The 54,106-nt window shown below is 71.9% G+C and carries 43 protein-coding genes and 1 pseudogene; 20 read left to right on the top strand and 24 right to left on the bottom strand.

The window, feature by feature from the left end:
* Both ACZ7HQ_RS10675 and ACZ7HQ_RS10670 read right to left on the bottom strand, forming a co-directional pair.
* A partial coding sequence (locus ACZ7HQ_RS10675) for an SDR family NAD(P)-dependent oxidoreductase (protein WP_470987099.1) occupies positions 1-768 on the bottom strand: 768 nt, incomplete at its 3' end.
* A 198-nt stretch (positions 769-966) separates the two neighbouring features.
* Complete coding sequence (locus ACZ7HQ_RS10670; protein ID WP_470987097.1) at positions 967-1,611, bottom strand: TetR/AcrR family transcriptional regulator; 645 nt, start codon at positions 1,609-1,611, stop codon at positions 967-969.
* A 261-nt stretch (positions 1,612-1,872) separates the two neighbouring features.
* Between ACZ7HQ_RS10670 and ACZ7HQ_RS10665 the strand changes: the two genes are divergently transcribed.
* The gene (locus ACZ7HQ_RS10665) at positions 1,873-2,673 is read left to right on the top strand and encodes a phosphatase PAP2 family protein (RefSeq protein WP_470987095.1); all 801 of its coding nucleotides are present in this window, start codon (positions 1,873-1,875) and stop codon (positions 2,671-2,673) included.
* The gene (locus ACZ7HQ_RS10660) at positions 2,670-3,635 is read left to right on the top strand and encodes a DMT family protein (RefSeq protein WP_470987094.1); all 966 of its coding nucleotides are present in this window, start codon (positions 2,670-2,672) and stop codon (positions 3,633-3,635) included. Before ACZ7HQ_RS10665 ends, ACZ7HQ_RS10660 begins: the two co-directional genes overlap by 4 nt.
* Positions 3,636-3,743: 108 nt before the next feature.
* On the opposite strand, the gene ACZ7HQ_RS10655 is transcribed toward ACZ7HQ_RS10660, so the two are convergent.
* The 4 genes from ACZ7HQ_RS10655 to ACZ7HQ_RS10640 all read right to left on the bottom strand — a co-directional run bounded on the left by ACZ7HQ_RS10655 (position 3,744) and on the right by ACZ7HQ_RS10640 (position 8,892).
* Positions 3,744-4,610, bottom strand: a complete 867-nt coding sequence (locus tag ACZ7HQ_RS10655; protein WP_470987092.1) for an LURP-one-related family protein — start codon at positions 4,608-4,610, stop codon at positions 3,744-3,746.
* A gap of 66 nt (positions 4,611-4,676) precedes the next feature.
* On the bottom strand, positions 4,677-6,725 hold the full coding sequence (locus tag ACZ7HQ_RS10650) for a phosphocholine-specific phospholipase C (RefSeq protein ID WP_470987090.1): 2,049 nt from the start codon (positions 6,723-6,725) through the stop codon (positions 4,677-4,679).
* Positions 6,726-6,914: 189 nt separating this feature from the next.
* Complete coding sequence (locus tag ACZ7HQ_RS10645; protein ID WP_470987088.1) at positions 6,915-8,708, bottom strand: HEXXH motif domain-containing protein; 1,794 nt, start codon at positions 8,706-8,708, stop codon at positions 6,915-6,917.
* Positions 8,709-8,721: 13 nt separating this feature from the next.
* Positions 8,722-8,892 carry a hypothetical protein gene (locus tag ACZ7HQ_RS10640; RefSeq protein WP_470987087.1) on the bottom strand — a complete coding sequence of 57 codons (171 nt, stop codon included), beginning with the start codon at positions 8,890-8,892 and terminating at the stop codon, positions 8,722-8,724.
* Between the two features lie 237 nt (positions 8,893-9,129).
* On the opposite strand from ACZ7HQ_RS10640, the gene ACZ7HQ_RS10635 reads away from it, so the two are divergent.
* The 3 genes from ACZ7HQ_RS10635 (at position 9,130) to ACZ7HQ_RS10625 (ending at position 12,392) form a co-directional block, all read left to right on the top strand.
* Entirely contained in the window at positions 9,130-10,269 is a 1,140-nt protein-coding gene (locus ACZ7HQ_RS10635; RefSeq protein WP_470987085.1) for an effector-associated domain 2-containing protein, read from the top strand.
* 123 nt (positions 10,270-10,392) lie between these two features.
* The gene (locus ACZ7HQ_RS10630) at positions 10,393-10,563 is read left to right on the top strand and encodes a hypothetical protein (RefSeq protein ID WP_470987084.1); all 171 of its coding nucleotides are present in this window, start codon (positions 10,393-10,395) and stop codon (positions 10,561-10,563) included.
* A 17-nt stretch (positions 10,564-10,580) separates the two neighbouring features.
* Entirely contained in the window at positions 10,581-12,392 is a 1,812-nt protein-coding gene (locus ACZ7HQ_RS10625; RefSeq protein ID WP_470987082.1) for an HEXXH motif domain-containing protein, read from the top strand.
* A 221-nt stretch (positions 12,393-12,613) separates the two neighbouring features.
* Here the strand turns inward: ACZ7HQ_RS10625 and fxsT are convergent, their stop codons facing one another.
* From fxsT to ACZ7HQ_RS10585, 8 genes are all read right to left on the bottom strand, one after another.
* Positions 12,614-16,672, bottom strand: a complete 4,059-nt coding sequence (gene fxsT / locus ACZ7HQ_RS10620; protein WP_470987081.1) for an FxSxx-COOH system tetratricopeptide repeat protein — start codon at positions 16,670-16,672, stop codon at positions 12,614-12,616.
* A 474-nt stretch (positions 16,673-17,146) separates the two neighbouring features.
* Positions 17,147-18,616 carry a VMAP-C domain-containing protein gene (locus ACZ7HQ_RS10615; protein WP_470987080.1) on the bottom strand — a complete coding sequence of 490 codons (1,470 nt, stop codon included), beginning with the start codon at positions 18,614-18,616 and terminating at the stop codon, positions 17,147-17,149.
* Between the two features lie 250 nt (positions 18,617-18,866).
* Positions 18,867-21,002 carry a discoidin domain-containing protein gene (locus ACZ7HQ_RS10610; RefSeq protein ID WP_470987078.1) on the bottom strand — a complete coding sequence of 712 codons (2,136 nt, stop codon included), beginning with the start codon at positions 21,000-21,002 and terminating at the stop codon, positions 18,867-18,869.
* A 106-nt stretch (positions 21,003-21,108) separates the two neighbouring features.
* Positions 21,109-22,716: a glycoside hydrolase family 13 protein gene (locus ACZ7HQ_RS10605; RefSeq protein WP_470987077.1), complete on the bottom strand. Its 1,608-nt coding sequence runs from the start codon at positions 22,714-22,716 to the stop codon at positions 21,109-21,111.
* Positions 22,717-22,772: 56 nt separating this feature from the next.
* Complete coding sequence (locus ACZ7HQ_RS10600) at positions 22,773-23,648, bottom strand: carbohydrate ABC transporter permease (protein WP_470987076.1); 876 nt, start codon at positions 23,646-23,648, stop codon at positions 22,773-22,775.
* Positions 23,645-24,601: a carbohydrate ABC transporter permease gene (locus tag ACZ7HQ_RS10595; protein WP_470987074.1), complete on the bottom strand. Its 957-nt coding sequence runs from the start codon at positions 24,599-24,601 to the stop codon at positions 23,645-23,647. The genes ACZ7HQ_RS10600 and ACZ7HQ_RS10595 overlap by 4 nt, the downstream gene beginning before the upstream one ends.
* A 5-nt stretch (positions 24,602-24,606) precedes the next feature.
* Positions 24,607-25,959 carry an ABC transporter substrate-binding protein gene (locus tag ACZ7HQ_RS10590; protein ID WP_470987072.1) on the bottom strand — a complete coding sequence of 451 codons (1,353 nt, stop codon included), beginning with the start codon at positions 25,957-25,959 and terminating at the stop codon, positions 24,607-24,609.
* A 142-nt stretch (positions 25,960-26,101) separates the two neighbouring features.
* Entirely contained in the window at positions 26,102-27,100 is a 999-nt protein-coding gene (locus ACZ7HQ_RS10585; RefSeq protein ID WP_470987071.1) for a LacI family DNA-binding transcriptional regulator, read from the bottom strand.
* A gap of 90 nt (positions 27,101-27,190) precedes the next feature.
* Here ACZ7HQ_RS10585 and ACZ7HQ_RS10580 point away from each other — a divergent pair, with 90 nt between their 5' ends.
* Entirely contained in the window at positions 27,191-27,826 is a 636-nt protein-coding gene (locus ACZ7HQ_RS10580) for a VOC family protein (RefSeq protein ID WP_470987069.1), read from the top strand.
* 45 nt (positions 27,827-27,871) lie between these two features.
* Here the strand turns inward: ACZ7HQ_RS10580 and ACZ7HQ_RS10575 are convergent, their stop codons facing one another.
* From ACZ7HQ_RS10575 to ACZ7HQ_RS10565, 3 genes are all read right to left on the bottom strand, one after another.
* Positions 27,872-28,453 (bottom strand): Type-2Aa cytolytic delta-endotoxin, encoded by a 582-nt coding sequence (locus tag ACZ7HQ_RS10575; protein ID WP_470987068.1) that lies wholly within the window; start codon positions 28,451-28,453, stop codon positions 27,872-27,874.
* 75 nt (positions 28,454-28,528) lie between these two features.
* On the bottom strand, positions 28,529-29,026 hold the full coding sequence (locus ACZ7HQ_RS10570) for a DUF4396 domain-containing protein (protein ID WP_470987067.1): 498 nt from the start codon (positions 29,024-29,026) through the stop codon (positions 28,529-28,531).
* Positions 29,027-29,131: 105 nt separating this feature from the next.
* Positions 29,132-29,803, bottom strand: a complete 672-nt coding sequence (locus ACZ7HQ_RS10565; RefSeq protein ID WP_470987065.1) for an MmyB family transcriptional regulator — start codon at positions 29,801-29,803, stop codon at positions 29,132-29,134.
* A gap of 240 nt (positions 29,804-30,043) precedes the next feature.
* Here ACZ7HQ_RS10565 and ACZ7HQ_RS10560 point away from each other — a divergent pair, with 240 nt between their 5' ends.
* From ACZ7HQ_RS10560 to ACZ7HQ_RS10550, 3 genes are all read left to right on the top strand, one after another.
* Positions 30,044-30,700 carry a helix-turn-helix domain-containing protein gene (locus tag ACZ7HQ_RS10560; RefSeq protein ID WP_470987064.1) on the top strand — a complete coding sequence of 219 codons (657 nt, stop codon included), beginning with the start codon at positions 30,044-30,046 and terminating at the stop codon, positions 30,698-30,700.
* A gap of 32 nt (positions 30,701-30,732) precedes the next feature.
* A complete protein-coding gene (locus ACZ7HQ_RS10555; RefSeq protein WP_470987152.1) occupies positions 30,733-31,272 on the top strand; it encodes a toxin-antitoxin system, toxin component in 540 nt (179 codons plus the stop codon).
* 217 nt (positions 31,273-31,489) lie between these two features.
* Positions 31,490-31,717, top strand: coding sequence for a hypothetical protein (locus tag ACZ7HQ_RS10550; RefSeq protein WP_470987063.1), 228 nt, complete (start codon positions 31,490-31,492; stop codon positions 31,715-31,717).
* 63 nt (positions 31,718-31,780) lie between these two features.
* Here the strand turns inward: ACZ7HQ_RS10550 and ACZ7HQ_RS10545 are convergent, their stop codons facing one another.
* On the bottom strand, positions 31,781-32,461 hold the full coding sequence (locus ACZ7HQ_RS10545) for a 4'-phosphopantetheinyl transferase family protein (RefSeq protein ID WP_470987061.1): 681 nt from the start codon (positions 32,459-32,461) through the stop codon (positions 31,781-31,783).
* Entirely contained in the window at positions 32,409-33,314 is a 906-nt protein-coding gene (locus ACZ7HQ_RS10540) for a metallophosphoesterase family protein (protein ID WP_470987059.1), read from the bottom strand. Before ACZ7HQ_RS10540 ends, ACZ7HQ_RS10545 begins: the two co-directional genes overlap by 53 nt.
* Positions 33,315-33,571: 257 nt before the next feature.
* Here ACZ7HQ_RS10540 and ACZ7HQ_RS10535 point away from each other — a divergent pair, with 257 nt between their 5' ends.
* The gene (locus ACZ7HQ_RS10535) at positions 33,572-34,681 is read left to right on the top strand and encodes an ATP-grasp domain-containing protein (RefSeq protein WP_470987057.1); all 1,110 of its coding nucleotides are present in this window, start codon (positions 33,572-33,574) and stop codon (positions 34,679-34,681) included.
* A 122-nt stretch (positions 34,682-34,803) separates the two neighbouring features.
* Positions 34,804-36,489, top strand: a complete 1,686-nt coding sequence (locus tag ACZ7HQ_RS10530; protein ID WP_470987056.1) for a carbohydrate binding domain-containing protein — start codon at positions 34,804-34,806, stop codon at positions 36,487-36,489.
* A 444-nt stretch (positions 36,490-36,933) separates the two neighbouring features.
* Here the strand turns inward: ACZ7HQ_RS10530 and ACZ7HQ_RS10525 are convergent, their stop codons facing one another.
* Positions 36,934-38,271: a 6-phospho-beta-glucosidase gene (locus tag ACZ7HQ_RS10525; RefSeq protein ID WP_470987055.1), complete on the bottom strand. Its 1,338-nt coding sequence runs from the start codon at positions 38,269-38,271 to the stop codon at positions 36,934-36,936.
* An 83-nt stretch (positions 38,272-38,354) separates the two neighbouring features.
* Positions 38,355-38,645 (bottom strand): annotated as a pseudogene (locus tag ACZ7HQ_RS10520) (DeoR family transcriptional regulator); the annotation flags it as partial.
* 177 nt (positions 38,646-38,822) lie between these two features.
* Here ACZ7HQ_RS10520 and ACZ7HQ_RS10515 point away from each other — a divergent pair.
* The gene (locus ACZ7HQ_RS10515; RefSeq protein WP_470987053.1) at positions 38,823-39,596 is read left to right on the top strand and encodes a DUF4981 domain-containing protein; all 774 of its coding nucleotides are present in this window, start codon (positions 38,823-38,825) and stop codon (positions 39,594-39,596) included.
* A 323-nt stretch (positions 39,597-39,919) separates the two neighbouring features.
* On the opposite strand, the gene ACZ7HQ_RS10510 is transcribed toward ACZ7HQ_RS10515, so the two are convergent.
* On the bottom strand, positions 39,920-41,116 hold the full coding sequence (locus tag ACZ7HQ_RS10510) for a S8 family peptidase (RefSeq protein ID WP_470987051.1): 1,197 nt from the start codon (positions 41,114-41,116) through the stop codon (positions 39,920-39,922).
* Between the two features lie 8 nt (positions 41,117-41,124).
* Complete coding sequence (locus tag ACZ7HQ_RS10505; RefSeq protein ID WP_470987050.1) at positions 41,125-41,832, bottom strand: hypothetical protein; 708 nt, start codon at positions 41,830-41,832, stop codon at positions 41,125-41,127.
* A gap of 743 nt (positions 41,833-42,575) precedes the next feature.
* Between ACZ7HQ_RS10505 and ACZ7HQ_RS10500 the strand changes: the two genes are divergently transcribed.
* The gene (locus ACZ7HQ_RS10500) at positions 42,576-43,988 is read left to right on the top strand and encodes a glycoside hydrolase family 16 protein (RefSeq protein WP_470987048.1); all 1,413 of its coding nucleotides are present in this window, start codon (positions 42,576-42,578) and stop codon (positions 43,986-43,988) included.
* A 26-nt stretch (positions 43,989-44,014) separates the two neighbouring features.
* On the opposite strand, the gene ACZ7HQ_RS10495 is transcribed toward ACZ7HQ_RS10500, so the two are convergent.
* The gene (locus ACZ7HQ_RS10495; RefSeq protein WP_470987046.1) at positions 44,015-44,905 is read right to left on the bottom strand and encodes a helix-turn-helix domain-containing protein; all 891 of its coding nucleotides are present in this window, start codon (positions 44,903-44,905) and stop codon (positions 44,015-44,017) included.
* Positions 44,906-45,051: 146 nt separating this feature from the next.
* Here ACZ7HQ_RS10495 and tkt point away from each other — a divergent pair, with 146 nt between their 5' ends.
* The 7 genes from tkt to ACZ7HQ_RS10460 are packed head-to-tail and all read left to right on the top strand — an operon-like array spanning position 45,052 to position 53,969.
* Complete coding sequence (gene tkt / locus ACZ7HQ_RS10490) at positions 45,052-47,127, top strand: transketolase (RefSeq protein ID WP_470987044.1); 2,076 nt, start codon at positions 45,052-45,054, stop codon at positions 47,125-47,127.
* Between the two features lie 32 nt (positions 47,128-47,159).
* Positions 47,160-48,305, top strand: a complete 1,146-nt coding sequence (tal, locus tag ACZ7HQ_RS10485) for a transaldolase (protein WP_470987042.1) — start codon at positions 47,160-47,162, stop codon at positions 48,303-48,305.
* Positions 48,302-49,909: a glucose-6-phosphate dehydrogenase gene (gene zwf, locus ACZ7HQ_RS10480; protein WP_470987041.1), complete on the top strand. Its 1,608-nt coding sequence runs from the start codon at positions 48,302-48,304 to the stop codon at positions 49,907-49,909. The genes tal and zwf overlap by 4 nt, the downstream gene beginning before the upstream one ends.
* Positions 49,906-50,832, top strand: coding sequence for a glucose-6-phosphate dehydrogenase assembly protein OpcA (gene opcA / locus ACZ7HQ_RS10475; RefSeq protein WP_470987039.1), 927 nt, complete (start codon positions 49,906-49,908; stop codon positions 50,830-50,832). Before zwf ends, opcA begins: the two co-directional genes overlap by 4 nt.
* Before the next feature lies 1 nt (position 50,833).
* Positions 50,834-52,495 (top strand): glucose-6-phosphate isomerase, encoded by a 1,662-nt coding sequence (gene pgi / locus ACZ7HQ_RS10470; protein ID WP_470987038.1) that lies wholly within the window; start codon positions 50,834-50,836, stop codon positions 52,493-52,495.
* Between the two features lies 1 nt (position 52,496).
* Entirely contained in the window at positions 52,497-53,375 is an 879-nt protein-coding gene (gnd, locus tag ACZ7HQ_RS10465) for a phosphogluconate dehydrogenase (NAD(+)-dependent, decarboxylating) (protein WP_470987036.1), read from the top strand.
* Positions 53,376-53,381: 6 nt separating this feature from the next.
* Positions 53,382-53,969 carry a histidine phosphatase family protein gene (locus ACZ7HQ_RS10460; protein WP_470987034.1) on the top strand — a complete coding sequence of 196 codons (588 nt, stop codon included), beginning with the start codon at positions 53,382-53,384 and terminating at the stop codon, positions 53,967-53,969.
* Positions 53,970-54,106 lie beyond the last annotated feature (137 nt).

Here is a 54,106-nt window from a genome sequence, read left to right as displayed (position 1 = left end):
GACGGTGACGTCCTGGAAGTCGGCCGTACGGGCGTGGAACGCCATGGCGAGCTCCCGGTCGTCGACCGGCACCTCGGACAGCGCCGCCGACAGCGACCGGTACCAGAAGCTGAGCCCCTGCCCGTCGTGGGCCAGATTGCCGCGCTTGTGGTGGCGGATGTGGGCGGTGGGCGCGGAGCGCAGGTGGCGCCAGCCGAAGCGCCGGGTGATGTCGGCCATGATGAGGACCCCCTTGATTTCGTCATGAAGACGATAAAGGGTGAGCCTGATTAGAGTCAAGGTGACTATTAAAGGGATGTGGGGCGGTGGGTGGCCGTGTACCTGGCCGGGATCTCGCCGCCTCCGTGTACGGCGAGGTCGGCGCCGTTGACGTACGAGGAGAGGTCGCATGCCGGCCAGAGGCAGGCCCGCGCCACATGGGCCCGCCTTGGCGGCGGAGTAGGCGGCGGTGCCCGGCTGCGGGGTGTGGGCGGAGACGCTGCCGATATTGATCACGCTCCCGCCGTCCGGCTGCTCCCGCATCGCCAGGTTCGCCGCCTGGGCCGTGTGGAAGGGGGCGAGGAGGTTGAGCGCGACCACCTTTACCGGATCCCGCAGGTCTGCCACCCGGAAACCGGCCTCGCGCCCGCCCGTCGACGGCAGGGCGGCCGGAGTCGAGCGTCCGCGGACCATGACGTCCGCGCCGCTCGCCAGGAAGGCTCTCGCGATCGTGGCCCCCGGGCCCCTGGTGCCGCCGGTGACGAGCACGGCCCGTCCGGTGAAGTCCATCGCGTGGGGCTGCTCGTCCGTGGTCGGGCCTCCTGCGTCGAAATCTACCAAGCACTTGTTTGGTTTGGCGGAGCGGACGGGGGCCGGGTCGTGACAGGGGGCGGATACACGACCGGCCGGTGACCTTTGCAGAGGTCACCGGCCGGCCGGGCGGTGCGCCGCCCCCGTCCCCACGGTGCGGCGCGAGCAGGTCACCGTTCAGTCATCCCGTGAACGGCGGCCTGGGTCTTCGGTCAGCCCGAGCGCGGGCAGCACGGTGGCCTCCACGAACCGGAGCAGGTAGTCGGCGTCGGCGTACTGGCCGCTGAGCACGGGCCGGACGCGCAGCACGCCGAACATCATCGCGGGGATGTACTCCAGGGCCGGATGGCCCGCTCGCACCTCGCCCCGGGCCACACCCCGCGCGAGCATCTCCTGCAACGCGGCGATCTCCGGATGCACCAGCGCCTCGCGCAGCGCCTGAGCCAGTTCGTGGTCCGCCGTCACGGCGTGCCCGAGCGCCTGCAGCAGCTTGGTGTCCTTGCCGGACCAGTCGCCCGCGGCCCGCGCGGCCTGGCGCAGGTCCTCGGCGAGGGATCCGGTGTCGATGCCCGCGAACCGCACCCGGCGGCTGGCCCGCAGCGCGGCCGCGACGAACTGGGGCTTGGTCTTCCACTGCCGGTAGAGCGTGGACTTGCTGCAGCGGGTGCTGGCGGCGACGCCCTCCATGGTGACCGACTCGTAGCCGCACTCGCGGATCTGCTCCAGCACGGCGTCGAAGAACTCCCGCTCACGCTCCGGCGTGATCTTGGAGCGGCGCGAGGCGACGACCGTCTCCGGTCCCTCCGCGGCCTGCGACGTCATGTGCTGCTTCCCCTCACTCGTGGTCCGGCGTCCGGCGGGTCGTCCGGTGCGGCCCACTGGAGCAGCGCTCGAGCGGGGCCGCCGACCCTGTCTCCAGTGTGTCGCACATCAATCGATACGCCAGTGTACCGGTACTCAGCCGTATCGGTACACTGGCGTATCGGTACGAGGACGTATCGATGAGCTTGGGGCCACGGCCGGGGCTCAGACGCACCACCAGACGCACCACCACACTCAGCACGTCAGCGAAGGGGCCGGGGGATGACTGCCCGAACCGAGCCTGCAGAGGCAGAAGCGGAGCCGGACGCCACCGCGCGTCCGGCACTGATACGTGAGCTTCTGCTGGTCGCGGGGCTCTTCCTCGTCTACAAGCTCGGCCGGCAACTGGCCACCGGGCACACCGCGAACGCGTTCCACAACGCCCACCGCGTGTGGGACCTGGAACGCGCGCTGCACCTCCCCCACGAGAACGCCGTGCAGTCCGCACTGCTGCACGGCGACACCCTCGTCCACCTCGCGAACACCTACTACGCCACCGTGCACTTCCCGGCGACGCTCGCCTTCCTGGTCTGGCTGTACCTCCGGCGGCCCGCGCACTACGTGTGGGCCCGCAGGGTCCTCGCGGTCGTCACCACGGCCGCGCTGGTGCTGCCGTTCACCTTCCCGCTGGCTCCGCCGCGGATGCTGACCGGCGACGGCCTGGTGGACACCGCCCGCCTCTACGGCCCGTCCGTGTACGGCCCGCCGTCCAGCGACCACCTGTCCAACCAGTTCGCGGCGATGCCGTCGCTGCACTTCGGCTGGGCCCTGATGGTGGCGATCGGCCTGATCGTGGCCACCCGGTCCCGGTGGCGCCCGCTGTGGCTGCTGCACCCGCTGATCACCCTGCTGGTGATCGTGGGCACGGCGAACCACTACTGGCTGGACGCGATCGTCGCGACGGCCATGCTCGGCATCGCCCTCGCCGTGATCCATCCGCCGCGCCGGACGGCCACCACGGCGGACCGCGGCACCGGCCGGCTCGCGCCGCGCGAGAGCGTCCTGGCGGGAGCGGGCCGATGAACGCCGCCGCCCTGACCGCCGTCGTCCTCTCCCTCGTCTCGGCCGTCGCCTACGCGCTGGCCGCCGTCGCCCAGGAACGCCTCGCCGCCCGCACCACGGACACCGGGCTGCCGCGGTTGCTCACCACCGGCGCGTGGTGGTCGGCGGTCGGCCTGAACGCCGGCGCCGCCCTGCTGCACGTCGTCGCCCTCAGGTACGGCCCGCTCACCCTCGTCCAGCCGCTGGGCGCGCTCACCCTGGTCGCGGCCGTACCGCTCGGGGCGCGGGCGGCCGGGCGCCGGGTCAGCACGGCGGAGTGGCGGGGGACGGCGCTGACGCTGCTCGGCCTCGCCGCACTGCTCGTCACCGCCTCCGGTCCGGCGCCCGCGCGGGTGCTGACCCTGCCCGGGGCACTGGCGGTCGCCGGTACGACCGCTGCCGCCATCGGCGTGCTCTCCCGGCCCGGCGCCCGGCCGGGCCTCAGGCACGCGGCGGCGTCCGGCTTCGCCTCGGGCGTCGCCTCCGCGCTCACGCAGACGGTGACCGTGGCGGCAACCGACCGCACGGGCCGGGTACCGGGCACCGAGGTGATCGTCGTCGCCGTGCTTGTCGCCGCGTTCGCCGTCGGCGGGCTGCTGCTGTCCCAGACCGCCTACCGCGGCGGCCTCGGCGCGCCGCTGGCCGTGGTCACCCTCGCCAACCCGGTGGCCGCCGCCGGCATCGGCCTGACCCTGCTCGGCCAGGGCCTCAGGGGCGGCCCGGCCGGCGTGCTGCTGGCCCTCGCCGGAGCGGGTGCGGCGTCCTGGGGGGTGGTCCTGCTCACCCGGGTCACCGTGCACCCGGTGCCACCGGTGCAGCCGGTACTCGAGGACGACGACCACCCCGTGGCCGCGGTGCTGGCGCTGGAACCGGGCACGGCGACCGCCGAGCCGGCGCTGGTGCCACGGCAGCCGGAGCAGCCCGGACACCTCACCTCGCTCTGACCACCCCGGCTCCATGGACACACGACGGCGGCCGGTGCGCGCGGGTTTCGCGTGCACCGGCCGCCGTCGCCGTACTCCCCGTGTCCTGTTCTCCCCGTCGGGGACCGCTCAGTTCCAGCCCCGCGAGTCCTGCTTGAGCGCGGTGTCGACGGTCAGGGCCGTCGCCACCACGAGGCTCAGCAGCGGCTCGGGCAGCTGGTAGTGGATCTGCAGGACGTAGTTGTCCGCGCTCGTGAAGAGCGTCTTGGCAAGGCCTTCCCAGGTCTTGGTGATCCGGGCGACCTCGTTGTCGGCGTGGTCGACGATCGCGAAGTTCCACGCCCGCCAGTTCTCCGCCTTGATCGCGCCGACCTGCTGGCCGTTCGCGTTCATCGCGAAGTTGATCTTCCCGATCATGTTCTGCTGGACGATCTCACCGACCTGCGAGCCGTCCGGGCGCGTCACGATCACCCGGGACTTGAAGATCTTCGCGGGCCGGGTCAGCAGCAGCTGCGGCTGGCCGTAGGCGTCGCGGATCTCCAGCTTGTGGGTCAGGAACTGGTCCCAGCTGGAGACGAAACGGAAGATCTTCCGCAGCACGCCCTGGCCGACCTCGGTGACCGAGCCGAGCTCGCGGCCGTTCTGATCCATGACCTTGTACTCGTTGGTCACCTCGATCAGCTTGGCCTTCTGGTTCACCACCAGGACCGGCTCGGTGAAGAGGGTGCCGCCGCCGGGGCCCCCGGCCGCGACGCCGGCCTGCTGCTGCACCTGGCGCTGCACCTTGGCGTCGGCGACCTGCTGCTGCGGAGCGGCGTACTGCTGGGGGGCGGCCTGCTGCTGCGGGACGGCCTGCTGCGGGGGTACCTGACCGGCGGGCGCCTGGGCCGGGTTGGTGTGCTGGGTCCACTGCGCGCCGTCCCAGTAGCGGAGCGTCTGCGGGGCTCCGTGCGGATCCGGGTACCAGCCTGCCGGAGTGTTCGATTGCGTGGTCACCGGGGCACACTACCCTGATGTGACCGGTACCTGACCAGTCCGCACGGAGCGGTCCTCATCGCCCGCTCACTGCGTCGCGATGGCGGGGTCGCTCACGCCGGGGTTCCCGTTCTCGACGTGGCCGGCGAAGCCGCGCAGGAAGGCCGGGTCGGCGTCACTGGTGACCGTCACGTCGTACCAGCGCCTGCTCGCCGTGAGGTCGACGGTGTGCCTGACGGTCGCGCCGGGCCGTACGGTCACCGTGGCCGGGCTGCCGCCGTAGCCGTTGACGAGCTTCAGCTTCACCGTGCCGGAACCCTTGTTGGTGAAGGTGAGTTCCAGGTGGTCGCCCACGTGCCGCGCGGTCGCCTCCGGGCCCGCCGCCTTCCCCCTGCCCTTGAAGACGCGCAGGAATCCGTTGGGCCCGTGCACGGCGAGGTCGTGCACGCCGCCGGAGTAGGCGGAGTTCCAGGTGTCGGAGAGGGACGTACCTGCCGCGGTGGTGTAGGTCCAGGGGCCGTCGGTGCGGTTGCCGGAGGTCACGAGGAAGCCGGCGCCCGCGTGCGCCCCCGAGGCGAACGTGAGCGTGAGGGTACCGGCCGCCGTGTCGGCGGAAGCGTCCACCGCCGGGGCGTACTTCAGCGGGCGGGTGGGCCGGCTGCCGCGCTCCTGCTTGGGCAGGGACGGGTGCGCGGGCGGCTTCGGCACGTAGTCGGGGTGACGGTTGCGGTCCCGCGGCTCGTAAGCGGCCGTGGACGGCAGCGCGACCGGCTTGGCGTCCTTGCGGGAGAAGTCGAAGGCACTGGTCAGGTCACCCGTGACGGCGCGGCGCCAGGGCGAGACGTTCGGCTCGTGCACGCCGAAGCGGCGCTCGATGAACCGGATGATCGAGGTGTGGTCGAAGGTTTCGGAGCAGACGTAACCGCCCTTGCTCCAGGGCGAGACCACCAGCATCGGCACGCGCTGGCCGAGACCGTAGGGGCCTGCGGCATGGCTCGCGTCGCCCTTGTACAGGTCGAGCGAGGGGTCCACGCTCGACCTGCCCTGGGCGCCGGAGGCCGGCGGGAAGGGCGGGACCACGTGGTCGAAGAAGCCGTCGTTCTCGTCGTAGGTGATGAACAGTGCCGTCTTGCCCCACACCTCGGGGTTGGCGGTGAGCGCGTCCAGGACCTGGGCGACGTACCAGGCGCCGTAGTTGGCGGGCCAGTTGGGGTGCTCGGTGAAGGCCTCAGGGGCGACGATCCAGGACACCTGCGGCAGCTTGCCGCCCTTGACGTCGACCTTCAGCCGGTCGAAGAAGCCCTCGCCCTTCTTGGCGTCGGTGCCGGTGCGGGCCTTGTCGTACAGCGGGTCGCCGGGCTTGGCATCCCGGTACTGGTTGAAGTACAGCAGCGAGTTGTCGCCGTAGTTGCCGCGGTAGGCGTCGTTGATCCAGCCCCAGCCGGCGGCGGCGTCCAGGCCGTCGCCGACGTCCTGGTAGATCTTCCAGGACACCCCGGCCTTCTCCAGACGCTCCGGGTACGTCGTCCAGCCGTAACCCTTCTCGTCGTTGCCGAGGACCGGGCCGCCGCCCTTGCCGTCGTTGCCGACGTAACCCGTCCACATGTAGTAGCGGTTCGGGTCGGTCGAGCCCATGAACGAGCAGTGGTAGGCGTCGCAGACGGTGAAGGCGTCGGCGAGCGCGTAGTGGAACGGGATGTCCTTGCGGGTCAGGTACGCCATGCTCGTGGTGCCCTTGGCCGGGACCCAATTGTCGTACTTGCCCCCGTTGAAGGCCGCATGCGTGTCCTGCCAGCCGTGCGGCAGGTCCTGGATGAAGGCCAGACCCAGGTCGTCGGCGTCCGGGTGGAAGGGCAGGACGTCCTTCGTGCCGTCGGACTGCTTCCAGACCGACCGGCCGTTCTGCGTGACGGAACGGGGGTCACCGAAGCCGCGGACGCCTCGGAGCGTGCCGAAATAATGGTCGAAGGATCGGTTCTCCTGCATGAGGACGACGATGTGCTCGACGTCCTGGACCGTCCCGGTGCGGTGGTGCGCGGGAAGGGCGGCCGCGCGCTGGATGCTGCTGGACAGCGCGGTGAACGCCGTGGTGGCGCCCGCGAGTTGGAGGAAGCGGCGCCGGTTCACTTCGGGCATGTCGGTGAGGGTCCTCTCGTAACAGACGTACGTGATGCCGTCACATGACGGAATCTGCGCGGAGCGAGTGTTCCAAGAGCAGCAAACGTCAGGGAAGGGTCCGGTGGCTCTCGTGTGAAACTCGGCGGTCCGTGAGGTGCGCACCGTACGGCACCTTCCGTGGCGCACCCGCCTCGGGGGCCCGCGGAACTACCGGGCGTCCTGCCGCGCGAGGGTGCGGCCCAGTTCCAGCGGGTCCCGCCGCGTCCGCGCGTACAGGGCCATGGCGAGTTCGGGTGCGGCGAGGAGGGCCTCGCCGCCGGGGTCGCCGGTCGCTCGGGCGGCGAGGGCGAGTCCGGTCCAGGTCTCCGGGTCGCCGTCGCCCCGGACGATCCGGCTCCGGAAGGCGTCGAGGGCCTCCCCCGTCCGGCCCGCGACGAGGGCGACGTCCTCGGGGCGCGCGCCCTCGACGACGGCGCCCGGAGCACCACCGAGACGGTGGACGCCCTCGGGGTCGGTCAGCAGGCGGCGCAGCAGAACCGCGCGGGTGTCCAGGCCCCGCACGGGACGACCGGGCACGAGGCGGCAGGCGGGCGGGTCGTGGGGAAGCGGACCCCCGCCGGCGAGAGCCTCGGCGTACCCGCGGACCGCGTCCGGATCGGGCCGCAGATGATACGCCCGCCAGGTCGCCCGGTGGTCGGCGGCGGCGAGTTCGGCGGCGGCCAGAGCGCGGACGTCGACCGGCTCGGCGAGCCAGGGCTGGAGCGTTCCGGTCAGCTCTGCCACCAGCCTGCTCCCCAGATCGGTGAGGTGGGGCGCGGCCGCGACGGAACGCAGGGCGTGCGCGGTCTGGGTCCGCCACAGGGCGAACTCGAAGCGCCCGAGCGGATGACGGCGACGGCGCCAGAACCGGGTGACACCGTGGAAGGCGTACACGCCCTGCAGCAGGCCGCCGAGCGGGCGCGGGTCGTCACGCCAGGGCGCGTAGTACCGCGGTTCACCGGTGTCCTCGTGGAGGGTGAACAGGTGCATGAGCGCGCTGAGTTTGTTGTGCTGGAACTCGTGCACCAGCGTCGAGGCGAACTGCTCGGCGTCGTCGGGCACGGACGCCAGCGCCGCACCGAAGGCGTCCCCGGAGGAGGCACTGTGCGGCCGGTACCGCTCGGCGCGCGGCCGGGGTACGACCACGGCCAGCCCGCGCGCGATCGCCCGGGCCTCCTCGGCCCCGGTCTCCCTCAGCACCTCCCAGGCCCCGCCGAACAGCTCCCGCCAGTCGCCGGCGGTGGGGAGCGGCTGGGGCGCGGTGGGGGTGCGCAGGGTGCGGTAGGGGTCGAGGTCGTCGAGCACCAGGGTGCAGCCGTCGGCGGCCAGTTCGGTGAGGGGGTGCCAGCCCGGACCGGGGACGGGCCGTCCGGCGACGGTGACGTGCCCCCCTGCGACGGCACGCACCTCGGCCGTCGACCATGCGGCTGCGCCGTCGTGCGCAGCGGCGGTGTCCCGGTCGCTGCCGTCGCCGTCCAGCCGTACGGCCCCGAGGCAGGGCAGCACCACCCATCCGCGCCGCACCGGTACGTCCGCGCGGAACTCCAGCCCGGCCAGGACCGCCGCACTCGCCGCGAGGGCGTGGAGGTGGCCGGTGTGCACCCACACCGGCGCGTCGTCCCGGGCGGTGCCGCGCAGCCGGCGCAGGGTGTGGGCGGCCCAGGCACCGGTCGCGGGGTAGGCCAGCACCCGCTCGGCCGCGGCCGGGTCGGCCGCCCGGGCCCGGACGAACAGCTGCCAGGCGTCGGAGACCGGTGGCAACGGGCCCTCGGCGGCCGGTGGCAACGGGCCGGCGGGGGCCGGTGGCCGCGCGGCGTCCAGCACCGCGCGGATGACGAGCAGCCGCCAGCTGCGCTCGCTCGCCCGGAGGCCGGTCACGGTGTCCGGGCCTCCGGCACCGCGGAGCAGTTCATCGAAGGCGGCGGCGGGCAGGACGTGGGGCGGGGCGGTCGGGTGGCTCACCGAGGCGGTCCCTCTAGGCCTCGCGCGGCGGCTGGTAGCCGCCGTAACTGCCTTCGCCGTCGTCGATCCGGCTGAGCAGCCGGCTCATGGAGGCGTCGGACGGCGGCAGTTCCAGCCCGGGCCAGTCGTCCAGTCGAACGCCACTGAGGTCAACCAGCTCGGACTCGACTCCCGGCATCTGCATCGCGCTGTCCCTGTGTGTTGCCTTGACTGGCATCCGACGAAGAATGTGACTGAATACCACCTTTCAGCGGTATTCAGACGACTTGATCGACTCTAGAGCATCGACCCCACACGTCACGGCCGCCGCACGGAAACCCACCCGAAATGAGTGATCCCCGACGCCCTGCGGGTAGAACGCGAACGTGACTGAACTCTTTTGTCGCACCGCGGAATTGGCTTGCCGGGAGGCGCTTTTGGGGTGGACGGGCTGAGCCCGGTGCCGGAGCCGGACGGCCGCCCCGGTCTGGACCCGCTCCGGGTGGCGGAGGTGATGGTCCGGGCGACCGGTGACGCCCGGGGCCCCGGCCGGCGCGGCTCCGGCTACCGGGCGGGTCCGGGCTGGGTGCTCACGGCCGCGCACGTCGTGCGGGGTGCGGCGGAGGACGCCGTGCGGGTCAGGTTCGAGGCCGACCGCCCCGCCGAGTGGACCGCGCCGGCCAGGGTCGCCCTCGCCTGTGACGAGGCGGACGTGGCGCTCCTCGAAATCACCGGCACGCCGCCGCCAGGCGAGCACGCGGCAGCGGTGGACCACCCGGTCTACGGCGACCTGCCGGACGCGGACCTGCACCTGCCGTGGAGCGCGCTGGGCTTCCCCCGCTTCAAGCTGCGCAGGGACCTGATGCGGCTGCTGGACGACGGTTCACCCTCGCAGTACCGCGACTCCTGCCATGCGCACGGCCTCACCTCGGTCCTGTCCAACCGCCGTGAGGGCACGCTGGAGTTGGTGGTCACCCCGCCGGCCGCCGACCCGGACCCGCGGCGCTCGCCCTGGGAGGGCATGTCAGGGGCGGCCGTGTGGCACGACGGGCGGCTGGTCGGCCTGATCAGCGCGCACCATCCCGCGGACGGGCTGGGCCGGCTCGCGGCCGTCCGGGTGAGCCGCTGGTACCCGCTGCTGGGCGCGTCCGAGCTGGCCACCCTGCACACGTGCGCCGGCCTGCCCCCGTCCCCGGCCGGCCTCTCCCGGCGGGAGGAGGTCACCGGGGCCGCTCCGCCCGCCGCCACGCTCGCCCATCTTCCCTCCGACCTCCGGCTCGGCGAACTCGGCGCGCTGGCGGACGCGTTGGTGAGGCTGCCGGCCGTGGCCAACCGCACCGCGCTCGACCTGGTGCTGTCCGGCATCGACCCGTCGGTCGCCGCGATGAGCCCCCGCTCGCCCGCCCTGCGGCCGGACGTGTTCGGGATCCTGCGCACCTGTCTGCGCTACCCGGGCAGCCTGGACCAACTCCTTGAAGCCGTACGGCTGTTGGAGGGGGACTCGGCCGGGGTGGCGCTGCTGGACCAGGCCGCGTCGGCCCTGTCCCGGCGCCACCGGCGCGACCCGGACGCGGTGACCTGATATCGCGCGCCCGGCTGAGCGCGGGGTTTCGCAGACCGTGCGGCGGGTCATGATGAGGAGGATGTGAGCAGCCAGCATCCAAACACAGCCGGGGGAAGGGGTTTGGCCGCCATGGAGCCGACTGTGTCCGACGTGGAGTCCAGCCTGGTCGATCTCGCGGGGGTATCTCTTGAAACGCTGCGCTCCATTGACGACCGCGTTCTCGCGCCGTCGGTACGGGAGTTGCTGCCACAGATCGACCACCATCTGGCCAGCGTCAGCACACTCGACGGCGGGGAAGTGCGCTTCGACTGACGCGCTCGGGGCCGCTCGTGCGTGCTGATTCCACCCTGCCACATCATCGCCTGCCCGCCGCCGGCGTCACGGAGCTGATACGGGGCGAGGGCGGCCCGGAAACCCTGGACTTCCTCCTGCGGGCCGAACGCAGCCGCCGGCTGCTGCTGTTACGGATGCTCGACGACATCACCGACCTCGGCCCCGCCTGGGACCTGATCAGCCGGGCGCAGCGCCATGCTCCCCAGGTCGTCGAGGACCTGCTGATGTACCCCCAGACGGGCATGTGGCTGGCCACCGTACTGCGCCGGCTCCGCGGTACGGCAGCCGCGGACGAGCCGCCGCTGTGGGTGGTGCTCGGCCATGCCCGCGCCCTCGCCGCCACGGCGGGACTGCGTGCCGGTCTGGACTTCACCGTCGACGTGCCGGTACGGCACGGCCGGGTGCCCCTGCCGACGCTCGGCTGCGCGGTGCTGCCGGCAGGTGAACCCTGGGCGACGGCCACCGTGCGGGCGGAGGGCGGAAAGGCCGTGCTGGAGGTGCCCGGCGCCACGGTCGCCGTACCGCTTCCGCCGGGGTCGCCGGGCCCCGGCTGGCACCCCGTGCGCCGGCTCGTCGTCGGGCCCGAGGGCCGGCGGCTCGACATCGCCCTGGACGACTCGGACCCCTACCGGACGTATCCACCACCGACCGAGCCCCATCCGCTGTCCGACGAGGCCGCGGCACTGTGGCGGGAGTTCCTGGAAAAGGCCTGGGCCCTGCTGCTCGACGAGCAGCCCGCCACGGCGGACGCGATGCGCCGGAGCTGGCTCTCGCTGACTCCGACAGCCGCAAGGGAAAGGTTTCGGCCGCGTAGCGTCACGTCCGGGGACGCGTTCGGCGGTATCGAGGCCTCGGAACCGGACGACGCCACCCAGCTGGCGGCCACCCTCGTGCACGAGTTCCAGCACACGAAGCTCGGCGGCCTACTGCACCTGACCCCGCTGCTGACCCACGACACCAGTGCGTCCCCGCAACTGTGGTACGCCCCCTGGCGGGACGATCCGCGGCCGCTCGACGGACTGCTCCAGGGTGTCTACGCGTTCATGGGGATCACCGCGTTCTGGCGCAGGCACCGTGCCACCGCGCCGGAGGACAACGCCCTGGCGCACTTCGAGTTCGCCCTGTGGCGCATCCATGTGAGCACGGCGATGGAGCAGATACACCGTCACCCGCGCTTCACCCCGCTCGGCGCGGCACTGCTCGAGACGCTGCGCGACCGGGCCGCGCGGTGGCGGTCCGAGCCGGTACCCGGGCACTGCCTGGCGCTGGCCCGGCTGTGTGCGCAGGACCGCCTCGCCCGTTGGCGCGTCCATCACCGGCAGCCTCCCGCGCCCGCGGTCGACGCCGCCGTCCGCGCGTGGCTGGACGGAACCGCCGCCCCTCCCGCCTCACTGGCGGCGGAGCCGGAGACCGTGCCCGACCCGTCGGCCCGCTGGCTCGACAGCCTGTCCGTGCTCGCCCGCCACCGCCTCGCCGGCACGGAGGACGGGCCCTCACCCGACACGGCCGAGAAGACGGCCGCCAAAGTCGCGGGCGCCCTGACCGCGGACGCGCTGCTGGCGGCGGGTGACGCCACGGCGGCCCGGCAGGCCTACGTGTCCCACCTGGCGACCGACGACCGCACGGCGGGGGCCTGGGCGGGCCTCGGCCGTGCCCTCGCCCTGGCGGGCACCGACGCGGTGGCGGCCCGCCTGCTCTGCCACCACCCGGAGCGGGCCCGAGCCGTGCACGAGGCCCTCCTCCGTGTGACCGGCACCGCCCCCGACCCGATCCGCCTCGCCACGTGGCTCGGCTCCCCCGGCGCATAGCCATGTCCTGGCCGGCCCCACTGCCCTGACCCCGCTCCGCCGACGAGCGCGGCGGCCCGGCAACAGGACGATCGGCCCCGCCGCCTGGCCGTACCCGGCTGCGGAGCAGGCACCGAACAGGAGCGGGACAGCCGGCCTCTCACCCTGGCCCGGCCGGCCGGCGAGCAAGCCGGTCCGCCTCACTCGCCGGCGGGTAAGGCGGCCGGGCTGGGCGGGTGGGCTCACATCGGCATCGGGTCGATGTCGCAGTCACTGCGCCGCCGGGCCCGGGCCTGTTCGGTCGCCGGGTGCGGGGCGGACTCGGCCGACCTCAGGCGCGGCTCGTCCAGGACCTGTTCCATCCGGGCCAGGGTGTCCGCGCGCAGCGTCTCGCCCTCGGCCCGCTCCCCGAGGGCGATGAGATCCAGGGAGAGATTGGCCGAGCCCACCAGCGTGGTGGGGTGGTCCTCACCCAGCCGGGTCCGGCACAGCGCCACCGTGCGCTCCCCCAGTTCACGGGCCTCGGCCACCTGCCCCAGCGCGCTCAGGTCACTCGCCAGGTTGATGGCGCAGGCCAGCACGATCGGGTGACTGTCCCCCAGCCGCCCGGTCAGGGAAGCCAGCGCCGCCTCGTCCAGCTCTCTGGCTTCCGCGACCCGGCCCAGCAGCCGCAGGGTCACCGCGAGGTCGACGTCCGCGGCCATGACATGCGGATGGTCCGGATGGAAGACGGAGCGGAATCCCTCCGCGGCCTTCACCCCGCGCTCCAGCGCGCTCTCCAGGTCACCGTTGTGCCGCAGCGCCACCGACAGGGCGAGCGCGGACGTCAGGGAATCCGGGTGGGTGTCGCCGTAGCGGCGGGTGAACTGGTCGAACGTCTCACGTGCCAGGTGCAGTGCGGTCACCTGGTCGCCCTCCTTGCGGCAGGCCTCGCTGAGCTGGCGCACGTTCCGCAGCGTGGTGGGGTTCTCGGGCCCGAAGGTGTCGCGGTAGCCGTCGACGACGGCCTGGTGCAGGGATCGCGCACCGACGTAGTTGCCCGTCTCGCGCACGTCGACGGCGACACTCGCCTCGGTCACCAGGGACTGCTGGTGGTCGCGGCCGAACAGCCGCACCTTCATCACGTGTGTCTTCCGGTCGAGTTCCAGGGCGCGCTGGAAGTCGCCGACCAGCCGCAGGCTGACCCCGAGGTTGTGGGAGGTGACCAGCGTGGTGGGGTCGTCCTCGCCGAAGGCGCGCAGGGCCCGCTGGTAGGCCAGTTCGTCCAGCTGGGCACCGGCGACGAAGTCCCCCTGGTGACGCCGCACGGCGGCTTCGAGGTTCAGGGCCACCAGCGCGTCCTCACGGGTGTCCTGCTGGTCGGCCGGAGCGGTGCGGGTGTAGGCGTCCTTGAGGACGGCGACGACCCCCGCGGCGTCGTCGTGGCGCCCCATCATGAGGTACAGGAAGCCCAGCCACCAGCCCATCAGCAGGGTCTGCTGGTCCTCCGGCCCGAACAGCCGCTGCCAGGTCTCCCACGCCTGCTCCGAGAACTCCAGGGCGACCGGGTGGTCACCCCAGAACCACAGGTACTTGGCGACGTTCATCACGAGCTCGCGCACCCACGGCTGGTCGGACTCGACCGCCGTGGACGCGATGACATGGCCGTACAGCTCCGCGTAGCGAGGCCAGTTGCCCGCCTGGTTGGGTCCCTTCGGGTCGGCGGCGGCGAGCAGTGTGTGAGCCCCATTGCGCATGCGTTGCTGTTCCTCGGGGGTCATCCGGTGGATCAGCACCGCCTGCACGAGGCGGTGCATCTCGATCGAGTTGGTCCGGTGGTCGATACGGGCGAGCGAGTAGCGGTTGATCTCCCGGATGGCGCGGGCCAGCCGCATCGGATCGTTGAGCGCCCGGTCCAGCTCGGGATCGATCTGGGAGGCTCCGAGACCCGAGAAGATCGAACGCGAGATCGGATCCGGCGCGAAGTAGGAGCAGAGCTGGAGCAGGCGCAGCGCGGTCCGGCTGCGGGTCTCCAGGTGGTCGAGGGAGACGTTCCAGGCCGCCGCGACCGGCAGCTGGTAGTCGGCGGGCGGGGAGACCTCCAGGAGCTCGCTGCGCTTGTGCTCGAACAGCCGCAGGTACTCCGAGACGGGCATCCCGGTCTCCGCCCGCCAGGCCGCCGCCTGTTCCAGGGCCAGCGGGAGGTCGCCGAGGGCCTCGGCGAGGCGGTCGGCGTCCTGGTCGGTGAGTTCCTCGCCGTAGGCCCTGGACCGGCGCAGCAGCTGCTTGCTCTCGTCCCGTGTGAAGACGTCGACCTCGAGGGAGGGGCCGACCACGCTCCAGCGGCGGTTGCGGGAGGTGACCAGGATGGTGCCGCTGCCGCCGGTCGGGAAGTACTCCCGCACCCGCTCCGGGCTGTCGGCGTTGTCGAAGATCAGCAGCCAGCGGGAGTACGGCCGCCCCTCGCGCAACGCCTCGCGCACCGCGGGCCCGGCGATGTTCGCCTCGGCGCTGTTGACCAGACCGAGGCGCTGGGCCAGTTCCACCAGGGCCTGCCCGATCTGACCGGGGCGTTCGGCGGGGATCCACCAGACGACGTCGTACTCGGACTGGTGCCGGTAGGCGTACTCGATGACCAGCTGGGTCTTGCCCACACCGCCCATGCCGTGGATCGCCTCGGGCAGCACGGTGGTCGTGCCCTCGCGCAGCCGTTCGCCCAGACGTTCGAGGAGATCCACGCGGCCGGTGAAGTTCGGGTTGCGCGGCGGGATGTTGCCCCAGACCCGCGGCGTGGACTGCCCGCCCCCCACAATCGGCTGCTGCTGTGTGGTGGTCATGGCGGTGGCTCCTCCTGAAGTGGTCCCGGCCCCCCGGGAGGCTGACGCGGACTGCGCGGGGTCCGGTGGGCCGGCGGGCCCGGTTCGCCCCTGACGCTCCGTCCGGGCGGGCCTGCGGACGCCGCTGCCCTTGCGCAGGCTGACGGTGTGCTGGCGGTCGTACTCGTCGAGCGCCCGGGCCAGTTGCGCGGCCCGGGTGAGGAAGTGCCCGGAGAGGGCGGACAGCGCGGCCAGTTCGACCCGCAGGACGGAGACGTTGCGCACCGTGACGGGCGGCAGGGGATCGGCGCCGTACGGCCGGCCGGTACCGGTCGCGGCGGGTTCGGCGGCCCCGGTGCCGTGCGTGGGGGCGGCGTCGGTGCCGTCCGTGGGGGCGGCGGTGCCGTGCATGGGGGCGGCGTCGGTGTCCGCCGTCGCGGCAGGCTCGCCGTCCTCGCCGTCCCCCGGCGTCGCAGCCATCAGTGACCGCACCTCGTGCAGCACCCGCACGGTGTCCCGGCGCCTGGACAGGGCCAGCAACTCCTGGCGGATGTTGGGTCCGAACGAGAAGATCACATCGGCCGCCCGGTCGGCCTCCCCGCCCGCGGGTCGCACCAGGCCGCTCATCAGCAGCTCACTGAGGTGGGCCGGACCGGCGCCCGGTAACGACGCGGTGACGGCCCGCATCACCGGCGGCGTCAGCGGGGCCGCCGCCAGCCTGGTGGCGAGCGCGAAAGCGGTGGGCGAAGCCGCCGCCCGGAACTCCGAGACCCGCTCCCACGGCGGTACACCGCTCGCGGGATCGGGCACGTCGTCGATCCACGGCACGGCCCGCGCCGCGTCCGTCCGGCGCTTCCACTCGCGCGCCCGGACACCCGACGTCTCCAGCCGGCCGGTGCCGCGGCCGGTCACCAGGTCGACCCAGCCTGCCAGCGACCGCTCGGTCAGCTCCAGCACGGGGACCGGCACCACGCCCGCCGGGTCGCCGTCGTCGACGGGCTCCAGCGGCGAGGTGCGCAGCTCCCAGCGCAGCTCGGTGTTGGGTGCCCACGGCGCCGCGGCCCGCAGCCGCATCCGGTGGACGTCCAGCCCGGTACGGAACCACAGCCGCTGGGGCGGCAGCTGCAGCACCGCCAGCGGGCCCATCGCGCCCAGTTCCCGCAGCAGCGGCAGCACCGCTCCCGTCCGCCAGCCCGCGGCGAGGCCGTCCGTCAGGACCAGCACCACCCGGTGACCGGCCTTGACGGGGGGCAGATCGGCCAGCTGGACCCGGTCCGGTTCGGTGTCGTCGGAGCACAGCAACCCGGTGGTCGCCACCGGGCCCAGGGACGCCAAGTGGGCCAGCCGACGCTTCAGCTGGTCGACGACCGCGTCCCACACCCGCATGGTGACGTGGTGGTCCACCACCAGCAGCACGGCGCAGCGCCCGGTGGCGTCGGGGGCGGCGAGCCCGCTCAGGGCTTCGAACGCCGCCTCCAGGGACACGGTGTCAGAAGTCGGTGCCATGGCTGATCGTGAGTCATCGTCACACCGCATAAGCACTCTCTGCGCGTCCAGGGGCTCTGGTCGCCGGGATGATGGAGGGGAGGCGCATCGCGCGGGCATGCGTGACCACGCGCCCACCCTGTCAGTGGAATGTCGCAGGTGCAAGACGACAGGCCAGAAGGGGTGAAAGGAGACCGGGTGAGGCGATGGGACATGGGCGCGCAGTCGTATCAGCGTGGCACCGCTCCCCATGGCGCGCAAGGGTGCCTCCTCGGCCGTTTCGTCGCTCGGCCGCAGAATGGAGCAGGCCGGAAAAGGCCCCCTTGAAGCGCGGCGGAGCGGACGCCCCGAAGGTCCCGGCGCAACGGCGGGCGGGTCGGCCGGCTCGGCGGCGGGCAGGCCGGCCGGCGGCTCGGGCGCCCGCGCCCCGGGCGGTCCGCCCGACGGACCGGCCCCGGCGTCCGGCCGCGCCCCACTCCGGCGGTCCACGGCGGCCTACACCGGACCGGGCGGTGTCGGTTTGCGGTCCGGATCGTCCAGCAGGATCGCGAGGTGCCGGCCGACGTGCCCGTCCCAGGCCTCCGGCCCGGCGGCCAGCGCCTTGTTGCGCCACTTGCGGACCCGGTCCTCCAGACTGCCGAGGCTCCGCTCCTCCAGTATGTCCCCGAGGGCGTCCCGGAAGGCCGCGTCGGAGCAGTCGCCGCGGTGCCAGATCATCGCCGGCACCCCCGCCCGCAGCCCGGCCAGCACCTCGCGCCGGCCCGCCCCCGAGTCGTCACCGGGCGGCTCGCTCAGTACCAGGCAGACCGCCTGCAGGTCCTCCTTCAGCTCCCGCTCCAGGTGGAAGAAGTACGCCCCCTCCTGCGCGGGACGGCTCCAGTGGGAACGGCTGTCCGCCGGCCGTTCGCTCAGCTGCCGCCACTTGGCCCGCCACGGCCTGTGCCAGGCGCCCCGCTGCAGACGCTCCAGACTGCGCACCACCACCGGATAGTCGAGGGCCAGCGGCGTGGGGGACGGGGAGTCGGACTCCCTCGACCACCACTCCACGGGCTCGTTCAGCAGCTCCCACGGCAGGACGAACTCCAGGAACACCGGCTGGCGCAGATCGGCCCACCGTTCCTCGGTCTCCTCGATCAGCGCCTCGACCGCCGCGGGCAGCTCGTCCCGCCGCAGGTGGACGGTCTCGCCTCGCACCGGGTGCCAGCCCTCGGAGTCGGACTGGCGCCAGTGCGAGAGGTAGTAGCGGTCCGCCTCGACGCGGTCGGGCTCGAACTGGATGAGGAGGTAGGCGGGCACCACGGAGGGCTCGGTCTGCAGGAACTCCGCGTGCTGCCAGTCCGCGAGCAGTGCCTCGGCCCCGAGCCGCCCGGCCTGCTCCCGGTTGAACCGGCGCAGCCGCTCCGCCGCCTCCGTACTTCCTTCCGACACCAGCCACTCCGCGCACAGCGACAGGAACGCCATGCTGGGCGCGAGTTCACCGGGAGGCGTGTTCTGCCCGGCCAGTCGCAGGAAGACCTGCCACGCCGTACGGCACCAGGCGGGCAGCTCCTGCACCCGGGACCGGCTGGCCCGGCGCGCCGTCGCCGACAGGTCCATGGAGATCATCGGCTGGAGTACGGGGCGCAGCCCGCGCAGGTCGACCTGGAAGAAGTCGACGGCCTCCCACTCGTCCACCAGCGGCCACAGCTCCGCGACCGTCGTCGACTCCTGCTCCACGTACTCCACGGACCGCACCAGACACGCGAGCCCGTCGCCGACCTCGGCGCACGCCCTCGCCACGCTCAGCAGCCAGGGCCGCAGCCGGTCCCCCGTGTACGGTTCCACGCGCCGGCCCAGTTCACCGGAGAGCAGGTCGAGCCAGACCTCACGGCCGGCCGGCTGGCTCACCGTCCCCGACCGCTGCAGCGCGTCCACCATGGACACGACCAGCTCGTTGCGGACCCGTTCCAGACTGCGCTCTCCCACCCCGTTGCCTCCAGACAGCCTGCGCGGTTCCCTGACGGTGGCGACCAGGGTAAGGCCGGGCGACGGGAAACGGCAGCAGGAGTACGGGCCGTCACCCCGAACGGCGGACGGCCCGTGTCCGGAGACGGCCGGACGGCCCGTGCTCCCACGCCGGGATCGGGCCAGGTCCCGGTGCGGGCGCCCGCCCTGTGCCGCATCCCTGGGGCGCCGTCTCAGGGGGCGGACTCACGGGCGGACTCAGGGGGCGGACTCAGGGGGCCGGATAGGCCTCCACCTCACTGAACTGCCCGGCTGGCCAGCCCGTGTTGGCGCTGACGGTGAGGCGGAGGTGACGCAGGTTCGTGGTGGACGGCAGGGAGACCGTGGCCGTGTTGCCGGTGGCCGGGTCGAAGCGGTAGTCCCGCGCGCCCAGCACGGTGGAGTAGGCCGAGCCGTCGGTGCTGCCGAGCACGGTGACGGTCTGGGTGCGGGCGCCCCAGGCCGGGGACGGGGGCAGCTTCAGCACCAGGCGGCGCACGGTGTAGGACGCGCCGAGGTCGACCGTCCAGGACTGCGGGAAGGCGTTGTTGGCCGACTCCCAGTAGGAGGTGGCGTCGCCGTCGACCGCCTTGCCCGGGGTGTAGACGTCCTGGGAGCCGGTCGCGGTGGCCGGCCGGCCCTTGGCGAGGTTGCGGTTCGGGTCGGGGTCGGGGTTGCCCTGGCCGGGCTGGGGCCAGGTGGAGCAGTCCGGCCAGGTGCTCGACCAGCCGGAGTTGCCGCCGCCGTCGGTGAGCGTGAAGGAGCCCGAGGCGGCCGGGTAGGGGCAGTTGTAGATGCCCGCGGCCCCGACCTGGGTGGCGGTGACGTTCTTGAACGTGGCCGCACCCTGCGCCTCGGCCTGCACGACGACCGTGCCGGTGTTCCTCACGGTCGCGCCGGTGACGTTGACGTTCCTCACCGGGTAACCGTGGCCGCCGCCGGAGACGAACTCGAAGGCGCTGTACGGGCTGTCGGTGATCGTGGTGTTCGTGATGTTCACGGTGGCGTCGATCGCGCTGTCGTAGGAGTCGACGCGCAGCGCGCCCATCGGATGGTTCCAGTTGGGGTTCATCGCGCCGGTGCGCACCAGGGTGTTGCCGTCGACCGTGATGGTGCCGGACAGCGGCGAGAAGGGGTCGAGGAACTTCTGGTTGGAGATCGCGATGCCGCTGCCGAGCGCGTTGGTGTCGGCGACCAGGTTGTTCCTCACCGAGATGTCGGTGCCGCCGTAGACGGCGATGCCGTTGGCGAGGTTGGGCTGCGAGACCGTGTTGTTCTCGAAGCTGGAGTTCGTGTCCGGGGAGTACAGCGACCACATGGCGAGGGAGTCGTCACCCTGGTTGCGCAGGAAGTTGTTGCGCACGACGACCCCCTTGGCGGTGCCGTTGAGGTTGATGCCGTCGGCGGTGGTGTCGAGGATGCGGTTGTTCTCCACGACCAGGTTGTCGTTGTCGCCCATGAGCCACATGCCGACCTTCATGTGCTGGATCCACATGCCCGACACCGAACTTCCAGGACCGAGCGAGCCGTTGACGAAGTTGTCCGGGCTGGAGTCGACGCGTTCGGTGACCTCGCCGATGACCGCGAAGTCCTTGATGCGGACGCCTCCGGAGGAACTGGACTGGTCGATGAACCGTGAGGTGTGCACCACCGAGTACCAGTTGCCGGCGCCCTGGAGCGTCACGTTCTGCACGCCGTTGAGAGAGGAGGTGATCTTGTAGTCACCGGGCGGGATCCACACCGTTCCGCCCTGGGCGGCGGCGATGGCGTCCCGGAAGGCCTGGGTGGAGTCGCCGGTGCCGCTGGGGTCGGCGCCCCTGGAGACGACGGACACCGAACCGGCGGGCTGCGCGGCGGGCGCCGCGACCTGCTCGAAGTCGGCCACGTCAAGGGTGACTTGAGTGCCGGTGGACTCGAAGGCGACCTTGTCGCCCGCCTGGATGCTCCGGCCGAGCAGCATCCGGGCGTTGTCGAAGAAGTGGTGCTGCCTGGCTCCGGGGATCCAGCCGGTGTCGATGTAGGAGTACTTCGAGGTGACGGTCAGGGTCTTGGCCAGCTTGACCCCGTTGACGTACACGTCGAGCGTGCCCGTCTGGCCGTCGGGGACGCTGTAGGCGACGTTCACGGCGTTGGACGCCTGGGGTGCGGTGAACTCGACGCGCTGTCCGGAGGTGAGGCGCACGGCCTGGCGGCCGGAGGCCTCGGAGGCGAGGGTGCCCTGGGTGTGGTCCGGGCCGATCGTGGTGCCGGTGGTGGTCGCCGATTCCGCCTCGACGGAGGTGAAGGGGAGGCGGGCGCCGGGTGCCGCGTGGGCGGCGGGGGCGAGGGCGACGAGCATGCCGGCGGCGAGGGCGACCGTCGCCGCCATGACAGTCATGCTCCTGACAGATCTGGCGGTGGTGACGGTGGTGGTGCTCCGCATGTGCTGATCCCTTCGGAGTGGGGGTGTGGGGACAGCGCTGTGCTTCGGCAGCTCAGCCATGCAGCCAGGCCGCCGTGTCCCGCGGAAGCCGGCCCGCCTCGTCCAGGGGGCCGCTGCTCAGCAGGAGTCGGGAGTGCGCGGGGAGGCCGGCGGGCGTCGACGCGAAGTTGACCACGCACATCGCTCCCCCGGCGCGAGCGAAGGCGAGGACACCGTCGGGGGCGGGCAGCCAGGTCAGGGGGTCGTCACCGAAGGCCGGGCGGAGGGCGATGGCGTGGCGATAGAGCGAGAGCATGGAGTGGGCGGTCTGCTGTTGCCGGTCGACTGCATACGATGGCCAGTCGACCGGCTGCGGCAGCCAGGGCTCCTGCCGTGCACCGAATCCTGCATACGGCATACCGGCAACCCACGGCAGCGGCACCCGGCAACCGTCGCGACCGGGGTCGGCGCCACCCGAGCGGAAGTACATCGGATCCTGTATGCGGTCGGCCGGGACCTCCGCCTCCGGCAGCCCCAGCTCCTCCCCCTGGTACAGGTACACCGCGCCCGGCAACGCCAGCGACAGCAGGGCGGCGGCGCGGGCCCGCCGGGTGCCGAGGGCCAGGTCGGTCGGGGTGCCGAAGGCCTTGGCGGCGAAGTCGAAGCCGGTGTCCTCGCGGCCGTACCGGGTGACCGTGCGCGTGACGTCGTGGTTGCACAGTACCCAGGTGGCCGGGGCGCCGACGGGGGCGTGCTCGGCGAGGGTGGTGTCGATGGCGGCGCGCAGCCGGCCGGCGTCCCAGGGGCAGGACAGGAAGGAGAAGTTGAAGGCGGTGTGGAGCTCGTCGGGGCGCAGATAGCGGGCGAAGCGTTCGGTGTCGGGGAGCCAGACCTCGCCGACGAAGACGCCGTCGAAGGCGTCCGCCACGCGCCGCCAGGAGCGGTAGATGTCATGGAGTTCGTCGCGGTCGACGAACGGGTGCGGGCCCGGGTGCGTGGCGAGGTCGGGCAGGGCCGGGTCCTTGGCGAGCAGGGCGGCGGAGTCGATGCGGACGCCGGCCACGCCCCGCTCGAACCAGAATCGCAGGATGTCCTCGTGTTCCTGACGGACGGCCGGATGCGCCCAGTTGAGGTCCGGCTGCTCGGGCGTGAACAGGTGCAGGTACCAGTCGCCGTCGGCGAGGCGTGTCCACACCGGTTCGGTGGAGCCGGCGAACTGCGACGGCCAGTCGTTGGGCGGGAGTTCGCCGTGTGGACCACGGCCGGGACGGAAGTGGAACAGCGCGCGTTCCGGGCTGCCGGGCCCGGCGGCGAGTGCCGCGCGGAACCAGGGATGCTGGTCGGAGACGTGGTTGGGCACGATGTCGACGATGGTGCGGATGCCCAGCTCGCGTGCCTCGGCGATGAGTTTCTCCGCCTCGGCGAGGGTGCCGAAGGCCGGGTCGATCGCGCGGTAGTCGGCGACGTCGTAACCGCCGTCCTTCATCGGCGACAGGTACCAGGGGTTGAACCACAGGGCGTCCACGCCCAGTTCGGCGAGGTACGGCAGCCGGGCGCGGACGCCCGCGAGGTCGCCGGTGCCGTCGCCGTCGCCGTCCGCGAAGCTGCGGACGTAGATCTGGTAGATGACGGCGGAGCGCCACCAGTCGCGGCCCTTCGGGGCAGGGGTGGGCTGTCCCACGGAGCTTCCCTTTCTGTGAGGCGGTGCGGCGCCTTCGGTGAGGCGGTGCGGCGGCGTCAGCCCTTGGTGCTGCCCGCGCTGATCCCGGCGATGATGTGCCGCTGGAAGACGAGGAACAGCGCCACCATCGGGATGCTGGCGATCACCATCGCGGCGATGAGCACGGTGAGCTGGATGTTCTGCGACAGCTGGACCAGGGCCACGCTGATCGGCTGCTCGTCGGTGTCGGAGAAGACCATCAGCGGCCACAGGAAGTCCTGCCAGACGGCGACCAGCGCGAAGACCGACACCACGCCGAGGACCGGCCGGGACATGGGCAGTACGACCGACCACAGGACGCGCAGTCTGCCGGCGCCGTCGATCTCGGCGGCCTCCAGCACGTCGCGCGGCAGCTGGTCGAAGAACCGTTTGAGCAGGTAGAGGTTGAAGGCGTTGGCGACCGCCGGGAGCCAGATGGCGAGGGGGTCGTTGAGCAGGCTGGTGTGGATCAGCGGCAGGTCGGCGACCGTCAGGTACTTGGGTACGACCAGGGCCTGCGCCGGGACCATGAGGGTGGCGAGGATGCCGCCGAGGATCACCTTCCCGAAGGCCGGCTTCAGCCGGGACAGGGCGTAGGCGGCGGCCGTGCAGAACACCAGCTGGAACGCCCAGGCGCCGGCCGCCTGGACGACGGTGTTCCACAGGTGCCGCGGAAGCTGCATCAGGTCCCAGGCGTCGGTGTAGCCGCCGAGGTGCCAGTGCCTCGGGAGGATCGCCGGCGGCGTTCGGGCCACCTCGTCGGGGGACTTCATGGCCCCGGTCACCATCCAGTAGACCGGGAAGAGGAAGGCGAGCGCGAAGAGGAGGACGACGGCCGTGAACACCGTCCAGTAGGCCGCCTTGCCGCGCGGGCGGGCGAGGGCGGCCGGGGAGATCAGGGTGCGGGTGCTCATGCCGTGTCCCCCTCGGTGCGGGTGAGCCGCAGGTAGACGGCGGAGAAGACGCCGAGCAGGACCAGCAGCATGACGCTGAGGGCGCAGGCGCCGCCGAAGTCGTTGTAGAGGAAGGCGTACTTGTAGATGAGGTAGAGCACGGTCACCGTGGCGTTCTCCGGGCCGCCGCCGGTGATGACGAACGGTTCGGTGAACACCTGCATGGTGGCGATGATCTGCAGGAGCATCAGCATCAGGATCACGAACCGGGTCTGCGGGACCGTGACGTGCCGGACGCGCTGGAGCACGTTCGCACCGTCCAGTTCGGCGGCCTCGTACAGCTCGCCCGGGATGGACTGCAGGGCGGCGAGGTAGATGAGGACGGTGCCGCCCATGGTGGCCCACGTCGCCACGATCACCAGGGAGACGAGCGCGGTGTCGGTGCCGTTGGACCAGTTCGAGGTCGGCAGGTGCAGGAAGCGCAGGGTCTCGTTGGCGAGGCCGGCTCCGGGGTCGTAGAACCACTTCCACAGCAGGGCGCTGACCACCGGCGGGATCATCACGGGCAGGTAGACCACGACCCGGAAGAACGCCTTGGCGTGCCGGAGTTCGTTGAGGACGAGGGCGAGGAGGAAGGGGATCGCGAAGCCGATGAGCAGGGCCAGCAGGGTGAAGGTGAGGGTGTTGCGCCAGGCCGCCGAGAACTCGGGGTCGTGCAGGACGCGGGTGAAGTTGGCGGTGCCGACCCACTGGGGCTGCGAGCCGGGCGTGTACTTCTGGAAGGCGATGACGACCGCGCGGATCGCCGGGTACCAGGAGAACAGGGCGAAGCAGACGAGGCCCCCGAGCAGGAAGGCGTAGGCGCGGGCCTGGTCGGCGAGGCGGCGGCGTCTGAGGCCCCTTGCCGGGGGCGCGGCCGGGACCGGGTGGGCGGCGGCCTTCGTCACGGGCCGCCGCTCGGCCGTCTTCGTCATGGCGGTCAGCTCCTGGCCAGGATGCCGTCGATCTTGCCGGACGCGTCCTTGAGGAGCTGGTCGATGTCGGCGTCCTGCTGGGTGAGGACGGCGGAGACGGTGCCGTCGAGGACGGAGTAGATCTGCTGGGCGTCCGGCGGCTCGATCCTCATCCGGAGCTGCTGGTTGCCGTCCAGGAAGGCCCGGTAGTTCTCCACCGGGACGTTGGCGTTGGCCTTCTTGGCCTGCTGGTCCCGGGCGTCGGCGGCACCGGTGAACAGGCGCGGCTCGGGCAGGCCGACGGGGGCGTCGTTCTTCTTGGCGCGGGCGTAGTCGCCGAGGAAGCCCGATCCCGGGGTGAGGAACATGTGGTCCAGCCACTTCAGGCCGGCGCGGATCTGTGCGGGCGTGTCGCGCTTGTCGAACATGTAGCCGTCGCCGCCGATCAGGGTGCCCCTGCCGCCCGGCATCGGGCCGATGGCGATGTCGTCGTAGCGCGCGCCCTTCTCCTTGACCAGGATCGGGATGTTGTCCGGGGCGGCCAGGTACATGCCGAGCCTGCCGGAACCCATCATCTGCTGCACGTCGTTGATGACGAGGAGCTGTTTGCTGCCCATGGAGTCGTCGGTCCACCGCATGGCGTGCAGGTTCTGCAGGACGGCCCGGCCCTCGGGGCTGTCGAGGGTGGCCTTCTTGCCGTCGGGGCCGACGACGTCGCCGCCCTGGGAGTACAGCTCGGCGGTGAAGTGCCAGCCGCCCTGGTTCTGGGCGCTGTAGTCGGCGTATCCGACGGTGCCGCCCCCGAGTGCGGCGATCCTCCTGGCGTCGGCGCGGACCTCGTCCCAGGTGGCCGGGGGTTTGTCGGGGTCGAGGCCGGCCTTCTGGAACAGCTTGCGGTTGTAGATCAGCCCCATGCTGTATCCGGTACGCGGTATCCCGTAGACCTTTCCATCCACGGTGTAGATGTCGCGCAGTTGCTTCTGGAGGGTGCCGTAGGACTTCAGGTCCTTGAGGTACGGCGTGAGGTCGGCTGCCTGGTGGATGTCCACGACATGCCGGGCGTCGGTGAAGTACGTGTAGAAGACGTCCTCCATCTGACCGCCGGCGAGCTTGGCGTCGAAGGTCTTCGGGTCCTGGCAGGGGAAGGCGTCGTGTGCGACGACGTCGATGTCCGGGTTCTGCTTCTCGAAGGAGGCGGTGTCCTCCTCGAAGAACCTCCGGTCGACCTTGGCGCTCCTGGGCGGCTCGCAGTTGACGGTGATGCGGGTCCTGCCGCCCGCCGAGCCGTCGCCGCCCGACCCGCAGGCGGTGGCGGCGAGGGCGAGCGAGGAACAGACGCCGATCGCGACGAAGGTACGGCGGAACCCGGTGCTTCTCATCGGTGGACCCCCAGATGGCACGCATGGCAGGAGCGGTGGGCGCCGCACACTCAAGCACCGCCGGCATCGGTACGCAAGATGCCGCGTTAAATCTGTAATTATTTGACAGTGAGCTGGAACTTCAGGGTCGCCTTCAGGAACGTCAGTCGCGCGGGGCTTGGGCGGTGGATCCGCGCACGACCAGCTCGGGCTCGAACAGCAGCTCCTCGGCGGGTACGGCGGTGCCGCCGATCTGCGCGTTCAGCAGCTCCACGGCGGCGCGGCCCATGGCCTCGATGGGCTGGCGGACGGTGGTGAGCGGGGGCTCGGTGCAGTTCATGAAGGCCGAGTCGTCGTAGCCCACGACGGAGATCCGGCCCGGGACGTCGTACCCCTTGCGGCGCGCGGCCCGGACCGCGCCGAGCGCGAGGGGGTCACTGGCGCAGACGATGCCGGTGACACCGCGGTCGATCAGCCGGGAGGCGGCGGCGTGGCCGCCCTCGATGGAGAAGATCGCCCGGGTCACGAACTCCTCGGGCAGGTCGCCGGCGACCGCCCGCGCGGCGGCGAGCTTGCGCGCCGAGGGCACGTGGTCGCCGGGGCCGAGGACGAGGCCGATGCGCTCATGACCGAGGGAGGACAGGTGCCGCCACGCCTGCTCGACGGCTACGGCGTCGTCGCAGGACACGCCGGGGAAGCCCAGGTGTTCGATGGCCGCGTTGACCAGCACCACGGGGATGTTGCGGTCGGCGAGGAGGCGGTAGTGGTCGTGCGGGGCGTCCGCCTGCGCGTACAGGCCGCCCGCGAACACGACGCCGGAGACCTGCTGTTGCAGCAGCAGGTCGACGTAGTCCGCCTCCGAGACGCCGCCCCTGGTCTGCGTGCACAGCACCGGGGTGAGCCCGAGCTGGGCGAGTGCGCCGCCGATGACCTCGGCGAACGCCGGGAAGATGGGGTTCTGCAGCTCGGGCAGGACCAGGCCGACGAGCCGGGCGCGTTCGCCGCGCAGCTGGGTGGGGCGCTCGTAGCCGAGGACGTCCAGGGCCGTCAGCACGGCCTGCCGGGTGGCGTCGGAGACCCCTGGTTTGCCGTTGAGCACCCGGCTGACGGTCGCTTCGCTGACGCCGACCTTTTTCGCCACTTCCGCAAGTCGTCGTGTCATGCACGCAAGCGTAGCGCAAATTTTTGCAAGCAGCTTGCGTTGGACGGTGGCAGAGTGCGGTGATCCGGCCGGGCCGAAGCGGTGGCGACAATGAGCGGGTTGACGGGTTCGACGACGTGGGGGGACGGAATGCTGACCGGGATCGTGATCGACGCGCTGGACGTCGCGCGCACGGACCGCTTCTGGCTGGACGCGACGCGGGGACGGACCGGCGGTCTGCGGCTGCGGTGCGTGCCGACGACGAAGCCGAAGCCGGCACACAAGAACCGGCTCCACCTCGACCTGGCCGGGGGGCCGGACTGGGAGGCCGAGGTGGCGCGCCTGCTCGCGCTCGGTGCGACGCGGGCCGACATCGGCCAGGGGGACGTCCCGTGGGACGTACTGGCCGATCCTGAGGGCAACGAGTTCTGCGTGCTGCGGCCCGGCCACCCTGGCGTGCTCGCCGACTCCGGCCTCGTCGCGATCTGCCTCGACGTCGCCGAGGAGGACCGCGACGCGCAGTCGGCCTTCTGGCAGTCCCGGGCCGACTGGCACGCGGTCGAGTCCCACCCCTGGGGTGTCCGGCTGCGCCGCACGCCCACCAGCACGGTCTCGCTGGTGATGGGGCCGCCCGCGGCGCCCAAGGCGGGACGGAACAGGCTGCGCCTCGAGGTCACCCGTCGCGACGGGGAATCCGGCGAGTCGCTCGACGCCGGCGGGAACGAGTTCCACCTCGCGACGCGTTGAGCCCTGCCCGCCCCGCCCGGCGCCTGTTCCGGCCGATCACACCCCTCAGGCCACGTTCGTGAGCTTCTGGCGCACGACGATCGCGTTGAGCCGGACCGCGAACGGTGCGGTGTCGGTGAGGCCCAGGGTGCCCACACGGGACTTGCCGAAGCCGACGGTGACGTCGGCGCAGAAGGCGACGGCGTAGACGTACTCGCCGGCTTCCTCGTCCTGGAGGGCGAAGAACAGGTCGCGGTAGTAGCTCGTGCGGTCCGGCCCCTCCTCGTAGTAGACCAGCCCCGGTTCGCCCTCCTGCGCGGCCAGACCGGTGAAGGCATCCACGAGGTGGCGCTCGATCGTCTCCCAGAACGACGCCTGGGCCGTCTCGGGCGGGAGCGCCTGGCGGACCGCTTCCTTGAGGGAGAGCGCCATCACCAGGACCGGCGCCTCCTCCTGGAGCCCCCAGCCGCGGACCATCCTGACGATGTCGCTGTCGGGAAGGGCCGCGGCGGCATCGCGGATGTGAGCGAAGTCGTAGTTGACGGTGGCGGGCGCGATCGCCTCCTGGAAGGCACGCGCCAGTGCCTCCGCCTGGGCGAGGTGGGCCTCCCCCACCTCGGTGACTGTCCTGAAACAGGCTGCCAACATCCACTCCTTCAACATTTTGTTGCACCGATGGGGGGTCAGTATGCCGCAGCGGTGCAACAGACCTGGCAGCCGAGGTCAGTGGTGGGCGTGCACGACGGCGTGGCCCTTGCCGCGCCCGATCATCCACCGGTTGACCGGAGTGGTCAGCACGAAGGCCACAGCGAGCGAAAGGGCGAGTGAAGCCCAGAAGAGGAACTGCCCGAGCCCGGCGTCCATGGCTCCCGGAACGCCCACGACGACGGTGTTGTCGATCAGTTCCATGACTGCGATCGACACGGTGTCCGCGGCCAGCGCGACCTGGAACGCCCGCCGGACCGGCAGCCCGGCGCGCAGTACGCCGCGCATGGTCAGCGCGTAGCCGAAGACGAAGGCCAACGCGACGGAGATGGCGACGGTGGCCGCATTGTGCAGGCCGGCGGCGGTGCCGGCCGCCATGCCGAGGACTTCCCCGACGGCGCAGCCGGTCAAGCAGTGCAGCGTCGCCTGGGCGGCCGTGCGCCAAGTGGTGCCCGCCGTGTGGTGCCCGTGCCGTTCGTGACGCGGCTGCCCGTGTTCGTGCACTCCGTGGTCCATCACAGCCCCCTTGTCCGTTCAGGTGACCGTCATGAACGCGATACCCCACGGGGGTATTCCTGCCGACCCGGCGCCGCCGGCGACCTGAACGCCGGCGGTGCCGGGTCAGTCCTCGGGGGTGCGGACGACCGTGAGATGCCCCGCCGGGCCACGCGGCCGGCGCGGGCGGCGTACCGGTGCGGCGGGCCGGCGGTTCTCGCGCAGGACCAGCGCCAGCCGCCGGTAGCCGAGGCCCCGCAGGATCTCGGGCGTCTCCTCGACGATGCGGCACTCGGTGGGGCCGCGGCGCGGGTCGGGGTGGAGCAGCAGCCGCACGGCCCCGTCGAGCCGGGTGGCCGTCTCTCCGACGGCCCGGATCCAGTGCGGCAGGCCCTGCCGGTAGGCGGCCTCCATGAGCGGGTCCTGGGCGATGTCCCGGCGGACCGCCTGGAGTTCGTGGTCGTGCCCGTACGTCTCCAGGGCGGACCTGAGATGGGCCAGCATCGGCAGGCACCAGCCCTGCTCGTGCTCGCCGAGGACGTCCCCCGCGTCCGGGTGGAACAGGACGAACCGCAGGAAGTTGTCCCCGGGCATGGCCGTCGCGTGCGGGCGCACTCCGCGGAAGAGTGTCTCGAACGCGCCGTTGGCCATGACCACGTCCCAGCGGTGGTCGACGACCAGGGACGGGCAGGCGAGGGCCTCCAGCAGTGCGGCGTAGTCCTGGAGGTACGCCTGGGTCTCGCAGGTCTCGGGGACGGGCCGCGGTGCCGGCCGCCGTCCTCCTGCCTGATGTGCCATCGGGAGGTCACCCCTCTTGCCTCTGCCGCCTTCACGCGGCCCTGCGATCCTGCGGCCCTCGGCAAGACTGTGTCAACTATCGTGGCATTTCGCGGCCATTGACGGCTGAAATTCGCCACAGTTGTGGCGACACCTGGATGTGAGTTCGAGGCACCCGCTACTCTCCGGAAAGTTCACGGCGATCGCTCGTGAGATGCACGGACGCATCTGAGGCCCCCTAGAGACGTAGGAGTTCTGTCGGTGACGGATGGCTACGAGGATCCGGGCGCCACGGCGACCGCCCAGCTGCCGGCCGTCGTCGCCCGCGTCACCGCGCTCGCCGAACGGCTCGGCGTGCCGCAGGCCGAGGTCTACGACGTCGGGCGGCTCTCCGTGGCCTGCGGTGTGCCGGAGGCGGTGGTCAAGGCCCTGCTCAGCGGCCGGCCGGCCGGTGAACCGGACGTCCAGGCGCGCTTCCTGCAGCGCCTGGGCCTGCTGCGGCGCACCCGGCTGAAACCCAACGGCCGCAAGTACACCCAGCAGGAGATCGCCGACGGCGCGGGCATGTCCCGGCAGCAGGCCGGCGCCCTCATCAACGGCGACCGGCGGCCGACCATGGAGCACTGCGACGCGCTGCAGCGCTTCTTCCGCGTGCACGCCGGCTTCCTCACCGCCGAGGACCCCGAGGCGCTGGCGGGCGCGCTGCAGCGCACCGAGCAGGAGCTGCTGCAGAAGCTCGCCGACCGTGAGCGGGCCGCCGCCGGGGCCGACCAGGATCCGCTGGAGCGGCTGCTGCAGGACCACGGGGTGCGCGGCATAGCCTGGCGGGCCGCGCAGTTGCCCACCGACCAGCACCGGGACAAGGTCGCGGAGTGGCTGGACATGCTCCTGGAGAGCGTCAAGCGGCCCGAGTCGTGAGCCGGGGGAGGACTGTGAGCATCGGCAGGGACATGCGCCGGCTGTGCAACGAGCTGGTGGGCGGGCTGCGGCTGCCCGTGCCGGCACCGCCCGGGGAGCTGTACCGCGCGCTGTGCGAGGCGATGAGCCGCCGCCGCGGCCGTCCGGTGCACTTCCGGGCGGCCGCCTTCCCGCCGGGCACGGCGAGCGGGCTGTGGCTGGATCTGGCCGACCGCGACCTCGTCGTCGTCGAGGAACGCACCGCTCCCGACCACCAGTTGGTGATCCTCGGCCACGAGTTGTGGCACATGCAGGCCGACCACCGGGGACACCACGTCGACGGCGTCGGGGTCGCCACGCGGCTGCTGTTCGACGACACCGACGACGACGCGCTCCGGGCCACGGTGCAGCGGGTTGCGGCCCGGACCCGCTTCGACCTGGCCGAGGAGCGGGACGCCGAGACCTTCGGTCTGCTGCTGGCCAGGAAGTGCCGCACCTGGCTGCCCGGTTCGGCCCTGCGCGGCCCGGTGCAGCGGGACGACGTGGCAGGGCGCATCGAGGTGTCCCTGGGATACCCGGGGCCGCAGGGCTGACCCGAGGGGGTGGCCGGTGCGGCGCCCGCCGGGGTGGGCCGGCCGTGGGTCGCCTTCCCTGCGGCTCGCTTCGGCGCCTCCGCCGAGCGGGCGAACCGGCGCGGAGCCGGACGGCGTTGTCAGTGGTGGGCGGCAAGCTGGTGGTGTGCGCCGTACCGCGCGGCGCGCGGCGCCGCAGGGCGCATGACCGTGACGCCTACTCGGGGAGAGCCGACCGATGCCCACCGCCGTACTGACCGACCGTGAGCGCACCGCCGTACAGGCCTACCTGCGGCTGCTGCACACGGTGCGCGCCGCCTTCGACGGGCCACCGGACGCCGGCCGGCCCGCCGTGGTGCCGCCCGCCGTGCTGGCCGAGGCGGAACAGGCCCTCGCGCGCGCGGGCCTCACGGGCAACGAAGAGGGTTTCTTCCGTCTGCTGCGCGACTGGTGCCCGCCGGCCTGAGTGGACACCCTGACGCGAACGCCCGGACGCGGACGGCGCGCGCGGCCGCCGCGGAACGGGGCTTCAGGCGTGCGGGACGAGCACGACGGTGGCGGCCAGTCCGTCGCGTACGGCCCACCGGCCGTCGAAGACCTGGAGCCGGCGGTCACCGACCCGGGGCCCGGGGACGAGGAGTTCGGCGCGCAGGGTGCCGTACGGCTCGTCGTCGGGGCCCGGGTGGAGCGTGATGTCGGCCTCGGAGAAGTCCAGCCAGGTGCGGGTGAGCGGGAACCACGCCTTGTAGACGGACTCCTTGGCACTGAACAGCAGCCGGTCCCAGTGCACGGCGGGCCGCTGCCCGGTGAGCCGGGCGAGCCGCTCGATCTCCGCGGGCAGGAAGACGGAGGGGCCGACCCCGTCCGGGAGCGGACCGTGCGGTTCCGCGTCGATGCCGAGGGACGCCAGGTCGGCGGCGCGGGCCAGGGCGGCGGCGCAGTAGCCGTCGCAGTGGGTCATGCTGCCGATCAGACCGGCCGGCCAGCGCGGTGCGCCCCGCTCGCTGCTGAGTACGGACTGGGCCGGCACGCCCAGCTTCTCCATGGCCTGCCGGGCGCAGCCGCGTACCGCGGCGAACTCGCGGCGGCGCTTGTCCACCGCGCGTTCGACGAGCACGGCCTCCCCGGGGTAGAGCGGGGCGTCCCACAGCGGGTCGTCACCGTGTGCCTCCACGGCCACGACCGACTCCGGGAGCAGCTCCTCGATCACCGGTCTCGACCTCCATCGGCAGGATGCGGCGCAGCCGTCCCGGCGGTCCCGGTCGCTTGCGCCATTCACGGGGATAGCCTACGGAGACCTCTTCGAAGCGGACTCCGTCGTGCCAGGTGGTGCGGGGGATGTGCAGATGGCCGTAGACCATGGCGGCGACGGGGAACCGGCGGTGCCAGTCCGCGGTCAGCTCGGTGCCGCACCACATGGCGAACTCGGGATACCACAGCACCTCGGTGGGATGCCGGTGCAGCGGATAGTGGTTGACCGGGACGACCGGCAGGTCCTCGGGCAGCGCGGCGAGCCTGCGCTCGGTCTCGGCGACCCGCGCCCGGCACCAGTCCTCGCGGGTCGGATAGGGATCCGGATGGAGCAGGAACTCGTCGTTGCAGACGACACCCGTGCCGTGCGCGTAGGCCAGGCCCTCGGCCTTGGTGGCACAGCCGGGCGGCAGGAACGAGTAGTCGTACAGCAGGAAGAGCGGGGCGACGGCGACCGGGCCGCCGGGCCCCCGCCACACCGGGTAGGGGTCCTCGGGGGTGACGACGCCCAGCTCCCGGCACAGCCCGACCAGGTGCTCGTAGCGGGCGACGCCGCGCAGGGTGACGGGATCCTTGGGGTGGGTCCACAGCTCGTGGTTGCCGGGGGCCCAGAGCACCTTGCGGAAACGGCCCGCCAGCGTGTGCAGGGCCCAGCGGATGTCGTCGACCGTCTCGGCGACGTCACCGGCCACGATCAGCCAGTCCTCGTCGCCGGCGGGCCGCATGTCCTCCACCAGGGCGCGGTTCTCCGGATAGCTGATGTGCAGGTCGCTGATGGCCAGCAGCTGTCCGGTCCCGGCCGCAGACTCCACCCCGCACCCCTTCCGATCATCCTCTGCCTGGACCACAAGAACACATTCCCGGACAGCGGACAAGAGCCGACCCGGCCGGGCGGAGCACGGCGATCCGTAACCCGCGCGTTGCACGCACAGGCTCTTGAAAGCCGTATGATCGGCCCGACACCGGCACCCCATCTCCCTTCCCGCAGGGGTTGTTTGGTGTCCCTTCCTCCCTCCTGCCCGGGCACGGGCCGCTGCGCCCTGCCCGAAAACCCTGAAAGGCGGCCTGCATGCTCTCTCGCGTACGCGTCTGGCTCAACCGCACGTACGCGGAGAACGTGTTCTTCATGGACCAGGTGCGCAGAAATCCCAGCGACCGCGCGGTGGAGATCCATGCCACGCACGGGGACCCCGACTCCCCCGTGCTGGCCGCCGCCGACACCGCCGACCTGGAGCCGGAGGGCCTGTCCCCGGCCGCGTACGTCGAGTACGCCCTCGACCAGTGCGCCCGGCGCGGCATCGACGTGTTCGTGCCCCGGCTGCACCAGGCGGCGATCGTGACGCACCGCGCGGAGTTCGCCGCGGTCGGTACGGCGCTGCTGGCGCCGACTCCCGAGGCGGTGGCCGTGTTCGAGGACAAGGCGACCGCGTACGAGGCGGCCCGCTCGGTGGGGGTCCCGGTGCCGCCCTGGTGGCGGGTCCGCACGGCGGACGAACTCCTCGCCGCCGTCGGGGAGTTGGAGTCATCCGGGTACAAGCCGTGCTTCAAGCCCGCCGCCGGTGCCGGCGGGGTCGGCTTCCGGATGATCACCCGCGCCCCGTTCTCGCTGGCGAACCTCGCGGGTTTCCCGAGCCCGTACGTCCAGCTGGACCTGGCCGTCGAGGCGCTGCGGCGGGCCGGGGAGCCGGTGGACTGGCTGGTGATGCCGCGGCTGGAGCAGCCCGAGGTGTCCGTGGACTGCCTGACCGGCCCGGACAACCGGCTGCGGCTCGCGGTGGGCCGCACCAAGAACGGCCGCCGGCGGGGCTTCACCCTGGACGAACGGTGGCTGGAGCCGGCCCGGCTGATCGTGGAGGGCTTCGGGGTGCACCACCTGGCCAACGTCCAGTTCCGCATGCTCGGCGACCGGCCGGTGCTGCTGGATGTCAACACGAGGCCCTCGGGAGGCCTGCACCAGTTGTCGCTGTGCGGGGTGAACGCGCCCTGGGCCGCTGTGCAGTTGGCGCTGGGTGAGGATCCGGGGGTCGTCGAGCCGCCGTTCCTGGGGCAGGACTACACGGTGGTTTCGGGGCCGCGATCGCTTCTGCCGGTGGCACTGCCTCGCCAGCGGCAGGCGGAGATCACCCTTCCGGCAGTGCCCGCGCAGGCGGCTTCGGCGGTGGAGGCCCTGCCGCTCTAGTCCGCCGGTATGGACCAATTCTGCTTCTTTCCTTGACAGCAGGATTGGTCCATACCACATTCATGGGCGCACCTCCGCACAGCCGTGCACTCCCGAACACCCCATCCCCACAGGGAGATCGCGTGCGCAATCCACTCGGACGTCACAGACGTCGGCTTCTCGCTCTGCTCGGTTCCGTCGCCCTCGCGGCCGGCGGGGCCATCGCCCTTCCGGGCACCGCTCAGGCGGCCAACATCCTCGCCAACCCCGGCTTCGAGTCCGGCGGCCTCTCCCCCTGGACCTGCACCGGCAGCCTCGGCTCGGTCGTCTCCTCCCCCGTGCACAGCGGCTCGAAGGCTCTGCAGGGCGCGGCGACCGACAGCGACAACGCGCAGTGCAGCCAGACCGTCGCCGTCCAGCCGAACACGACGTACACCCTCAGCGGCTGGGTACGCGGCAGCTACGTGTACCTGGGCGTGAACGGCGGCGCCTCGACCTGGACGACGTCGCCGACGGCGTACAGCCCGTTGAGCGTCTCCTTCACCACCGGTGCCTCGCAGACCAGCGCCACCCTCTACGTCCACGGCTGGTACGCCCAGGGCACGTACTGGGCCGACGACATCAGCCTGGACGGACCGGGCGGCGGGGGCGGCGGGGACACCCAGGCGCCGACCGCGCCCACGGGACTGACCTCGACCGGAAAGACCTCCTCGAGCGTCTCGCTGTCGTGGAACGCCGCCACGGACAACGTGGGCGTAACCGGTTACGACGTCTACAGCGGCTCCAGCCGGGTGCTGACCGTCTCCGGCACGTCCGCCACGGTCAGCGGCCTGTCGCCCAGCACGTCGTACACCTTCACGGTGAAGGCACACGACGCGGCCGGGAACGTCTCGGGCGCCTCCAACTCCGTCTCCGTGACCACGAACACGGGCAGCGGCGGCGGCACCGGGTTCAAGCAGGCCGCGCCGTACCTGTACGAGGGCTGGGGCGATCCGCCGAGCCCTACGACGGTGATGAGCGCGACCGGGATCAAGTGGTTCACGATGGCGTTCGTGCTGGACGCCGGCGGCTGCACCCCGGCCTGGGACGGCAGCCGGCCGCTCACCGGCGGCGCCGACCAGAGCGCGATCAACGCCGTCCGGTCCGCGGGCGGTGACATCGTCCCGTCCTTCGGCGGCTGGCAGGGCAGCAAGCTCGGCGCCAACTGCTCCTCGGCGGCAGCGCTCGCCGGCGCCCTCCAGAAGGTGATCGACGCCTACGGTCTGAAGGCCGTCGACATGGACATCGAGAACACGGACGAGTTCGAGAACGAGGCCGTGCGGGCGAAGATCCTCACCGCGCTGAAGACGGTCAAGGCCGACAACCCGGGGCTGAGGACGATCGTCACCTTCGGCACCTCCACCACCGGGCCGACGTACTACGGCAACCGGCTCATCGAGCAGGCGCAGTCGCTCGGCGCGGACATCGACGTGTTCACCATCATGCCGTTCGACTTCGGCGGCGGCTCGGACATGTACGGCAACACCGTGAACGCCGCCGACGGTCTGAAGAACAAGCTGAAGTCGACGTTCGGCTGGGACGACGCGACCGCCTACGCCCACATCGGCATCTCCGGCATGAACGGCCTGTCGGACCAGCAGGAGACGACCACCCCGGCGATCTGGACCCAGATCCGGGACTGGGCGAACTCCCACCACATCGCGCGGCTCGCCTTCTGGTCGGTCAACCGTGACCGGCCCTGCGCGGGCGGCGGCGTGGTGAGCAACTGCTCCGGCATCAGCCAGAACAACTGGCAGTTCACCTCGATCACGGCCGGGTTCACCGGCTGAGCCCGCCCTCGGTGTCCCCCGGTTCCAGGACCGGGGGACATCTTTTTTCCGCCGGGGTGTATCAGGGCGCGGCCTCGCGACTCTTCATGACAGTAACGGGGGAATCCACGGGGGAAACGACGGGGGAGCGACGGGGGAATCCACGGGGGAACGGGTCGGTCGGTCGCGGTCACGGGGAGCGACCGGCCGGCCCGGTGGTCACCACGCGAGGCGATGACGCCGGGCAGGCGTTCGTACGGCCGGGATCGCGCGGCCTACGACCGGCGCGCCCCGGCCCGCCGCAGACGCAGGGTCAGGATCTGGAAGGGCCGCAGCGCGAGCGGGACCGAGCCGTCCGGGTCGGCCTCCGCGTCCGCCAACGGCCCCTCCAGCAGGTCGGTGACCTGGGCGCCGGCCAGGGCGAGTTTGACCGCAGAGGCGGGCGGGGGGGAGCGGTGGAAACGCTTAGTTCAGGTACGCCAGGCCAGGATGGACCTCGGTGTAGCCCTCGACCAGCCTGCGGGCCACGGTGACCGAGTCGACCAGGGGGTGCAGAGCGAAGGCCTTGACGGCCGTCTGCCGGGAGCAGGACTCGGCCGCGGCGAGCACCTCGCGCTCGACGGCCTTGACGGAGCAGACCAGCCCGGTGGCGTGGCCGGGCAGCGGGGCGACGGCCACCGGGTGGGCACCGTTGGCATCGACCAGACAGGGGACCTCGATGACCGCGTCGGCGTCGAGCGCCGCGAGGGTGCTCCGGTTGCGCACGTTGAGGATCAGCGTGGTCCGCTCGTCCCGGGCGATCGCCCGCATCAACGCCAGCGCCACCTTCTCGTAGCCCCCGGCCAGGTCGTCGGCCTCGCGCTCCCCCGCGCCGGCGCTCTCCCGGTTCTCGGCCATGTAGGTGGCCTCGCGTTCGGCGCGGGTGCGGTTCCACACGTCGAGCGCGGACCCGTCCGTGCGCAGGGCCTCGGCGTAGAACCGGGCCTGCTGGTCGCGCAGGAAGGCACCCCGGGTCTGTTCGGCCTGCTGGTAGGCGCGTACGGCCTCCCGGTTGAAGTAGTAGTAGTGCAGGTACTCGTTGGGGATCGCGCCGAGCGACTGCAGCCAGTCGACACCGAACAGCCTGCCCTCCTCGAAGGAGCCGAGCAGGGCGGGGTCGGCGAGCAGGCGCGGGAGTTCGTCGCGTCCGGCGACGCGCAGGCCGCGCACCCAGCCGAGGTGGTTGAGGCCGACGTAGTCGATGAAGGCCTCCTTCGGGTCGGCGCCGAGGACGCGGGCGATACGACGGCCGAGGCCGACGGGCGAGTCGCAGATGCCGATGACGCGGTCGCCGAGGTGCCGGGACATGGCCTCGGTGACCAGGCCGGCCGGGTTGGTGAAGTTGATGACCCAGGCGTCCGGGGCGAGCCGGGCCACGCGCCGGGCGATGTCGACGGCGACGGGGACGGTGCGCAGGCCGTAGGCGATACCACCCGCGCCGACGGTCTCCTGGCCGAGGACGCCTTCGGCAAGGGCCACCCGCTCGTCGTTCGCGCGGCCCTCCAGCCCGCCGACGCGGATCGCCGAGAAGACGAAGTCGGCGCCGGCGAGCGCCTGGTCGAGGTCGGTGGTGGCGGTCACCCGGGGCGCGTCGGGGAGGCCCGCGGCCTGTGCGTCCAGTACGCGGGTCACTGCATACAGTCGACGGTCGTCCAGGTCATGCAGGACGACCTCGGTGACCCGCCCTTCGGCGCGGTCCGTCAGCAGGGCTCCGTACACGAGCGGCACCCGGAATCCGCCGCCGCCCAGAATCGTCAGCTTCACGTCTGCACCCTTCCCGGAACTCCCGCTCCGACCACCTCGACACGTGCCTCCTGGAGGGCGGACCGGGTGGCCGGGTCCACCGGCGTGGTGCCGATGGCCGACAGGACCGTCCGGCCGTCGCCGACCATCGCCGCCGCGCGGGCCGCGACGGCGTCCCTCCCGGTGACGTACACCTCGGCGAACGGCTGGTCGCCCGCCTCGGCGACCGCGTCGCCGAGGACGCGCGTGAGCAGGCCGTCATCCTCCCGTCCGGCCAGGTCACGGAGGACGGTGGCCGGGCTCGCGCCAAGCCGCTCGGACAGTTCGGTCACGGCGGCGCCGCGACCGGGGCGCGGGACGCCCGGGATGAGTCGATGTCGTCGCTCTGCCGGCACGGCAGGAACACTAATCGTCGTCTCCGGGCAACTCCATGCTCGCTTCTGCGGACGCCTCCCGGACCGACAGCGCGCGCTTCCTGCGCCAGCACCCACCACTGGGCGGCCATCGAGTCCACGCCGGGCCTTCAGTCCGGCGTCATCCGGGAGTTGGGGGGCCGCGGAATTCTGCAGCGCGTGAGCGACGGAAGACCGGCCGGACGCACCGGCACCCACGTCAACGGTGTCGCCTCGTCCGGCCGCGACCGCTGGGCGTACGGCGGTGACGTCGAGGGGGCCGCGCATGACGGCCCGTTCGCCGAGGACCGGGCGGTCGGCCCCGAGCGCGCTCCGGGACACCCGGGGTCCGAGCGCCGGGAGAGCGCGCCGCCGGTGCGCATCCGGTGCCACCGGCACGAGGGCGTCGTCCTCGGCAACCACCAGCGGTTCCGGGGCCTGGACTGGCTGACCGGCGTGTGGGAACTGTGCCTCGCCGACGGCCGTACGCTCACCGGGCCCGCCCTCTTGCCCGGTCTGCGGCCGGGCGAGACGGCCGCCGTGCCGCTGCCGTTCCAGGTCCCGCGCGACGGCGGCGAGGCCTGGCTGAGCCTGCGGGTGACCGTGGCCGAGGACCGGCCGGGGGCGCCGCGCGGGAGCGAGGTGTGCGTGGCGCGGATGCGACTGCGCGGGCCCGCCGCGGACATCGCCACGGACGCGAATGTCGCCACGGCCGCGGACGTCGCCGTGGTCCGGCCCGCGCAAGTCGACGGCGAGGAGCCGGGCGGCCCGGTGCCGCGCCGGCCGGCCCGGGGGCTCGACGCGCTGGTCCGCGAGGTCGTGCCGGCCGGGCAGGACGGCGGCCGGATGACCGTCGACGCCGCCGGGTACGGCCCCGGCATCTTTCCCGGGCACGGCCTCCCGCCCGGCGTCCGCCGCCGGAACCGGCACCTGCGCGTGCCGCAGCTGCCGTAGACGTCCGGAAGGCGGCCTCGACGACGCTCGCCGGGGATCCGTTCATGTGCCGTCCTCGGTCCGGGGCGGCCGTACGGGGTCACGACAGGGTGGTGAGGGCGGCTTCGGGCCGGCGGCGCCGCCGGGCATCGGCCGGGGAGTCTCTCCGGCGCGCGATCCGGAACGCCCCGGGGTGACCCGGGGTGACCGGGTGAGCCGGGGTGACCGGGTGACCCGGAGCGACCCGAGGCTGCCTGGGGCGACCCTGGGGCGGTCCAGATCGTGCAGCCGGAGTCTGATCTCCGGTGGCGCGACGCCGACGGCCCGGCGGCGAGAGGGAAGGCTCAGCCCGGGAAGGGCCCGTGGGGCTGTGTCATGTCCGTCGCTCCGGCCGGTGCCCTGCGGCGGCCCGACCGTGCGAGGAGTACGCCCGCGACCAGGAGCGCCAGTCCGACGCCTGCGGCGACCAGGCCCGTCATCCACAGCCCCTGCTCCAGCGGCGCGTGCTTCGTCCTCGGGGTGCCGTCCGGAGCCGCCAGGTGCTCCTTGCCCCGGTACGTCACCGGGGCCGTCCCGTCCTTGGGGGGCGAGGCGGCGGCCCTCACCGCCGCGGCGGCGTTGACCGGCCCGTAGCCGAGCAGGGCACTGCCGCCCTGCGCGGGGCGGTGCGCGGTGGCGATCAGGACGTCGTTCACCTGGGCCGGTGTCAGTTTCGGGTTCTTCCCGTACATGAGCGCGACGACGCCAGCGGCCAGCGCACAGGCCGGCGAGGTGCCGTTCATCTTCAGGTAGCCGCCGGTGTTCCGCGCGCCGGCGATGCCGACACCGGGCGCCGCGACGTCGTTGTACGTGTGCACCGTGGAGAAGCCGGCGCGCCGGCCGCCCGGTTTGGTCGCGGCCACCGCGATCACGCCGGGGTAACCGGCCGGGTAGGAGTTGTCGTTGAGCTTGTCACCCGAGTTGCCGGCCGACGCGAGCAGCGTCACGCCCTTGCGGACGGCGTAGGCCACGGCCTCGGTCTCTTCGTCGTCGTAGGTGCTGAAGCCGTCCGCGCTGCCGAACGACATGGAGATCACGTCCGCACCGTGGTCGACGGCGTAACGGATGCCCTGGGCGGCCGGGCTCCCGCCCCGCTTGCGGAGTTCCGCCAAGTCCTTCTCGTCGGTTTTCTCGTCGTCCTTGTCGGAGGTGACCCGCACGGCGAGGATCCTGGCCCCGGGGGCCACCTTGAGGACGTCCGAGGCCATGGCGGTGCCGTGCTGTCCCCAGTCCCGGTCCCCGGGCCGCAGTCCGTCCCTGCGGTAGTCGGGTCCGGTGGTCACCCTGCCCTTGAGGGCCGGGTGACCGGCCACCACACCGCTGTCGAGGACCGCGACCGTCACGCCCTCGCCCCGGCTCTGCCGCTGCGCCGCGGTCAGCCCGAGGGCGTCGCCTTCCCAGCCGACCGGCGTCGCCGCCTGCGCGGGGGCGGCGGCCAGCGTGCACAGCAGACCGGCGAGGGCGACCGCGGTGCAGGTGGCGCGTATCGTCTTGAGCTTCACTGCGGGTCTCACCTTGCCAGGTTCAGGATGTGGGTGTGGAACGTCTCGCTGAGGGCCTTGGCCTCGTCCATCCAGGGCTGCCTGTCCGCGTCGTTCCCCTCGAAGCCGCTGGAGAGGGTGGAGGAGGCGCGCCCGTCGACGGCGCCCGTGGTGACGGCGACGGCGTAGGGGAAGTCGTCTCCCAGGCCGGTGCCGCCCATGCCGTTGCGCCTGCGTTCCTGCCACTTCGCCGCGAGCGTGCCCGGGACCCGCAGCGGGACCACCGCGGCGTCGGGAACGTCCGCCGACTGCTGGTTGTCGAGGTACTCGCCCATCTGCTGTGCGGCGGTTCCGCCCCGGGGCAGCACGATGATCGCGACCGTGGCGACCATCTCCCCGCTGACGTCGGTGTACGTGGCGCGCAGTACGGCCTTGCAGCCGAGCCGCTGGGCGGTCTTCCTGGTCTCTCCGCTCAGGCCCGTGGAGCACGAGGTGTCCTCGGAGACTCCCATCCGGCTCCACTGCGCGACCTTCTCGTCCGAGGCCTGGTAGGTGTGGTCGGGCGGTTCGCCGATGGTCGCCGGGAAGAGGCGGCCGACGGGCTCGTCGCGCCAGAGCACCGGTCCGTAGGCCTCGGAGTTGGGCACGGACTGCCGGCTGTTGCCGTACGCGTGTGCCGCCAGCGCTCCGCCGCCGAGCAGGCCGAGCAGACCGAGGGCGCCGAGCAGAGCACCCATGACCTTCCGGGCGGCGTGTCCCTGGCCCGAGGGGGGTGCCGGCGGCCCGGGCACGGGATGTGCCGGCGGGGGGTAGGCACCGTACGGAGGGGGTCCCGGGTGGGCCGGGGGGTAGGCACCGTACGGAGGGGGTCCCGGGTGGGCCGGGGCGTAGGCCGGCGGCGGCCCCGGGGGCGCCGCCGGCATGGGCGGCGGCACGGGGGCCGGACCCTGCCACTGGGGTTGCGGCTGCCAACCGCTCTGCGAGGGCGGCTGCCCGTACGGATGGCCGCTTCCCGGCGGCGGGGGGTAAGACATGGGGTTCCCTCTCACAGGTCAATCTGCGAGGGAGCACGACGACTTGTCCGGCTCACGTGACAGAGCCCACACCTCAAGTGACCTGCACACCAGGATGCAGCGAGGCACAACTTCAGCCACTCGCGCACCTCTTCGGCGCCCCCGCGAATCTCCGCACAGCTTATGGCCTTCGCAGACGCAAGGCGTGATCCGCCCGTGGAGTTCAGATAACGATCTCATTGAAAGTGCCTGGTGGAGAGCGTGGAGGCGGCGGTTCGGCCGGACGGTCACCGGGAGGCTTCACTCGGTGAACTCCCCGGCCGGGACGGGACTTTCCTTGTTTCAAGTCTTGACGGCCGCTGAGGTGGGGAGCACATTGGCGACACCCTTGAGAGCGCTCTCAGATCACCTCGGGAGCGCCCTGCGGGGACACCCGCACACCGCACCCGTACCCGAGAGGCCTCCCCATGCGCGACTCCTCCGGCATACCCAGACCCCGCCCGCCAAGGCACCCTCTGCGGCGCGCGCTCGTCGCCGTCGCCGCCACGCTCGGCCTGGCCGCGGCCGCCGCCACGGCCGCCACCGCACCCGCGAACGCCACCGCCCCCACCCCTCCCTCCGGCTGGTCCCAGGTCTTCCTCGACGACTTCAACGGCGCCGCGGGGTCCGGTGTCAACACCGCCAACTGGCAGTACGACACCGGCACTTCCTACCCGGGCGGTGCCGCGAACTGGGGCACCGGCGAGGTCGAGACGATGACCTCGAGCACGAACAACGTGGCCCTGGACGGCAACGGCGACCTGCTCATCACGCCGCGCCGCGACGCCTCCGGCAACTGGACCTCCGGGCGGATCGAGACCACCCGCACCGACTTCCAGCCCCCGGCCGGCGGCAAGCTGCGCGTGGAGGCCCGCATCCAGATGCCGAACGTGACCGGGGACGCGGCCGCCGGCTACTGGCCCGCCTTCTGGATGCTGGGCGCCCCATACCGCGGCAATTACCAGAACTGGCCGGGCGTCGGTGAGCTGGACATCATGGAGAACGTCCAGGGTCTGAACAAGACCTGGGCCACCATGCACTGCGGCACCAACCCCGGCGGCCCGTGCAACGAGACGACGGGCCTCGGCAACTCGACCGCCTGCCCGAACACCACGTGCCAGTCGGGCTTCCACACCTACACGATGGAGTGGGACCGCTCGGTGAGCCCGGAGGCGATCCGCTTCTCCGTCGACGGGGTGAACTACCAGACCGTCACGGCGAACCAGGTGGACGCGACGACCTGGGCCAACGCCACGAACCACGGTTTCTTCGTCATCCTGAACGTGGCGATGGGCGGCGGCTTCCCGGGGGCGTTCGGCGGCGGTCCGACCGGTGCCACGGAGCCCGGGCACCCGATGGCCGTCGACTACGTGCAGGTCCTGCAGTCCTCGGGCAGCGGCGGCGGCACCACTCCCCCGCCGTCCGGCAACCGCGACGCCTACAGCGCCGTCCAGGCCGAGTCCTACGACAGCCAGTCCGGCGTGAGCACCGAGACGACGACGGACAGCGGCGGCGGCCAGGACATCGGATACATCGCGAACGGTGACTGGGCGCTCTACAAGGGCGTCAACTTCGGCTCCACACCGGCCACCCAGTTCTCCGCGCGCGTGGCGAGCGGGGCCGGGTCAGGGGTGAGCGGGCTGGTGGAGGTGCGGCTGGACAGCCGGAGCAACGCGCCCGTCGGCAGCTTCGCCGTCGGCAACACCGGCGGCTGGCAGTCATGGCGGACGGTGCCGGCCAACATCAGCGCGGTCACCGGCACGCACGACGTCTACCTGACCTTCACCAGCGGCCAGCCGGCCGACTTCGTGAACGTGAACTGGTTCGACTTCGGTCACTGATCACCCGGGGCCGGAGCCTTCACCGCTCAGCGCAGCTCGGCCCGGAACGCCACCGGCGTCTGACCGGTGTGCAGATGGAAGAACTTGGTGAAGTTCGCCGCGTCGGGGAAGCCCACGGCCGCCCCGACGCGGCCGATCGGCATGTCGGTGTGGGCGAGGAGGCGTTTGGCCTCCAGGACGACGCGCTTGTCGATGAACCCCTTGGGGGTCTCGCCGGTTGCGGCGCGGACGGCGCGGACGAGGGTGCGGCGGGAGTAACCGAGGGCGTCGGCGTAGGCGCTGACGCTGTGGTTGGCGGCGAAGCCGTGCTCGACGGCCTCCCGGAACCGGGTGAAGGTGCTGTCCGTCTTTTGCCGGGAGACCTCGGCGGAGCTGGCCGCGAGGTGCGCGAGACGCAGCAGGAACGCGGTGAGGGTGTGCCTCAGGACGGCGGTGTGCAGGCTGAGCGGGAGCGTCGCGGTGTCCTCGTACTCGCGGCGCAGCTGGGCGAGGGCGTCCTGCAGTGCGGTGAGCTGCGCCGGGCCGGGGTGCAGCAGGGGCGGGAGGTCGTAGCGGTACAGGCCGGTGGCCTCGACGGTGGCGCGGGGCAGGAAGCCGGGCTGCATGGTCAGGACGGTTCCGCGGTACACGGTGTCGCGGGAGAAGCGGTGGACCTGTCCGGGGCGGATCCACAGCAGGTCGCCGGCGCCGGCGTCGTACTCGGCGAAGTCGATCATGTGCCGTACGGGGCCGTCGGTGAACAGCATGACGACGTGGAAGTCGATGCGGTGGACGCGGTGCAGGGGGGCGTCGGCGTGCCAGGTGCGGTCCGTCCCCATGGGGCCGATCTGCATGCCGACGCCGCCGACGGCCAGTTCGGCCGGGAAGGGGAAGGTTCTGATGCCGTCGCCACCGGCTCGGGATCTTCTGTCGGTCATGTCCTTTTCGTGCCGTCCCTGTCGCGCGATCGCTGTCCCAGATTCACCACAGGCTGACACACCCCGACCTTTCCCCAAAAAAGTCAGACTTTTAAGTTTGAACGCGTCAGGCCAGCAATTCCGCACTGAACGAGGACTTCTTGAAGATGACCACGCTGACTCCCGATGGCTTCGAGTGGACCGACCTCGACCGGCGCGCCGTGGACACCGCCCGCCTTCTGGCGGCTGACGCGGTACAGAAGGTGGGCAACGGCCACCCGGGCACGGCGATGAGCCTGGCACCTGCCGCGTACACGATCTTTCAGAAGGTGATGCGTCACGATCCCGCGGACCCCGAGTGGAGCGGCCGGGATCGTTTCGTCCTCTCGCCGGGCCACACCTCGCTGACCCTGTACACCCAGCTGTTCCTGTCGGGCTACGAGCTGGAGCTGGACGACCTGAGGGCGTTCCGGACCCATGGCTCCAGGACACCGGGCCACCCGGAGTACGGGCACACGGCCGGCGTCGAGACCACCACCGGCCCGCTCGGCCAGGGCGTCGCCAACGCGGTGGGCATGGCGATGGCGGCCCGCTACGAGCGCGGCCTGTTCGACCCCGAGGCCCCGCGGGGCGAGTCCCCCTTCGACCACACCGTCTGGGCGATCGTCTCCGACGGCGACCTGGAGGAGGGCGTCTCCGCCGAGGCCTCCTCGCTGGCGGGCCACCAGAAGCTCGGCAACCTCGTCTTCCTCTACGACGACAACCACATCTCCATCGAGGGTGACACCGCGACCGCGTTCTCCGAGGACGTGCTGGGGCGGTACGCGGCCTACGGCTGGCACACCCAGCGCGTCGAGCCCACCGCCGACGGCGACATCGACGTCCCGGCCCTGTACGCGGCGCTCAGGGCCGCCCAGGCCGAGACCGAGCGGCCCTCCATCATCGCGATGCGCACGATCATCGCCTGGCCCGCCCCGAACGCGCGGAACACCGAGGCCTCCCACGGCTCCGCGCTCGGCGAGGACGAGATCGCCGCCACCAAGCGCGTCCTCGGCTTCGACCCGGAGCAGACCTTCCAGGTGGAGGACGCGGTCATCGAGCACACCCGCCGCGCCCTGGACCGGGGCGCCGAGGCGCATGCCGCCTGGGACAAGCGGATCGCCGAGTGGCGCGTGGCGCAGCCGGAGCGCGCCGAGCTCTTCGACCGGATCAGCAGGGGCGAGCTGCCCCCCGGCTGGGAGCAGAAGATCCCGGTCTTCGAGGAGGGCAGGTCGGTCGCCACCCGGGCCGCCTCCGGCAAGGTGCTGCAGGCGCTCGGCCCCGTGATCCCCGAGCTGTGGGGCGGCTCCGCCGACCTCGCCGGCTCCAACAACACCACCATCGACAAGACCAGCTCCTTCCTGCCGGAGGGCAACCCGCTGCCCGAGGCCGACCCGTACGGCCGTACCGTGCACTTCGGTATCCGCGAGTTCTCCATGGCCGCGGCGATGAACGGCATCGCCCTGCACGGCAACACCCGGATCTACGGCGGCACCTTCCTCGTCTTCTCCGACTACATGCGCAACGCCGTCCGGATGTCGGCGCTGATGCAGCTGCCCGTGACGTACGTGTGGACGCACGACTCCATCGGTCTCGGCGAGGACGGCCCGACCCACCAGCCGGTCGAGCACCTGGCCTCGCTGCGCGCGATCCCCGGGCTGAACGTCGTCCGCCCGGCCGACGCCAACGAGACCGCGGTGGCCTGGGCCGAGATCCTGAAGAGGCACGCCGTGAACCCCGCCCCGCACGGGCTCGCGCTCACCCGCCAGGGCGTGCCGGTGTACGCGCCGAACGAGGACGCGGCCAAGGGCGGCTATGTGCTGCGCGAGTCCTCGACCCAGGTCCCGGAGGTGATCATCATCGCGACGGGCTCCGAGGTGCAGCTGGCCGTGGCCGCGCGGGAGCAGCTCCAGGCCGAGGGGATCGGCACGCGGGTGGTGTCGATGCCGTCCGTGGAGTGGTTCGAGGAGCAGCCGCGCGAGTACCGCGAGCGGGTGCTGCCGCCGGCCGTGCGGGCCCGGGTCGCCGTCGAGGCGGGGATCGGTCTGACCTGGTACCGGTTCGTGGGGGATGCGGGCCGCATCGTCTCCCTCGAGCACTTCGGCGCCTCCGCGGATGCCGGAACCCTGTTCGCCGAGTTCGGCTTCACCCCCGAGAACGTCGCCGCCGCGGCCCGCGAGTCGCTCGCCGCCGCCCGCGCCTGACCCCGACGCACGATACCGACGCACGTAGAAAGATGATCACTGTGACCGAAGCAATCGCGACCCCCGGAGCCCTCAAGCGCCTCGCCGACGAGGGCGTGTCGATCTGGCTCGACGACCTGTCGCGCAAGCGGATCACGTCGGGCGGTCTCGCCGAGCTGGTGGCGAGCGGGAGCGCCGTCGGTGTCACGACGAACCCCTCGATCTTCCAGGCCGCCATCGGCACCGGCGAGGGCTACGAGGAGCAGCTCACCGACCTCGCCCTCCGGGGTGTCACCGTGGACGAGGCCGTACGGATGATGACGACCGCCGACGTGCGGGACGCCGCCGACGTCCTGCGCGACGTGTACGACAGCACGGCCGGCCGGGACGGCCGCGTCTCCATCGAGGTCGACCCGCGCCTCGCCCACCACACCGCGGCCACCGTCGCCGAGGCCAAGCAGCTCGCCTGGCTCGTCGACCGCCCCAACGTGATGATCAAGATCCCGGCGACCAGGGCGGGCCTGCCGGCCATCACCGAGGTGATCGGCCTCGGCATCAGCGTCAACGTCACGCTGATCTTCTCCCTGGAGCGCTACCGCGAGGTCATGGCCGCCTACCTGGCCGGCCTGGAGAAGGCCCGCGAGCGCGGCATCGACCTGTCGGCCGTCCACTCGGTGGCGTCCTTCTTCGTCTCCCGCGTGGACGCCGAGATCGACAAGCGGCTGACCGCCCTCGGCACCGACGAGGCCCTCGCCCTGAAGGGCCGTGCGGCCCTCGCCAACGCCCGGCTCGCCTACGAGGCGTACGAGGAGGTCTTCGCCTCCGCCCGGTGGCTGGCGCTGGCCGGTGCCCGGGCGAACAAGCAGCGCCCGCTGTGGGCCTCCACGGGAGTGAAGGACCCGGCCTACAAGGACACCCTGTACGTGGACGAACTGGTCGCGCCGGGCACGGTCAACACCATGCCGGAGGCCACCTTGAACGCCGTCGCCGACCACGGCGAGATCACCGGCGACACCGTGACCGGCGGCTACGCGCAGGCCCGCGCCGACCTGGCTGCCGTGGAGCGGCTCGGCATCTCCTACGACGAGGTCGTCCAGCAGCTGGAGGACGAGGGCGTCGCCAAGTTCGAGGTGGCCTGGCAGGACCTGCTGGACGCCGTAGCGAAGTCCCTGAAGAGCAAGGGAGTTGACGCCCGATGACCGAGAACGCCCCCGCTGCCGAGGCGCCCGCGCCGAAGGCGCCCGCACCCGAGGCGGTACAGGTCCCGGTGGCGCTGCCCGCCGGCTGGGAGAACCCGCTGCGGGACGCCCGCGACCGCCGGCTCCCCCGGATCGCCGGCCCGTCCGGGCTGGTCATCTTCGGGGTGACCGGTGACCTGTCCCGCAAGAAGCTGATGCCGGCGGTGTACGACCTGGCCAACCGGGGTCTGCTGCCGCCGGGCTTCTCCCTCGTCGGGTTCGCCCGCCGGGACTGGGCCGACCAGGACTTCGCGCAGGTCGTGCACGACGCCGTGAAGGAGCACGCCCGCACCCCGTTCCGTGAGGAGGTGTGGCAGCAGCTCGCCGAGGGCATGCGGTTCATCCCCGGCGACTTCGACGACGACACCGCCTTCAAGCAGCTCAAGGACGCCGTCGAGGAGCTGGACGCCTCCCGCGGCACCGGCGGCAACTTCGCGTTCTACCTCTCGGTGCCGCCGAAGTTCTTCCCGAAGGTCGTGCAGCAGCTGAAGAAGCACGGCCTGGCGAGCGCGCCCGGGGGTGCCTGGCGGCGCGCGGTCATCGAGAAGCCGTTCGGGCACGACCTGGACAGCGCGCGTGAGCTGAACGCGATCGTGCACGAGGTGTTCGATCCGGAACAGGTGTTCCGCATCGACCACTACCTCGGCAAGGAGACCGTCCAGAACATCCTGGCGCTGCGCTTCGCCAACCAGATGTACGAGCCGATCTGGAACCGGTCCTACGTCGACCACATCCAGATCACCATGGCCGAGGACATCGGCATCGGCGGCCGGGCCGGCTACTACGACGGCATCGGTGCCGCCCGTGACGTCATCCAGAACCACCTCCTCCAGCTGATGGCGCTGACCGCCATGGAGGAGCCGATCGCGTTCGACGCGGAGGCGCTGCTCACCGAGAAGCTGAAGGTGCTGAAGTCGGTGCGGCTGCCGGAGGACCTCGGCCGGCACACCGTGCGCGGCCAGTACGCGGAAGGCTGGCAGGGCGGCGAGAAGGTCGTCGGCTACCTCCAGGAGGAGGGCATCGACCCCAAGTCGAAGACCGACACCTTCGCCGCGATCAAGCTCGGCATCGACAACCGCCGCTGGGCGGGCGTCCCCTTCTACCTGCGCACCGGCAAGCGCCTGGGCCGCCGGGTCACCGAGATCGCGGTGGTCTTCAAGCGGGCCCCGCACTCCCCCTTCGACTCCACGGCGACGGAGGAGCTGGGCCAGAACGCGATCGTCATCCGCGTCCAGCCGGACGAGGGCATGACCGTGCGGTTCGGCTCGAAGGTGCCGGGCACCTCGATGGAGATCCGGGACGTGTCGATGGACTTCGCCTACGGCGAGTCGTTCACCGAGTCGAGCCCCGAGGCGTACGAGCGGCTCATCCTGGACGTGCTGCTCGGCGACGCGAATTTGTTCCCCCGTCACCAGGAAGTGGAAGAGTCCTGGAAGATCCTCGACCCGATCGAGGAGTACTGGGCGGCGCACGGCAGGCCGGCGCAGTACGCGTCGGGCAGCTGGGGACCGAGTGAAGCGGACGAGATGCTCGCACGAGACGGACGGAGCTGGCGCAGGCCATGAAGATCGACCTGACCGACACCACGGCAAGCAAGATCAACAAGGCGCTGGTGCAGGGTCGCCGCGCCATCGGCACCCCGGCCGTGGGCATGGTCCTGACGATGGTCATCGTCACGGACGAGGAGAACGCCTACGACTCGATCAAGGCCGCCGAGGAGGCCTCGCACGAGCACCCCTCGCGCACCCTGGTCGTGATCAAGCGGCACGCCCGCACCCTGCGCGACCGCACCCACTCCCGGCTGGACGCGGAGGTCCGGGTCGGCTCCGAGGCGGGCACCGGCGAGACCGTCGTCCTGCGCACCTACGGTGAGGTGTCCGACCACGCCGACTCGGTCGTCCTGCCGCTGCTGCTGCCGGACGCGCCCGTCGTCGTGTGGTGGCCGGTGGAGGCGCCCGACACCCCGTCGAAGGACCCGCTCGGCGCACTGGCCCAGCGACGGATCACCGACCTGTACGCGGTCGAGCGCCCGATGGAGGTCCTGCAGACCCGCGCCCGCAACTACGCCCCCGGCGACACCGACCTCGCCTGGACCCGGCTGACGCTGTGGCGGTCCATGCTGGCCGCGGCGCTGGACCAGGCCCGGGCGAAGGTGACCTCGGCGGCCGTCGAGGCCGAGGCGGACAATCCCAGCGCCGAACTGCTGGCCCGCTGGCTGGAGGCCCGGCTGAACGTCACCGTGGACCGCGTGGTCACCGCCGGACCGGTCGTCACGGCCGTACGCCTCGGCACCGCGAACGGCGAGGTCGTCATCGACCGCCCCGAGGGTCCCCTCGCGACCCTGACCCTGCCGGGCCAGCCGCCGCGCACCCTGGCGCTGAAGGTCCGCCCCACCTCCGAACTCATCGCCGAGGAGCTGCGCCGCCTCGACGCCGACGAGATGTACGCCATCGCCCTCAAGGGCGAGGCCGCCAAGGAGAACGCCTGAGATGGCACAGCCCGAGTTCCCGAAGCTCAGCAACCGGCCCGAGTGGGCGGCTCTCGCCGACCACCGCGCCCAGGGGCAGCCGCACCTGCGCGAGCTGTTCGCGGCGGACCCCGGCCGCGCCGAGCGGTACGTCGTACGGGTCGGCGACCTGTACGTCGACTACAGCAAACACCTGGTCACCGACGAGACGCTGCGGCTGCTGCGCGAGCTGGCCGCCGCCACGGACGTGTTCGGGCTCCGGGACGCCATGTTCCGCGGCGAGAGGATCAACGTCACCGAGCACCGGGCCGTGCTGCACACCGCGCTGCGCGCCGCGCGGGACGCGGTGATCGAGGTCGACGGCGAGAACGTGGTGCCGCAGGTGCACGCGGTGCTGGACAAGATGGCCGGCTTCGCCGACCGGGTCCGCTCCGGCGAGTGGACCGGCCACACCGGCAGGCGCATCAGGAACGTCGTCAACATCGGCATCGGCGGCTCGGACCTGGGCCCCGCGATGGCCTACGAGGTGCTGCGCCCGTACACCGCACGCCAGTTGACGTTCCGGTTCGTGTCGAACGTGGACGGCGCCGACCTGCACGAGGCGACCCGGGACCTGGACCCGGCCGAGACGCTGTTCATCGTCGCGTCCAAGACGTTCACCACGATCGAGACGATCACCAACGCCACCTCCGCGCGGAAGTGGCTGCTGGACGGGCTGGGCGGTGATGAGAAGGCGGTCGCCAGGCATTTCGTGGCCCTGTCCACGAACGCCGAGAAGGTCACCGCCTTCGGTATCGACCCGGACAACATGTTCGAGTTCTGGGACTGGGTCGGTGGCCGGTACTCGTACGACTCCGCGATCGGCCTGTCCCTGATGCTCGCGATCGGCCCGGACCGGTTCCGGGAGATGCTCGACGGCTTCCGGCTGATGGACGACCACTTCCGCACCGCGCCCGCCGAGGCCAACGCCCCGCTGCTGCTCGGCCTGTTGGGTATCTGGTACGGCAACTTCCACGACGCCCAGTCGCACGCCGTCCTGCCCTACAGCCACTACCTGTCGAAGTTCACCGCCTACCTGCAGCAGCTCGACATGGAGTCCAACGGCAAGTCGGTGCAGCGCGACGGCGAGCCGGTGCAGTGGCAGACCGGGCCGGTGGTGTGGGGCACGCCCGGCACCAACGGCCAGCACGCCTACTACCAGTTGATCCATCAGGGCACCAAGCTGATCCCGGCGGACTTCATCGGCTTCGCCCGTCCCGTCGACGAGCTGAGCGGTGAACTCAAGGCCCAGCACGATCTGTTGATGGCCAACTTCTTCGCCCAGACCCAGGCGCTGGCCTTCGGCAAGAGCGCCGAGGAGGTCCGCGCCGAGGATGTGCCCGAGGAGCAGGTCGCCCACCGCACCTTCCACGGCAACCACCCCACCACCACGGTCCTGGCGACCGAGCTGACCCCGTCGGTCCTCGGCCAGCTGATCGCCCTCTACGAACACAAGGTGTTCGTGCAGGGCGCCGTCTGGAACATCGACTCCTTCGACCAGTGGGGCGTGGAACTCGGCAAGGTCCTCGCCAAGCGCGTCGAGCCCGCGCTCACCGAGGGCGCGCAGGTCCCCGGTCTCGACCCGTCCACCACGGCCCTCGTCGCCGCCTACCGCACCCTCAAGAACGCTCAGGAAGTGAACTGACATGCAGCTCGGTCTCATCGGTCTCGGCAAGATGGGCGGCAACATGCGCGAGCGGATCCGCCGCGCCGGCCACACCGTCATCGGCTACGACCGCAACCCCGAGGTCTCCGACGTCAAGTCCCTCGCCGAACTGGTCGAGAAGCTGGACGCGCCCCGCCATGTGTGGGTGATGGTCCCGGCCGGCACCGCCACCCAGACCGTCGTCGACGAACTCGGCGACCTGCTGTCCCCCGGCGACACGGTGATCGACGGCGGCAACTCCCGCTGGACGGACGACGAGAAGCACGCCGCCGCCCTCGGCATCAAGGGCATCGGCTTCGTCGACGCCGGTGTCTCCGGCGGTGTGTGGGGCCTGGAGAACGGCTACGCGCTCATGGTCGGCGGCGACGAGCAGCACGTGGAGCCGCTGAAGCCGATCTTCGAGGCGCTCAAGCCGGAGGGCCCGTACGGCTATGTCCACGCGGGCCGGGTCGGCGCCGGGCACTTCTCGAAGATGGTCCACAACGGCATCGAGTACGCGATGATGCAGGCCTACGCCGAGGGCTGGGAACTGCTGGAGAAGGTGCACTCGGTGGAGAACGTCCGCGAGGTGTTCCGCTCCTGGCAGGAGGGCACCGTCATCCGCTCCTGGCTGCTCGACCTCGCGGTCAACGCCCTGGACGAGGACGAGCACCTGGAGAAGCTGCGCGGCTACGCCGAGGACTCCGGCGAAGGCCGCTGGACCGTGGAGGCGGCCATCGACAACGCGGTCCCGCTGCCCGCGATCACCGCTTCCCTCTTCGCCCGGTTCGCCTCCCGCCAGGACGACTCCCCGCAGATGAAGATGATCGCGGCGCTGCGCAACCAGTTCGGCGGCCACGCGGTCGAGAAGAAGGACTGAACCGCCGTGGGGGACCTCCTGCTGGTCCGCCACGGTGAGACGGAGTGGAGCCGGTCGGGACAGCACACCAGCTGGACCGACCTGCCCCTGACCCAGCACGGCGAGGAACAGGCCAAGTCCCTCGCCCCGCTCCTCACCGGCCGGACCTACGCCCTCGCCCTGTCCAGCCCGCTGGGCCGCGCGATACGCACCGCCGAACTGGCGGGCCTGACCGCGGTCGTGCCCGACCCGGGCCTGCACGAGTGGGACTACGGCGGCTACGAGGGTGTCACCACGGCCGACATCCACCGGGCGCGCCCCGGCTGGGACCTGTGGACCGACGGCGTGCCGCCCGGCCCCGCCGGGCATCCCGGCGAGTCACCGGAGCAGATCGGCTCCCGCGCGGACCGGGTGCTGGCCCGCGTGTCCCCGGCCCTGGCGGAGGGGGACGTGGTCCTCGTCGCCCACGCCCACTTCCTGCGCGTGCTCACCGCCCGCCGGCTGGGTCTCGCGCCCGCCGAGGGCCGGCTGTTCCAGCTGGCCACGGGGACGGTCAGCCGGCTCTCCACCGAGCACGGCCGGCCCGTGATCGCCGAGTGGAACGGACGGCCGTAACGGCCCCTCCTCTCGACGCGCTCGGCCCGCGGCCCGGTTCACCCCTGGTGGGGAAGGGCGCGGGCGTGCGGGGGAGCCTATCCGTGCTAGCCCGAGTTGTTGGGCAGTAGGGGTAAACGGAGGGTTATCGCAAAGTG

This window comes from Streptomyces sp. NPDC037290, from assembly GCF_055603245.1.
Note: the sequence above shows the minus strand (reverse complement) of the source record. Positions and strands in the feature narration are given on the sequence as shown.

Bases quoted from the DNA above. Each gene is read 5' to 3' on its own strand.
- ACZ7HQ_RS10670 (WP_470987097.1), bottom strand. From the start codon at position 1,611: ATGACGTCGCAGGCCGCGGAGGGACCGGAGACGGTCGTCGCCTCGCGC.
- ACZ7HQ_RS10665 (WP_470987095.1), top strand. From the start codon at position 1,873: ATGACTGCCCGAACCGAGCCTGCAGAGGCAGAAGCGGAGCCGGACGCC.
- ACZ7HQ_RS10660 (WP_470987094.1), top strand. From the start codon at position 2,670: ATGAACGCCGCCGCCCTGACCGCCGTCGTCCTCTCCCTCGTCTCGGCC.
- ACZ7HQ_RS10650 (WP_470987090.1), bottom strand. From the start codon at position 6,725: ATGCCCGAAGTGAACCGGCGCCGCTTCCTCCAACTCGCGGGCGCCACC.
- ACZ7HQ_RS10640 (WP_470987087.1), bottom strand. From the start codon at position 8,892: ATGCAGATGCCGGGAGTCGAGTCCGAGCTGGTTGACCTCAGTGGCGTT.
- fxsT (WP_470987081.1), bottom strand. From the start codon at position 16,672: ATGGCACCGACTTCTGACACCGTGTCCCTGGAGGCGGCGTTCGAAGCC.
- ACZ7HQ_RS10610 (WP_470987078.1), bottom strand. From the start codon at position 21,002: ATGGCGGCGACGGTCGCCCTCGCCGCCGGCATGCTCGTCGCCCTCGCC.
- ACZ7HQ_RS10600 (WP_470987076.1), bottom strand. From the start codon at position 23,648: ATGAGCACCCGCACCCTGATCTCCCCGGCCGCCCTCGCCCGCCCGCGC.
- ACZ7HQ_RS10595 (WP_470987074.1), bottom strand. From the start codon at position 24,601: ATGACGAAGACGGCCGAGCGGCGGCCCGTGACGAAGGCCGCCGCCCAC.
- ACZ7HQ_RS10590 (WP_470987072.1), bottom strand. From the start codon at position 25,959: ATGAGAAGCACCGGGTTCCGCCGTACCTTCGTCGCGATCGGCGTCTGT.
- ACZ7HQ_RS10585 (WP_470987071.1), bottom strand. From the start codon at position 27,100: ATGACACGACGACTTGCGGAAGTGGCGAAAAAGGTCGGCGTCAGCGAA.
- ACZ7HQ_RS10580 (WP_470987069.1), top strand. From the start codon at position 27,191: ATGAGCGGGTTGACGGGTTCGACGACGTGGGGGGACGGAATGCTGACC.
- ACZ7HQ_RS10575 (WP_470987068.1), bottom strand. From the start codon at position 28,453: ATGTTGGCAGCCTGTTTCAGGACAGTCACCGAGGTGGGGGAGGCCCAC.
- ACZ7HQ_RS10570 (WP_470987067.1), bottom strand. From the start codon at position 29,026: ATGGACCACGGAGTGCACGAACACGGGCAGCCGCGTCACGAACGGCAC.
- ACZ7HQ_RS10565 (WP_470987065.1), bottom strand. From the start codon at position 29,803: ATGGCACATCAGGCAGGAGGACGGCGGCCGGCACCGCGGCCCGTCCCC.
- ACZ7HQ_RS10555 (WP_470987152.1), top strand. From the start codon at position 30,733: ATGCGCCGGCTGTGCAACGAGCTGGTGGGCGGGCTGCGGCTGCCCGTG.
- ACZ7HQ_RS10550 (WP_470987063.1), top strand. From the start codon at position 31,490: ATGCCCACCGCCGTACTGACCGACCGTGAGCGCACCGCCGTACAGGCC.
- ACZ7HQ_RS10535 (WP_470987057.1), top strand. From the start codon at position 33,572: ATGCTCTCTCGCGTACGCGTCTGGCTCAACCGCACGTACGCGGAGAAC.
- ACZ7HQ_RS10505 (WP_470987050.1), bottom strand. From the start codon at position 41,832: ATGGGTGCTCTGCTCGGCGCCCTCGGTCTGCTCGGCCTGCTCGGCGGC.
- ACZ7HQ_RS10500 (WP_470987048.1), top strand. From the start codon at position 42,576: ATGCGCGACTCCTCCGGCATACCCAGACCCCGCCCGCCAAGGCACCCT.
- ACZ7HQ_RS10495 (WP_470987046.1), bottom strand. From the start codon at position 44,905: ATGACCGACAGAAGATCCCGAGCCGGTGGCGACGGCATCAGAACCTTC.
- tkt (WP_470987044.1), top strand. From the start codon at position 45,052: ATGACCACGCTGACTCCCGATGGCTTCGAGTGGACCGACCTCGACCGG.
- tal (WP_470987042.1), top strand. From the start codon at position 47,160: ATGATCACTGTGACCGAAGCAATCGCGACCCCCGGAGCCCTCAAGCGC.
- zwf (WP_470987041.1), top strand. From the start codon at position 48,302: ATGACCGAGAACGCCCCCGCTGCCGAGGCGCCCGCGCCGAAGGCGCCC.
- opcA (WP_470987039.1), top strand. From the start codon at position 49,906: ATGAAGATCGACCTGACCGACACCACGGCAAGCAAGATCAACAAGGCG.
- pgi (WP_470987038.1), top strand. From the start codon at position 50,834: ATGGCACAGCCCGAGTTCCCGAAGCTCAGCAACCGGCCCGAGTGGGCG.
- gnd (WP_470987036.1), top strand. From the start codon at position 52,497: ATGCAGCTCGGTCTCATCGGTCTCGGCAAGATGGGCGGCAACATGCGC.